Raw genomic sequence first — 49,879 nt, 5'->3', positions numbered from 1 at the left:
GAGGTGGAAGCGTGGCGACACGTGGAGCTGACGAATACTAATCGATCGAGGACTTAACCAAAACGCCGTATGGCGTAAAGCAACAAACCATGGCACGGTATTGCCGGTTACTGACACATATTATCCAGTTTTGAAAGAATAATTTCTTTCCATTTTATACAGTCTGGTGGCGATAGCGAAGAGGTCACACCCGTTCCCATCCCGAACACGGAAGTTAAGCTCTTCAGCGCCAATGGTAGTGAGGGGCTTCCCCTTGTGAGAGTAGGACGTTGCCAGGCCATCGAAAAAGGTGATCCAAAAATCGTTTAAAAGCGATTTTTGGATCACCTTTTCTGTTAGGGCTCATATTTAAGAAGAAAATCAAAATCACTAGATTCGTATATTTTTCATGCACAGGGGGCATACTAGCTTTCAGGAGGTGGAGAAGATGAAGGAATCAAATAAAATCAAAACCTGTATTGTCTGTGAAAAAGAAAAGAAAGAAGGCCTGTATCTCTATACAGCATTTATTTGCCATGAGTGTGAAAGAGAAATGGTCGAGACGGAGCCTGAATCTCCGAAGTATGCAGAGTTTGTAAAAAAACTAAGCAAAATAAGAAAGCCCCCTGTTTTTTCGTGATCCCGTTCCGTTAGTATGTTAGGCTAAGAGAAAAGTATAAGAAAAGGCAGGATGTTCATTGAAACAAACAGACACCCCAATTGTTGATGCATTACAGCGGCATATAAAGCAGCTCCCTCTGTCCTTCCATGTGCCGGGACATAAAAACGGCTTAGTGCCGAGGGAGAAGCTGCCTGCTGGCTTTCAGTCTTTCTTGCGCTATGATATGACTGAAATCACTGGAATGGATGATCTCCATTCACCTGAAGGCTGTATTTGGGAAGCACAGCAGCTATTAACGGACTTATACCGGACGAGAAAAAGTTACTTTTTAGTCAATGGAAGTACTGTGGGCAATTTAGCTATGATTATGTCCGTATGCAAAGAAGGAGATACTGTTTTCGTCCAGCGCAATGCTCACAAGTCTATTTTTCATGCATTGAAGTTGGCCAGGCTGAACCCGGTTTTTTTAGATACAGAGTATGATAGAGACCTGCAAGCAGCAGGCCATATAGGCCTTGATACATTAACAGCAGCCTATGACCGCTTTCCTTCTGCCAAAGCCGTGGTCTTTACGTATCCCACTTATTATGGAATGGCAGGAATGAAGGAGGATATCATTAAGCTGGCAAAGCAGCATGGCTCCTTTGTACTTGTGGATGAAGCCCATGGTCCTCACTTTATCTTGCCGGAGCCCTTTCCTGCAAGCTCTTTAGAATTGGGGGCAGATATCGTTGTTCATTCGGCTCATAAAATGCTTCCGGCAATGACCATGGGCTCCTATCTCCATGTGCAATCTGCCGATGTGCCGCTTGAAAAACTGGAGTTTTATTTACAGGCACTGCAGTCAAGCAGTCCCTCCTATCCTATTATGGCTTCTTTGGACGCCGCCCGTGCTTATTTAGCCGGCATGACAAAAGAGGATCAGTCATTTGCACTGCAAAGGAGAGACCGGTTAGCCTTGCTGCTGCACCGGAAAGGAATTGAGGTGATTTTTCCGGATGACCCGTTGAAAATGATGCTTAGAAAGCCAGGATACAGCGGTTATGAGTTGCAAAAGACGTTGGAGCAAGTACATATTTATACGGAGATGGCCGATGCGGCTCAAGTTCTCTGTACGCTTCCGCTAGTCAAGCAAGGAGATGATGCTTTCTTTAATGAGGCAGCGCAAAAGCTCTCGAAACTTAAACTAGAAGAGAGACCCGCCTGTTTGTTCCTTGCGCCGATACTGTCTCAGCAAAAAGTGTCTGCGCTTGCTTTATCTTATAAAGAGCAGGAAACAGCGCCAATCGAATGGAAAGATATCCAGGAAGCGACGGGAAGAATTGCAGCAGAAACGATTATTCCCTATCCTCCAGGAATCCCATGTATTATGAGCGGAGAAAAGATAGCAGAAGAACAAGCGCTGGCAGTGGAGGAGTGGCTCCAGCAGGGAGTTCATATACAAGGCGGACAAAAATTGAAGGAAAAGAAATTGGCTGTTTTCATCGACAACCAGATTAATAACTAATCATGCGGAGGAAGATATGAAACAAGGATGGTTTATCACGATTGAAGGGCCGGAGGGGGCCGGTAAAACAAGTATTATCCAGCGTTTGACACAGGGCTTGGAAGAAGCCGGACAAACAGTTACCGCCACCCGTGAGCCGGGAGGCATTTCGATAGCAGAGCAAATACGGGAAGTAATTTTGAATAGGGAGAATGTATTAATGGACGGGCGGACCGAAGCGCTGCTGTATGCCGCTGCAAGAAGGCAGCATCTCGTCGAAAAGATCATGCCTGCTCTTGAAGAAGGCCGCATCGTCCTTTGCGACCGCTTTATTGATAGCTCTCTCGCTTATCAAGGATACGCAAGGGGATTAGGCATGGAGGCCGTCTATGACATTAACCGCTTTGCAATCGGAGATCTTATGCCCCACTTGACCTTGCTGTTTGATGTGCGCCCGGAGGTTGGCTTAGAGCGGATTAAAGCTCATAGGGAACAGGAAGTCAATCGCTTGGATTTGGAGGCTCTATCATTCCATCAAAAAGTCAGAGAAGGCTATTTGCAGCTGGCGAGCCAATTTCCTGAACGCATTGCCGTTATAGATGCAGAAGCATCTATTGAGTCCGTTTATCAGGAAAGTTTAAAGGTCATTTTGGCTAAGATCAAAAGCCGGCAACAGTAAAAGAATTCCTGGAAAAGGAGTTCTTTTTTCATAATATTGTTTGTACAATTCAAAAAAACACTCTTTTTCTTGGTATAATAACAGAAAGAGGATAAAAAGAGGAGGAAAAGGAATGAAGTTAATTTTGGCAGTAGTGCAAGATCAAGATAGCCACCGTTTATCCCAGGCTCTGATAGAGAACAATTTCCGAGCAACGAAACTTGCTACAACAGGCGGGTTTTTGAAGGCAGGAAATACAACCTTTATTATCGGGACAGATGATATCCGTTTGGATCGGGCGCTTGCTATTATTAAAGAAAACTGCCAGTCACGGGATCAGATGGTAGCACCGGTTTCCCCGATGGGAGGCAATGCTGATTCATATGTTCCTTATCCTGTAGAAGTGCCGGTAGGCGGAGCGACTGTGTTTGTCTTGCCAGTAGAGCAATTTCATCAATTTTAATAGGGGATTAGACGATGAAAATCAACAAGGATTTGAACTTCAATATAGATAAGGTGCGGACAGATCAGAAGCCTGGACAGACAGGCTCTTCGAAATTTGCCGGACTTGTTCAGCATCAAAGCCACCAGATGAAAACAGAGCAGCTGGAGAAGCTGCTGGGCGATATTGAAGGGGCGGGAGAACGGTTGGCTCGTTCCCGGACATTTCAAGACATGGCCAAATATAAAACGCTCGTGCGGCGCTTTATTAGAGAAGCGGTCGACTTCGGCATGAACCTAAAGAATTCTCATACATGGAATCAATTCGGAGAAGGACGCAAGTTAAAAACGGTTGAAACGATTGATGAAAAACTAATCCAGCTAACAGAAGATATCATGAAACAGGAAAAATCATCTGTCGATTTGCTTGACCAGATCGGCGAAATTAAAGGGTTAATTATAAATTTATACACATAGGCGGGGATGAAAGTGTCCGATATATGGAAAGATTTAAATGAACTGCAGCCTATTGTGCTCAAAATGATAACGAATGGCCTGGCAAAAGGCCGGGTAGCTCACGCTTATTTGTTAGAAGGAGATCCAGGAACAGGAAAAAAGCAAACGGCTCTCTACTTTGCCAAAAGCCTGCTTTGTGAAGAAGAGGGCATAATGCCTTGCAACGAGTGCAGCAATTGCCGGCGGATTGACAGCGGCAATCATCCCGATGTCCATATTGTTGAACCGGATGGATTATCTATTAAAAAGCAGCAGATTGTTTTTTTACAGCAGGAATTCAGCAAAACAGCTGTAGAAGCGAACAGAAAAATATATATTATCAATCATGCGGATAAGATGACAGCTAGCGCTGCCAACAGTTTACTTAAGTTTTTAGAAGAGCCGGCAGCTGATACCGTTGCCCTGCTGTTAACCGAACAGGCACAGCGGATGCTGCCGACAATTATTTCCCGCTGCCAGCTTCTTTCTTTCAAGCCGCTGCCGCCAGATCTTCTTAAAAATAAATTGATTGAAAAAGAAGTTTCCCTGCCGATGGCTGCACTGGTTTCAAGGCTGACAAATAATTTTGATGAGGCGTTTCGGCTGGGCACTGAAGAGTGGTTTGCACAGTCACGCAAGATAGTGTTAAAATTATACGAAGTCCTGCTGAAGAACCCATTAGAAGCAATGGTAAAATTGCAGGAGGACTTTAACGGGCATTTTAAAGATAAACAACAAGTAAGTCTTGCATTGGATCTTTTATTGCTGCTTTTCAAGGATTTGCTGTCCATTCAGACAGGAAACGAACAAGGCTTGGCGTATCCTGATCAGCTGGCCTTGCTCAAGAACACAGCTCTTCATTCTTCCATTGTAAACACAACAGAGCAGATAACTGCTATTTTAGAGGCAAAGCGGAAACTTGATGCTAATATGAATCCACAGCTGCTAATGGAGCAGCTTGTGCTAAAATTGCAGGGGGGAGCATCCTTTGTATGATGTAGTAGGAGTACGCTTTAAAAAAGCGGGTAAAATATATTATTTTGATCCAATGGATCTGGGCGTTGAGAAAAACGACCATGTAATTGTAGAGACAGCTAGAGGCGTAGAGCACGGTGAAGTAGTCGTCGGGCCGAAAAAGGTAGAAGATGATGATATCGTTCTTCCTTTAAAAAAAGTCATCCGTAAAGCTGATCAGAAAGATCGGCTGATTGTGGAGGAAAACAAGGCGGCAGCGGCGGAAGCTTTCGATATTTGCTGCCAGAAAATCACTGAACATAAGCTGGATATGAAACTTGTTGACGTAGAATACACATTTGATCGCAACAAGGTGATTTTTTATTTTACAGCAGACGGAAGAGTGGATTTCCGGGAGCTTGTCAAAGATTTGGCAGCTATTTTCCGAACGAGAATTGAACTTCGGCAAATTGGTGTCCGTGATGAGGCCAAAATGCTTGGCGGGATTGGTCCATGCGGCAGAATGCTTTGCTGCTCGACTTTCTTGGGGGATTTCGAGCCAGTTTCAATTAAAATGGCGAAGGATCAGAACCTCTCATTAAACCCAACAAAGATTTCAGGTTTGTGCGGCCGGTTAATGTGCTGCTTAAAGTATGAAAATGATGAATATGAAGCAGCAAAAGAGCTTCTTCCTGATGTAGGGACGAAAGTGAACACTCCTCATGGTGCCGGAAAGGTAATCGGTTTGAATATTCTAGAACGGGTGCTTCAAGTAGAAGTATTCAACCACGAGCGGATCCTTGAATTCACTATTGATGAGATTGGGGCAGAAGGTGCCGTGTCAGTACAAGCCACAGAGTAATGGGGTGGAACGGGTGAACAAAAAAGAATTGCTTGATTCGGTCAGCGATATGGAAATGCAAATCAGCCAGCTGTACAAGCAGCTTGGAGAGTTGAAAAAAGGTTTAGTGCATACGATGGAAGAAAATCATTCCTTGCGATTGGAGAATGAGCATTTACGGCGCCGGCTGGAAGAAATTGAGTTTTCGCATCAGCAAGCCGGCCGAGAGATGGACAAGGAGACCAGCGATAAGAGTTTTTCAAAGCTGATAGATATAGGCGAAGGTTATGATAACCTGGCAAGATTGTATCAGGAAGGTTTTCATATTTGCAATATTCATTTTGGAAGTCCGCGCAAAGACGAAGATTGCTTGTTTTGTTTATCATTTTTAAATAAAAAATAACTGAGTATGTTAGTGAGGCTGTCCACAAAGGCCGGTACCGAAGCTGTGCAGCATTTGGGGGGAAAGAGAATCTTCTTCCTGGATGAAGCGGCAGTGCGGCCTGTACGGACAGCTTTTCTTTTTGTAAATGCTTTGTTCACTAAGAAGGTTTGAGCCAACCTTCATACGATACTTTGCTTTTGGAAAAACAGGAGGAACGGAAGAATGGTTGTATTAAAGGATGATGAACGGCTTGATTATTTGCTGGCGGAGGAACTAAGAATTATTCAAAGCCCGTCTGTTTTTGCTTTTTCGCTTGATGCGGTGCTGCTTGCAAGGTTCGCCTATTTGCCGCTCAAAAAAGGCTCTATTGTCGATTTATGCTCCGGAAATGGGGTGGTGCCTTTGCTGATGAGTGCCAAAACCAATGTGCCGATCATCGGCGTGGAAATCCAGGAGCGTTTATATGATATGGCTGTGCGCAGCATTGAGTATAATGGACTCAATGAAAGAATTGCTATGGTGCATGGAGATTTAAAAGAGGCTCCAGCTCAATTAGGCTATGAAAAACATAGTGTCGTTACTTGCAATCCTCCTTATTTTGTCACGCCATCTCACAAAGAAGTAAATATGAATGAACACTTGGCCATTGCCCGCCATGAAATCTATTGCACGCTTGAAGACTGTATACGTTCGAGCAGCGAGCTGCTGAAGCAGGGCGGAAAGGCTGCCTTTGTCCACCGGCCAGGCCGATTGCTTGATTTGATCACCTTAATGAGAAAATATCGCCTGGAACCTAAGCGTCTTCGTTTCGTTTATCCGAAAATGGGAAGGGAAGCAAATACCGTATTGATTGAAGGAATGAAGGATGGAGCGCCTGATATCAAAATCTTGCCGCCGTTGTTTGTGTATGATGAAAATGGCGAATACACTGAGGAAGTAAGAGAGATGTTATATGGAGAAAAGCACTGATCATTTTTTTTACGTGCTGGAATGCAGTGATCACTCCTTTTATGGAGGCTACACGACGGATTTAGAGAAGAGATTAAAAGCCCACAATTCCGGAAAAGGGGCGAAATATACACGAGGCAGAGGACCTGTGCGCCTGATTCACTGGGAAAGGTTTCATACAGTGACAGAGGCCATGCGGGCAGAATACGCCTTTAAACAACTGACACGAAAGCAAAAGGTGGATTATTTGCAGAGGGAGGGCAGCCGCTATGATCGATAGTCAAAAAAGTTTTATCCATGAGGGAGGGGCTCTTTACCTTGTCCCTACACCGATCGGCAATCTGGAAGATATGACCTTCCGGGCGATCCGGATAATGAAGGAAGCCAATGTGATTGCTGCTGAGGATACGCGCAATACAAAGAAGCTTTGCAATTATTTTGAGATTGCTACTCCGATTACAAGCTATCATGAACACAACAAGGAAACGAGCGGGCAGCAGCTGCTGGAGCGTATGAAACAAGGAGAAACGGTTGCTCTTGTCAGTGACGCTGGCATGCCTTCCATTTCAGATCCGGGATATGAGCTGACAGCCGCTGCTATCAGCCAGGGAATCACGGTGATCCCTTTGCCTGGCGCGAACGCCGCACTGACCGCTTTGATCGCTTCTGGTCTTGCGCCTCAGCCTTTTTATTTCTATGGCTTTTTAAGCCGGCACAAAAAAGAGAAAAAAGCGCAGCTGGCCGAGTTAAATAAAGCACGCAGCACGTTTATTTTGTATGAATCGCCCCATCGCCTAAAGGATACGCTTGCTCTCATGGCCGATGCTTTAGGAGCAGACAGGAAAATCGTACTATGCCGGGAGCTGACAAAGAAGTTTGAAGAGTTTTTGCGGGGGACAATTGAAGAAGCGCTGACTTGGTCAAGAGAAGAAGAAATCCTTGGAGAGTTTTGCTTGATTGTCGAAGGAAATGAAGCGCCGGAGGAGTTGGAGGAGAAAGAGTGGTGGTCTTCTTATTCCATTGTCGAACATGTAGATCATTATATCCATGACAAACAACTTTCCTCTAAAGAGGCGATTAAACAAACGGCCGTTGACCGAAGCATAGGAAAGCGGGAAGTGTACCAGGCCTATCATGTGGAGTAGCCGACTCGTTTCGGTTTAGCAACAAAAGGGGTTCGGAATGGCTTTATTCCGAACCCCTTGTTAATTTCCCGCCTGATTTGAAAGACAGACAGAGCTCTCTGCATAAAACCGAAGCGCTTGGAATGGGAACCAGCGACTTTCATCTATAAGCAAAATAAAAACGAGCCAGCGAGGCTCGTTTGTTTTTTATTTTTGAGAAGCAAATGACTCGGAAATTTCTTTGATAAGCTGTTCTGCACCCTCACGGCTAAGAATTAATTTTCCGCCTGCAAGTTTGATGTTGTCGTCTGAAACTTCCCCTGTAATGTGGCAAGTCATGCTTGGTTTATACTTTTTAAGGATGATTTTATCATCGTCTACATAGATTTCAAGCGCATCTTTTTCAGCGATTCCTAATGTACGGCGAAGTTCAATTGGAATAACTACGCGGCCCAACTCGTCAACTTTACGAACAATACCTGTTGATTTCATTTTTTTTTGCTCCTTCCAAAATGTTTTTATTAAAAAAACATAAAGCTTAATCGTCAATTTTCGACATATTTTTTACTTATGTCCTTATCATACCAGCTATTCCCAAGGTCGTCAACAAGAAAATGTAATTTTACCAAGGAATGTAAAGGTAATGAAATATTGATATATCAACGTTTCTGGGCTATTGGTTAAAATTGGAATCATTAATTACGAAAAAAATGTCGAATAGGACAAATGAAATGTCGAATCAACGAATTCAAAGAAGATTAGGAGAGTTTAATATTTACAATTGGCTCTGAATAAGAGAAAATAAAAGAAGCGGTCCTTTTGCCGCTTGCTATGTATATTTTTTTTGTATAATAGTCATAATGTCAATAAATTTAAGTATGAATTGTCCGCTAGGGGCATGAATGGAAAAGAAAGCTCTCAACCGCCGGGTGAGGGCTTTTCTACATAAGAATCAGCGTTTTGAGGAGGGGTACAAAGTGAACGATCAAAAGAAAACTTTTTATTTGACGACACCTATTTATTATCCGAGTGGAAACCTTCATATCGGACATGCCTATACAACGGTAGCCGGTGACGCCATGGCGCGCTATAAACGGCTGCGCGGTTTTGATGTTATGTATTTAACAGGAACAGACGAACATGGGCAAAAAATTCAGCGAAAGGCGGAGGAAACAGGAGTGACTCCGCAGCAGTATGTCGACAATATTGTCTCCGGCATTCAAGAGCTGTGGAATAAGCTTGATATTTCCTATGATGACTTCATTCGCACAACGGAAGACCGGCATAAAGCTATCGTTGAAAAAATCTTTAAGCAGTTATTGGACCAAGGCGATATTTACCTTGATGAGTACGAAGGCTGGTACTGCACACCTTGTGAGTCTTTCTTTACTGAGCGCCAGCTGGAAAACGGCAATTGTCCGGATTGCGGCCGTGCGGTAGAAAAAGTAAAAGAGCAGTCTTACTTCTTTAAAATGAGCAAATATGCTGATCGCCTGCTTGAGTTTTATGAGGCTAACCCGGACTTTATTCAACCGGAATCCCGCAAAAATGAAATGATTAATAACTTCATTAAGCCGGGATTGGAGGATTTGGCTGTATCCAGAACAACGTTTGATTGGGGCATCAAGGTGCCGGGTGATCCGAAACATGTCATCTATGTGTGGATCGACGCTCTTTCCAACTATATTACAGCGCTCGGTTATGGAACAGAAAATGATGAGAAATATCAAAAGTATTGGCCGGCCAATGTTCATCTTGTAGGGAAGGAAATTGTCCGTTTCCATACCATTTACTGGCCAATTATGCTGATGGCTCTGGATTTGCCTCTGCCTAAAAAAGTATTCGCCCATGGATGGCTGCTGATGAAAGACGGAAAAATGTCGAAGTCCAAAGGAAACGTAGTCGATCCGGTCACATTAATTGATCGTTACGGCCTCGATGCGCTGCGCTACTATTTGCTTCGCGAGGTGCCATTCGGTTCAGATGGCGTATTTACGCCAGAAGGATTTATCGAGCGCATTAACTACGACTTAGCGAATGATTTAGGCAACCTGCTTAACCGTACAGTGGCGATGATCAATAAATATTTTGATGGCATCATTCCAGTCTATAAAGGTTCAAATGGAGAGTTTGATCAGCAGCTCCAGCAAATGAATATGGAAACAGTCAGCCAATACGAGGAAGCTATGGAAAAAATGGAGTTCTCCGTTGCGCTTTCGGCTCTCTGGCAGCTGGTCAGCCGGACAAATAAATACATTGATGAAACCCAGCCATGGGTGCTTGCCAAAGCGGAAGAGAAAGACAAGCTTGGCGATGTAATGGTTCATTTAGCCGAATCCTTGCGCCGGATCGCTGTTCTTCTGAAGCCGTTCCTAACACGCACGCCGCAGAAGATGTTTGAACAACTGAATATCCAAAGTGAAGAACTGCAGTCATGGGAAAGCCTGTCTGAATTTGGAGCGATTCCAGAAGGAACGACAGTTGTCAAAAAAGGAGAGCCGATTTTCCCTCGCCTTGAGATTGAGGAAGAAATTTCCTACATCAAAGAGAAAATGCAAGGAGCTCCTGAGAAGAAGGAGGAGCCAAAAGAGGAACCGAAAGCGGAATTGGCAGATGAAATCAAAATTGATGATTTTATGAATATTGATTTACGCTCAGCCACTGTCCTTGCAGCGGAGCCAGTTAAAAAAGCGGATAAGTTATTAAAGCTTCAGCTGGATCTTGGCTTTGAAAAACGCCAAGTCGTTTCAGGCATTGCTGAATTTTATAAACCAGAAGAGCTTGTGGGACGCAAAGTGGTCGTTGTTGCTAACTTGAAACCTGTTAAGCTTCGGGGAGAGCTATCACAGGGCATGATTCTTGCGGGCAAGTCTGACGGCGTATTATCATTAGTCCGTGTAGATGAAAGCTTGCCGAACGGTTCACGGATTAAATAAATTGATTAAATGGAAAAACATAGAATGTTTCACGTGGAACGATTATTCAACGGGAACGTCTATGTTTTTCTTTTAGAAAGGATGAAAAGATTGCTATTCGATACACATGTTCATTTAAATGCAGAGCAATATAAAGAAGATATAGAAGAAGTGATCGGACGGGCTCAAGAAGCAGGGGTAGAAAACATGGTCGTTGTCGGCTTTGACCGTCCGACGATTGAGAAAGCGATGGAGCTCATTGAAAAGTATGACTTTTTGTATGCCAGTGTCGGCTGGCATCCGGTGGACGCGATTGATATGCAAGATGAGGATCTTGCTTGGCTGGAAGAACTGGCGGCGCATCCGAAAGTCGTAGCTTTAGGGGAGATGGGGCTTGACTACCACTGGGATAAGTCGCCTGCCGATATTCAAAAAGAAGTATTCCGCAAGCAAATCCGCCTCGCCAAAAAAGTTAAGCTGCCGATCATTATTCACAATCGGGAAGCGACACAGGACATCGTTGACATTCTAAAAGCAGAGGGAGCAGAAGAAGTCGGCGGAATTATGCATTCTTTCAGCGGCAGCGTGGAAACAGCTCATGAATGTATCGGCATGAATTTTTACATTTCGCTTGGCGGACCCGTCACGTTTAAAAATGCGAAAAAGCCGAAAGAGGTGGCTGCTGCTGTTCCTCTCGATAAGCTCCTCATTGAAACGGATTGTCCTTATTTGACGCCGCATCCATATCGCGGCAAGCGCAATGAACCGGCTTATGTGAAGCTGGTGGCAGAACAAATTGCTGAGCTAAAGGGCTTGGACTATGAAGAAGTAGCCAGCGCTACAACTGAAAATGCCCGCCAGCTTTTTCGCATCGGGCAGTGAGGGCTCCGATGAAAATCAAAGAGATTATTGTAGTAGAAGGAAAAGATGATACAACCGCCATTAAGAGGGCAGTAAACGCGGATACGATTGAAACCAATGGCTCGGCAGTTCCAGCGGCGGTGATTGAAAGCATCAAGCTGGCCCAAGAAACGAGAGGGGTCATCGTCTTTACAGATCCGGACTACCCGGGCGAGCGGATTAGACACATTGTGGCCGGCCATGTGCCCGATTGCAAGCATGCTTTCTTGCCTAAGCATGAGGCGATCGAGAAAAGAGGACGAGGCGTAGGGGTAGAGCATGCTTCTGCAGAAGCCATCCGCAAGGCGCTGAAAGATGCCCAGACAGTTGAGAAAGAAGCCGTCGAACAAATATCCAAGGAAGATTTAGTGGATGCCGGATTAATTGGCGGCGCACAGGCAAAAGAAAGAAGAAAAAGGCTTGGCGAAAAGCTGCGGATCGGCTATACAAATGGGAAGCAGCTTTATAACCGGCTGCTTATGTTCCAAATTACCCAGGAGCAGTTTGCCCAAGCTTTAAAAGAAGTGTTGCAGGAGGAAAGAACATGAAGGATATTGCTACTCCGACGCGAACGAAAGAGATACTGGAGAAGTATGGTTTTTCTTTCAAGAAAAGCTTAGGACAAAACTTTTTAATCGACCCTAATATTTTACGGCGGATTACTGAAACAGCGGAGCTGACGAAGGAGACCGGCGCCATTGAGATCGGGCCGGGCATTGGTGCTTTGACAGAGCATGTCGCCCGTTCTGCGGGAAAGGTCGTGGCTTTTGAAATTGATCAGCGGCTGCTGCCGATTCTGTCTGATACGCTGTCTCCTTATGATAATGTGAAAATTATTCATGAAGATGTGTTAAAAGCAGATGTCGCTCAAATAGTTGAGCAGGAATTTACTGATTTTGAACAGTTAATGGTCGTGGCCAACTTGCCTTATTATGTGACGACACCGATTATCATGAAGCTGCTTGAGGAAAAAGTCCCGCTTAAAGGCATGGTTATCATGCTTCAAAAAGAAGTAGCCGACCGCATTTCAGCCAAGCCGGGCACGAAGGCGTATGGTTCCTTGTCAATTGCTATCCAGTATTACATGACAGCGGAAACCGCTTTTATTGTGCCGAAAACCGTCTTTATGCCGCAGCCTAATGTCGATTCTGCCGTGATTAAGCTGTTGAAAAGAGAGAAGCCGGCGGTTGAAGTGACGAGTGAACAATTCTTCTTTACAGTTACCCGTGCGTCCTTTGCCCAGCGCCGGAAAACGATTTTAAATAATTTAACGAACCAGCTGCCTCAAGGCAAAGAGAAGAAGGAAGCGGTCATTGAGGCGCTCAGCCAGGCTGAAATTGAGCCTTCGAGAAGAGGGGAGTCCCTTTCTCTTGAAGAATTTGCCCGCCTTGCCAATGCCCTTTATCCTGTTTTTAAATCATAAATTGAGGATCGCTGGGGTGGCTGATTTCCACTCCAGTCTCTTCTCTTTGCGTTCTTGAAACAAACCAAGAATCAAAAGGGGTTCGGCGCAACACCTTTCCGGCCGCCTGTGATTGACAAACTGAGAACGGTCCTTCAGCCAAAGAATGGCTGAAGGACCGTTCTTTTTTGTTTTTCTTCAATTGCAGATCGGCATTCCCCAATTCCGGGCCTTTTGCATAAGATAATCGGAAGAGTAAAAATTAACGGGGATGATCACATGGTGATTCGTATTAATTCTATTGTCAGCCGCCCATCTTACGGGAATGACATACTGTTTCGGGTCATGGAGATTAAAGACACGGAGGAAGGCCAAATTGCTATTTTGTCGGGAGAGGACTATAGGCTGATCGCAGACGCCCCGTTCTCCGATTTATTAGAAGTCGGACCTGATGAGCAGCAAAAAATGACGCGGGATACGAGAATGCGTGAAGAACAGTCGCTGCATTTGTTCAGGCAAGAGCTGGAGCTAATCAAGGAAAGACAGGAGTATCGAGCCACAAAATGCTATCGGAATGAAAATGATGTTTTTCAGATACCAGGCAGGGTTCTTCACATGGACGGCGATCCTAATTATTTAAAAAAGTGTTTAGACGCCTATGAAAAAATAGGTCTTCCGGTTTATGGCGTGCACTGTCTGGAAGAAGAAATGCCTAAGAAAATTTCCTCATTAATCGACGAATATCGCCCGGATATATTAGTCATTACCGGGCATGACTCTTATTCAAAAGTAAAAGGAAGCAAATCAGATATAAACGCTTACCGCCACTCTAAATATTTCGTACAAACGGTCCGGCTGGCGAGGAAAAAGATTCCGCACTTAGACCAGCTCGTTATTTTTGCAGGCGCCTGCCAATCTCACTTCGAGTCTTTAATCCGGTCGGGCGCCAATTTTGCCAGCTCGCCCTTTCGTGTGAATATTCATGCTCTTGACCCGGTGTATATCTCCTCAAAGATCGGTTTTACACCGTTCAGTGAAATGGTGGATGTCAGAGAAGTACTGAGAAATACATTAACGGGCAACAAGGGGCTTGGAGGAATTGAAACAAAGGGAGTTCTCCGGCTCGGCATGCCTTTTCAACAAACAGAAGAAGAATAATGGACGCAAAGAATAATTTTGTCATGGTTATTGAATTATTGGGAACGCTAAAAATATGATGAAAAAAGCAGGTTTTTGTAAAATAAAAAACGTTGACAAAAGGGGCTGCAGATTGATAAAATATTTTATTTATTTGACTTGCTATTTAAATCATGTTATCATAAAAATAGTGAGGTGGAAGCGGATGCCAAAAACATTAGCCGACATTAAGAAATCTCTTGACTCCAACCTGGGAAAAAGACTTTTGTTGAAAGCAAATGGAGGACGCCGTAAAACGATCGAGCGATCCGGGGTTCTTGCTGAAACATATCAAGCTGTCTTTGTAGTGGAGCTGGATCAAGAGGAAAACGCGTTCGAAAGAGTGTCATACAGCTATGCAGATGTATTGACAGAAACAGTAGAATTGACATTTGAAGATGCAGCAGGAAGTGCCGTTTAATTTTGCAGTAAACCACATTGTTTACTGCTTTTTTATTTGAAAGAAAGGCCGGCTTGTTCGAAAGATGGTTGTCTGAAGGAGCCGATCAGAGCAGCTTCACTTTTTCTGGTTCCCTTCATTTTCCGCTAATCGTTTTAAACTGGCTGGTTAAGCTATGAATAGCGGCAAAAGGAGGGCAACCAATGGGCAGAAGAAGAGGGATTATGTCTGACCAATTGAAAGAAGAGCTTGCGAAAGAGTTAGGTTTTTATGACACGGTTCAACGAGAAGGCTGGGGCGGCATTACAGCCCGAGATGCCGGTAACATGGTGAAACGAGCAATTGAACTTGCAGAAAACCAGCTTGTCAACAAGCGCTGACACTGTAGCTGACTTCTAACTAAAAAGCCGCTAAGGGATCCGGGGAAACCCGGGTCCCTTTTTATGTAGAAATTTGTTCCATCATGCATCATATTTACAACTCCTAATGGACTTTGTGATAAAATAAGCTAAACTGTATTGTGCGCAAAGTAGGTGGCTTATTGTGAAGATAATGATGAAAGCACCAGCGAAAATTAATTTAACGCTAGATGTGCTGCATAAACGTGCGGATGGATATCATGAGGTTGAAATGATCATGACAACAGTTGATCTTGCAGACCGTATTGAACTAGAACCGCTTAAAAAAGATGAAATCAAAATCATCTCCCATAATCGCTTTGTTCCCGATGACAAGCGTAATTTAGCTTATCAGGCAGCTATGCTGCTGAAAGAAAGATACGGCATCCGCTCCGGTGTGTCGATCGGTATTGAAAAAGTGATTCCAGTAGCAGCTGGTTTGGCGGGAGGCAGCAGCGACGCCGCTGCGACCTTAAAAGGATTAAACAAGCTTTGGAATCTGGGGCTCAGTTTAGATGAACTGGCGGAAATCGGAGCAGAAATCGGATCGGATGTTTCTTTTTGCGTGTATGGCGGTACTGCTCTCGCTACCGGGCGCGGAGAGAAAATACAGCATCTGCCGGCACCCCCGAATTGTTGGGTGGTTTTGGCCAAGCCGACGATTGGTGTTTCCACAGCGGAAGTGTATAAGAACTTGAAAATTAACGGACTCCGTCATCCGGATACCCGGGCGATGATGGCTGCCATTGAAACGAAAAATTACGATGAAATGTGCGCACACCTTGGCAATGTCCTTGAGTCCGTCACACTAAAGCTCTATCCGGAAGTGGCCCAAATTAAAGAGCAGATGGAGCGGTTCGGCGCAGACGCCGTATTGATGAGCGGAAGCGGCCCGACTGTATTCGGCCTGATGCGGCATGATTCCAGAATGCACCGGGTTTGCAACGGATTAAGAGGCTTTTGTGATCAGGTATATGCAGTCCGGCTGTTAGGAGAAGGGATGCCTATTGATTGAATCCGTATATTAAGATATATTTAAAAATAAATATTCGGATTTACTCTTTAGGAGGGTAGAACAAAAGATGAAGTTTCGTCGAAGTGAACGGTTAATTGATATGACGCATTATTTACTCGAGCATCCGCAGCAGCTGGTTTCACTGACTTTTTTTGCTGAACGGTACGGATCGGCCAAGTCATCGATCAGTGAAGATTTATCTATTGTCAAAGAAACATTTGAACAGCGCGGTATCGGCTCGCTTCAAACGATTCCAGGAGCTGCTGGCGGTGTGAAATATTTTCCAAAGGTTGGCGAGATGGAGGCACGGCAGTTTATCGCCGGCCTTTGTGAGCAAATTGAAAATCCGGAAAGGCTTCTTCCCGGCGGCTATTTGTACATGATGGATTTACTGGGCCATCCCCAGGTGATCCATCAAGTTGGCAAGCTCCTTGCCTCCGCCTATGCCGGAATGGACATTGATGCGATTATGACAGTTGCTACTAAAGGGATTCCTATTGCTCATGCAATTGCCTCCCACTTAAATGTGCCCGTCGTCGTCGTACGCAGGGACAGTAAGGTAACGGAAGGCCCGACAGTCAGCATTAACTATGTGTCCGGGTCCACGAAGCGGATACAGACCATGGTGCTGGCCAAGCGCAGCTTGAAGGAAGGCTCCAAAGTACTGCTCGTAGATGATTTTATGAAAGCAGGCGGAACCATTAACGGAATGATTAGCCTGCTTGCCGAGTTTAATGCCTCCGTAGCTGGAATTGCGGTATTAGTGGAAGCTGAGCATGATGAAGAACGCCTTGTAGAAGACTACATATCGCTTGTTAAGCTGCAAGATGTCAACGTTCGCACGTCTGCTATATCTGTAGTAGAAGGGAATTATTTCTCTAAAAATATACAGTTTTCATAAGGAGAGGGTAGAATGAAAGTAGTAGCGACTAATCAAGCACCAGCGGCCATTGGACCGTATTCTCAAGGCATCATTGTCAATAACTTGTTTTATAGCTCTGGACAAATCCCGTTGACACCTGCAGGGGAACTAATTGACGGTGATGTGACAGAACAAACCCATCAAGTATTTAAGAATCTGCAGGCTGTCCTGGCTGAAGCCGGCGCTTCACTTGATACCGTGGCAAAGGCTACTGTTTTTATTGCTGATATGAACGAATTTGCGGCTGTGAATGAGGTGTATAGCCAGTATTTTGGCGAACATAAACCAGCCCGCTCTTGTGTAGAAGTAGCAAGACTTCCAAAAGACGTGAAGGTTGAGATAGAAGTAATCGCACTCGTGAAATAATCGCCAGTATCGGTTTGTCGGCAAAAGGGGTTCGGAAGGTTCTTATTCCGAATCCCTTTTTTATTTTGTTTTATTTCAAGAGTGCAGTTAAAATAACAAATTCCTCCAAGCTCATGGGCCGGGCATCTCTGAACCCTTCCCTCCTTTGGCTCCCTCGGTTTTCAAACAGGCGCGGCTGTAAGTTTGCCCCTATTCCTGTGAATCCTGCTGATTGGAATGAAGGGCGCGAAGACTCCTGCGGAAAGCGAAGCGCCTGGAAGACAAATCAGTCATCCCTCCGGCCATAGGCAGGATAAAAAGAATCTTCTTAAAATAAAGTAAATTTTTTTCAAAAAAAAGAAGGAATATTTTAAATATTATTGAATAGTTAGTTTAGGCTTTTTATATAGGGGAAAAAGGGGTGAACAGAATGGAAGTAACTGATGTGAGACTACGACGTGTCAATACGGATGGCCGCATGAGAGCGATTGCTTCTATTACGCTGGACAATGAATTCGTTATTCATGATATTCGCGTAATCGATGGCAATAATGGCTTATTTGTAGCAATGCCGAGCAAACGTACGCCAGATGGCGAATTTCGTGACATTGCCCATCCAATCAACTCCAACACACGCGGTAAAATCCAAGATGCTGTTTTAGCTGAGTATCACCGTCTAGGGGAATTGGAAGAAGTGGAACTGGAAGAAGCAGGAGCTTCATAAATTTAAGCGCAACAAGAGCCTACTTCATATGTATGGCTCTTTTTTAATTGAAAAAATCCCCAATTTTCTCCTCTAATTGTCTTGTTTGGAATTTTCTTTCTTTTCCCCCTTTTTATTTATAGCTGATTCAATGACAAAAATTTGTCATTTTTTAAGCTGTCTTGAAATAAGAGACCTTTTAAGATATAGTCAATAAGGATAAAAGGTTATAGGGGGACCCTCAATGACGAATATTTATGCTGTCATTCTTGCAGCAGGCAAAGGCACTCGAATGAAATCCAAGCTTTACAAAGTGCTGCACCCTGTATGCGGTAAACCGATGGTAGAGCATGTAATTGATCAAATATCCGATTTACATACACATAAAATTGTGACGATTGTTGGCCATGGCGCAGAAAAAGTCAAAGGCTATCTTGGCGAAAAAAGCGAATTTGCTTTGCAGGAAGAACAACTGGGCACCGCCCATGCAGTGATGCAGGCAGAAGCAATTCTTGGAGAAGAAGACGGCTGCACACTTGTTGTCTGCGGCGATACACCGCTTATCAAGGCTTCTACTATGGAAAAGCTTGTAAACTATCACCAAGAACAGCAAGCGAAAGCAACGATTTTGACGGCGTATACAGAGACGCCTGACGGCTATGGACGGATCATCCGCAATGAACAGGGAATGGTCGAGAAAATCGTTGAGCATAAAGATGCAACGGCTGAAGAACGTCAAGTAAAAGAAATTAATACAGGTACGTATTGCTTTGATAACCGTTATTTATTCGACACCTTGAAAAAGGTTTCCAATGACAATGCCCAAGGCGAATACTATTTGCCGGATGTCATTGAAATTCTTAAGAAGGCTGGAGAAAAAGTAGCAGCTTATCAGACAGAAGACTTTAATGAAACGTTAGGCGTCAATGACCGTGTGGCTCTAAGCCAGGCGGAGAAGATTATGCGTGACCGCCTGAATGAGCAGCATATGCGCAATGGCGTAACGCTCATTAGCCCGGAAAATACTTTTATCGGTCCGGATGTGGTGATCGGTTCGGATACGGTGATCCATCCAGGAACTGTGCTATCAGGAAACACGACGATCGGCGCCGGCTGCGAAATTGGCCCGAACAGTGAAATCAACAACTGCCAAGTAGGCGATGAAACCGTTATTCGCCACTCTGTAGCTGCTGATAGTGAAATCGGTGCACGCGTAGCGATCGGCCCGTTTGCTCACATCCGTCCGGCTTCTGAGATCGGCGACGAAGCAAAGATTGGCAACTTTGTTGAAATTAAAAAGACTGTTTTCGGCAAAGGCAGCAAAGCTTCTCATTTAAGCTATATCGGAGACGCGGAAGTAGGCAGCGGGGTTAATCTTGGCTGCGGCTCGATCACTGTGAATTATGATGGCAAAAATAAATTTTTAACCAAAATTGAAGACGATGTGTTCATCGGCTGTAACTCCAATCTAGTCGCTCCGGTGACGGTAGGCAAGGGAGCATATGTGGCAGCAGGTTCGACCATTACTGATGACGTACCTGGAGAGGCGTTATCCATTGCCCGTGCCCGTCAAGTAAATAAAGAAAATTATGTAGAAAAATTAAATTTTAAAAAATAAAGGCGGAGGTCCACCCATGCATAATCAGTATTTAGATCCGAAATTGAAACTCTTTTCCCTTAATTCCAACCGAAAACTTGCGGAAGAAATCGCTGAGATCATCGGTGTAGAATTAGGGAAGTGTTCTGTAAAGCGTTTTAGTGACGGAGAGATACAAATTAACATTGAAGAAAGTATTCGCGGCTGCGATGTATATGTCGTTCAATCGACAAGCGCGCCAGTTAATGAAAACTTAATGGAAATGCTTATTATGATTGATGCTCTAAAGAGAGCCTCTGCTAAAACAATTAATATCGTTATTCCTTATTACGGTTATGCACGTCAGGACCGCAAAGCCCGCGCCCGTGAACCAATCACTGCTAAATTGGTAGCCAATTTGCTTGAAACTGCAGGAGCAACCCGTGTGATTACACTTGATCTGCATGCACCGCAAATTCAAGGATTCTTTGATATTCCAATCGATCATTTAATGGGTGTGCCAATCCTGTCTGATTACTTCAAAGGAAAGAATTTCAGCGGAGACGACATTGTCATCGTTTCGCCTGACCATGGCGGAGTCACACGCGCCCGTAAAATGGCTGACCGTTTAAAAGCGCCGATTGCCATTATTGATAAGCGCCGCCCGAGACCAAATGTAGCGGAAGTAATGAATATTGTCGGTAACATCGACGGCAAAATTGCCATTTTAATTGATGATATCATTGATACAGCTGGCACGATTACACTTGCGGCTAACGCCCTCGTTGAAAACGGAGCGAAGGAAGTCTATGCATCTTGTACGCATCCTGTACTTTCAGGCCCGGCCATCGAGCGCATTCAAAACTCTAATATTAAAGAGCTTGTGATTACGAACTCTATTGCTCTTCCTGAAGAGAAAAAGACCGATAAAATCGTTGAACTGTCTATTGCTCCTTTAATCAGTGAAGCAATTATCCGCGTGCATGAAGAGCAATCTGTCAGCACACTATTTGATTAATAGAAAAGCGGCAGGACTGCCTTTGCACGAACAAAATAGCCTTCCCTCGAAACAGCCGATATGACGGCTTTAAGAGGGAAGGCTATTTCCGTGTGTGTTTAGAGAGAAGCACTTGCCTGATCTTTTTCATGTTTATTTAGCAAGCAATGAGGGAATAGATGAATAAGACCAGATTTTCAGACAGAGATCATAATACAGGAAGGTGAGTTTCTCTAATGAATGCAGTACTTGAAGCAAAACAACGCAATCAATTTCAAAGGTCTGCCAAAACGGAACTTCGTGAAAATGGAAATTTCCCTGCTGTTGTTTATGGGAAAGATGTCGAGGCAAAATCTATTTTTATCAATGAAGGAGAGTTCTTCAGAGTAATAAAAGAGGTGGGCCGCAACGGCGTCATTTCTTTAACAGTAGATGGAAAAAAACAAAATGTGGTTTTACATGATTACCAGCAAGACCCAATAAAAAATGACATTGTCCATGCTGATTTTCTAGCGGTAGATTTATCATCCGAAATCACCTCCAATGTTCGGGTTGATTTGGAAGGAGAAGCCGCCGGAGCAACAGAAGGCGGTGTGGTGCAGCAGCCGCTGTTTGAGATCTCGGTAACGGCAAAAGTAAGCGAGTTTCCGGAAAATATAAAAGTAGACATTTCCAACTTAGCTATCGGCGACAGTCTGTCTGTGGGCGATATCCGCGGCAGCCAGCCGTTCACCATCAACCATGAGGATGATGAGGTGATTGTATCTATACTTGCTCCGCGTGTAGAGGAAGAGCCAGAGGAAAGCGATGCGGGCGAGCCGGAAGAAGCGAAAGAGGAAGAATAATATAACAAACGGCCGATTGAACATGGGCTCAGTTTGGCGGCAAAAGGGGTTCGGAGGAGTCTTATTCCGAACTCCTTTTGATTGTTTGTTAATTTTCCAGCAGTCGAGAAAAAGCTAGACCTCTCCCAGTCGATGATTCTCTTCCGTCAAGCTATAAATAAAAGAGAAATGAATCGGCCGGGCTAAATGGTTCTGGGGGAAGGCTGGTTTTGCTGCACGGCTTTTCGCAAGCAGTTTCTTCCTCACAAGCGTTTGAGCGATTTACTTTCAACTAGCCCTCGTTATCCAGCTGCGCTAACTTTATACACCTGTTGATTGGAATGGAAGGCGAAAAGACTCCTGCGGGATCAGCGGGACAGGAGAGACCCCGCAGGCGCTTTGGCGCTGAGGAGGCTCACCGCCCGCCCCGCGGAAAGCGAAGCGTCTGGAGTGGAAATCAACCGTCCCATTGACAAGCAAACTAAAAAGACGATAGGCAAGCGTGCATTTCATTGAGAGTTAGTTTGTCTATAACCTGAGCCCATTGAACATGGGCTGTTTTTTTATGTGTGAAAGCAGGGAGGAATATAATTAAGCGTATAATTTCTGCTTCATGTGCGTTATACTTAAATTAATTTAGTGAAGAAAAATTTGAGGTGCAGAAGATGAAGCTAGTTGTTGGTCTCGGCAACCCGGGAGCAAAATATGCAGGTACGAGGCATAATATCGGTTTTGATGTCATTGAAGAATTAGCCGAGCGTTTTCATTCCCCGCTTACAGAAGCAAAACACAAAGGCATTTACACAATTGTGCGGAAGGGAACAGAAAAAGCCATTTTGCTTAAGCCGCTTACATATATGAATTTATCGGGGGAAAGCATCGGAGAGGTCATGCGATATTATGATATAGCGACAGACGATGTGGTGGTCATTTATGATGACTTAGACTTGCCGGCCGGGCGCATCCGCCTCCGCCAAAAGGGCAGTGCTGGCGGACATAATGGGATCAAGTCAACGATTTCCCATTTGGGCACGCCAAACTTCAACCGCATCCGTATTGGGATTGACCGTCCAGTTCCGCCTATGAAGGTTGTGGATTATGTGTTAGGGAGATTTACGGAAGATGAGCAGCAAAAAATGAAACAGGCCGTTGCAAAAAGTGCAGATGCTGTGGAGGCTTGGCTGGAGAAGCCGTTTCTGGAAGTAATGAATGAATATAATATCCAAACATGAATAAATGGTGCCTTCTCTGCCTATACTAACGTTAATACATAACGGTGGTTAGCAGCAAAGGAGGACACACATGGCCATTCATTACGTTTGCCGCCATTGCGGAACAGCAGTTGGCAGCCTTAAACAGCCGGTCGTTTCCAGTCGGCAGCTTGGCATTCATGCCCTGACGGAGGACGAGAGGATCGAAATGGTTCAATATGATTCAGAAGGAAATGTGACGATCAAAACGATATGTGAAGATTGCGAGGAATCCCTGCAAAGGAACCCCGATTTTCATGAATATGATTATTTTATACATTAAAACAGCTTTGGATAGCGATCCAAAGCATTTTTCTGTTTTCCACCGGGGCCATATACAGAAAGCCCTGGCTGAACGGACAGTTAAGCGTCCATTTAAGGGGAGGAAGAAAGCGTGAATAGTTTACAACAGATTCTCTTACAGAACAATGACATTCAATCTATATTCGAGGGGATATCAGGAGGCCTAAAGGAGCAGCTGGCAGCGGGACTTTCAGGGTCATCACGGGCGCTGTTTATTGCGGCGTCCTATGAAAAAACAGGCAAGCCGATTATTGTAGTGACGTACAACCTGCTGCAGGCACAAAAGCTATACGACGATTTGGTTCAGTTTATCGACGAACAAGAGGTGTATTTATACGCTGCTAATGAATTAATAGCAGCGGAAATCAGCGTGGCCAGTCCTGAACTGCGTGCCCAGCGGATTGAAGTAATGAATCATATGGTGCATCGGGAAAAAGGCGTCTATATTGTTCCGGTGGCCGGATTGCGCAAGCTCCTCCCTCCAAAAGAGAGATGGGCCAGTTTGCAGAGGACGATTGCCGTAGGTGAAGAAGTTCATTTAGAGGAACTGATTCATCAATTTGTCCAAATGGGCTACCAGCGCACCGATATGGTCTATGCTCCGGGTGAATTCAGTCTGCGCGGCGGCATTATCGATATTTATCCATTAACGATTGAGCATCCTGTACGTATTGAGCTGTTTGATACAGAAGTAGATTCGATCCGTACATTTTCTATGGAAAATCAGCGTTCCATTGAGAACAAATCTACTATTGAAATCGGTCCGGTGACGGAAACACCTTATTCTCCGGAGCAGCTTGTGATCTTGTCTCAAAGGCTGGAAGAAGCTTTGCAAGAATCGCTGAAAAAAGTAAAGAAAGCAGAAACGAAACAGCTGATTCAAGAAAACATCGGCTTTGAGATCGACCGGCTGAAACAAGGGATCCCGATTGAAGGGCTAACGAAATATACTGCTCTTCTCTATGAAAACCCGATGAATTTAACCGATTACTTACCGCAAAACGGCCTGGTTTTTTTTGATGAAATTAGCCGGATCACGGAAATGAATGACTCCCTTCAGCAAGAGGAAGCGGAATGGTATACAAGTTTGCTGGAAGAAGGCAAGATCATCCATGACATTAAGCTTTCTTATCACTTTACAGAGGCTTTATCTACTATCCGCCAGCCGATTATTTATCTAGCTTTATTTTTGCGGCAAGTGGCTCATACGAAGCCGGAGAACATCGTGAATTTCTCTTCGCGGCCCATGCAGGATTTTCACGGACAGATGAATGTTCTCCATGCGGAGGTGGAGCGGTGGAAGAAGCTTGGAATGACTGTGGTGTTTCTCGGTGAAAATGAGGAGCGGATTGCCAAGGTTCAGCGAGTTTTAGCAGATTATGAGATTGAAGCCGCTAGTTCGCTAGAGAGAAACAGCATCATTCCGCAGGCAGTGCAAGTAGCTCGCGGCACATTAACAGCCGGTTTTGAATTTCCGGCTTTGCATCTTGCGGTCATTACCGAGCAGGAACTTTTCAATAAAAAGCCAAAAAGAAGCAAACGCCGGCAAAAGCTGTCTAACGCCGAGCGGATTAAAAGCTATTCCGAGCTAAAGCCGGGAGATTATGTGGTGCATGTGAACCACGGGATCGGAAAATATTTAGGTATCGAGACGCTCCAAATTAAAGGGGTGCACAAAGACTATTTAAATATTAAATACCAAGGAACAGACCAGCTTTATGTTCCGGTAGAACAAATTGAACTGGTCCAGAAGTATGTCGGTTCGGAAGGAAAAGAGCCGAAGGTATATAAATTGGGCGGCAGTGAATGGAAGCGGGTAAAAAATAAAGTTCAGTCTTCTGTGCAGGATATTGCCGATGATTTAATCAAGCTTTATGCCGAAAGGGAAGCGGCAAAAGGCTATGCCTTTTCTCCTGATGGCGAAATGCAGCGGGAGTTTGAATCATCCTTTCCATATGAAGAAACGGAAGATCAGCTGCGCTCCATTAATGAAATTAAAATAGACATGGAAAAAGAGCGGCCGATGGATCGTCTTCTGTGCGGAGATGTCGGCTACGGGAAAACAGAGGTAGCCATCCGGGCAGCTTTCAAGGCGATTGCCGATGAAAAACAAGTTGCCTTCCTTGTGCCGACCACCATCCTTGCCCAGCAGCACTTTGAAACGATGAGTGAGCGTTTCCGCGACTTTCCTGTCGAGATTGGCTTGCTGAGCCGCTTCCGTTCAAGAAAGCAACAGACGGAAACGATTAAGGGGCTTAAAAGCGGCACGGTGGACATTGTGGTCGGAACGCATCGCCTTTTATCCAAGGATATTCAATACAACGATCTTGGCCTGTTAATCGTCGATGAGGAGCAGCGCTTTGGGGTAACGCATAAAGAGAAAATTAAGCAGCTGAAGACAAATATAGATGTCTTAACATTAACAGCTACACCTATTCCGCGAACCCTCCACATGTCGATGCTCGGCGTGCGGGATTTATCTGTTATTGAAACGCCGCCGGAAAACCGTTTTCCGGTGCAGACCTATGTCGCTGAACTTAACCCTGCTTTAATCCGCGAAGCCATTGAGCGGGAGCTTGCCCGGGAAGGACAAGTGTTTTACCTATATAATCGCGTAGAGGATATTGAGCGCAAGGCTGACGAAATTGCCATGCTTGTGCCTGATGCCAGGGTGGCGTATGCTCATGGGCAAATGACCGAACGGGAGCTGGAAACGGTTATTTTAAGTTTTCTGGAAGGAGAATTTGATGTTCTCGTCACGACGACTATCATTGAAACAGGTGTGGATATACCGAATGTCAATACGCTCATTGTCCATGACGCCGACCGGATGGGCTTGTCCCAGCTGTACCAGATCCGCGGCCGTGTCGGGCGCTCCAACCGGGTAGCTTATGCCTATTTCATGTACCGCAAAGATAAGGTGCTATCGGAACAAGCGGAGAAGCGTTTGCAAGCAATCAAGGAATTCACCGAGCTTGGCTCCGGATTTAAAATTGCGATGCGCGACTTATCCATCCGCGGCGCAGGGAATTTGCTCGGTTCTCAGCAGCATGGATTTATCGATTCCGTCGGCTTCGATTTATATTCTCAAATGCTGAAGGAAGCAATCGAACAAAAACAAGGCACCGACAAAAAAGAAACGGCGCCTTCATTCGAAGCAGAAATTTCAATTGATGCCTATATCCCGGATGCTTACATTAAAGACAGCCGCCAGAAAATTGAGATGTATAAACGGTTCCGCAGCATTGAATCCTTAGAAGAGGCAGAGGAACTGAAAGAAGAAATGATCGACCGCTTTGGAGATTATCCGCGGGAGGTGGAAGACCTCTTTAAAGTGGCTGAAATGAAAGTGTATGCTGCAGCTGCTCAGCTGGAATTAATTAAACAGGAAAAAGAATCCGTCTATATATTGATGAACGAAGCCGGCACGAAGGAAATCGACGGTTCGAAAGTATTTGCAATATGCAACAAGCACGGCCGCTCAGTCGGCTTGGGCATGGAAGACAATAAGCTGAAGATGACCATCGACAGCCGAAATATGACAACCGATACATGGTTTGAAATAGCTTTTGACATCATAAAAAATCTGGAAACTGCGAAAAAATAGAGGGAAAAACACAACAAAATGTATAGAACTTCCCAGATGATAAATAATAACAATCACAGGGGCAATGCCATCGGTCTCGTGTCGCTGGCCCATTGTCAATTAATCATCTGAGGAAAGTGAGGCAACATAAGATGAAAGCAACTGGTATCGTTCGTCGAATCGACGATTTAGGACGGGTCGTCATTCCAAAGGAAATCCGCCGTACATTAAGGATCAGGGAAGGAGACCCGCTGGAGATTTTCGTTGATCGGGATGGGGAAGTTATTTTAAAGAAATACTCTCCTATTAGTGAACTAGGCGACTTTGCTGAAGAATATGCAGAGGCCTTGCATGACAGTCTGAACTCGGCTGTATTAATTTGTGACCGCGATGCGATTATTTCTGCTGCCGGAGTATCCAAAAAAGAATACGTGAATAAAAGCATTGGCGAAGTGATCGAAAAGGCAATGGATGATCGGCAAAGCATGCTGCACCATCCGCAGGCGCAGGTGTCCTTCGTAGACGGACGTGAAGAAAAGGTGCAATCGTATACGCTTGCTCCCATTATTGCAGGCGGAGATCCAATCGGCGTTGTTGTTATTTTCTCTGATGAACGAGCGATCGGAGAAGTAGAGCGGAAATCCGCCGAAACCGCCGCCAGCTTTTTAGCTAAGCAAATGGAAAGTTAATCGGGAAGGGAAGCAGAAGAGAAGCTGCTTCCTTTTTTGATGAATGGCGATATAAAAGCGCCAAGCTGCCGAACATTTGCCTGTCTGGGCAGAACAAGGCACTTGCGCTTTTCAGGGTAAATATATTAAGTTGAAAGCAGTATGTTTTAGAAGGGCAGAGTGTTGATATTGCCATTGAAAGAAAAAAATTCATTGATGCGGGGAGCCGCTATTTTAACGATGGCGGCTATCTTTATAAAAGTTTTAAGTGCTGTGTACCGCGTCCCATTTCAAAATATAGTGGGGGATATTGGCTTTTATATTTACCAGCAGATATACCCCTTTTACGGGATTGCTACAGCCCTGGCTACATACGGGTTTCCGGTCGTTATTTCCAAGCTGGTAGCCGAATCGGGAGAGAACTTGCAGCGGCGCCGTGAGGTTATCAGGCTTTCTTATTGGGTGACAGCGGGCACAGGCATGTTGTTGTGGGCACTCGTCTTTTTTGGGTCAGAACGAATCGCCAATCAAATGGGAGACCCCTCTTTACAGCCGCTCCTTCAAATTGTGGCCTTCTCCTTTCTTTTTATTCCGTTTCTGAGTGTATGGCGGGGAACGTTTCAGGGAGAGGGAAATATGGTGCCTACAGCTGTTTCACAAACAGTGGAACAATCTATCCGTGTCGGGGCGATCTTATTGTTTTCCTCTGTTTTGATTGGGAGAGGCGCTTCGCTTTACACGGCGGGAGCAGGCGCCTTTGCCGGCTCTATAGCAGGCAGTGTCGCTGCTGTAGGGGTCTTGTTTTACTTTACGCGGAAACAAGGTCTGTCGGCGGGAAGAAAGGCAAAGCTTGATCGTTTAATCACGGGGAGAGACATTCGGCTGCTTTTTATCCAATCGGCTGCTATTTGTCTTCCAAGCATAGGGATTGTTTTGTTTCAGCTAATTGATTCTTTTAATTTATACGATGGGCTTCTTAAAGCAGGCATGGATGAGTGGGGAGCAAAAATGGCCAAGGGCACTTATGACCGCGGTCAGCCGCTTTTGCAGCTTGGCACGACGGCCGCCGCTTCCCTGGCTTTAACCATTGTGCCGCTTGTGACATCCGCTTATCGCAGAAACCGGCAAGAGGAGCTCGACAACTGTATTCAGCTGGCGCTCAAAGCCAGCTTTGTCTTTGGCTTGGCAGCGACGGCCGGATTGATCAATATTATGGGAGCAGTTAATACCATGCTGTTTGAAAATAGCAGCGGCTCTTTTATTCTGTCTATTTTTTGTGCTTCTATTTTGTTTAGTTCGCTGGCTCTTACATTGACAGGTATTTTACAGGGGTTTGGAAATGATTTTATCCCGGCTCTCGCTGTATTAACAGGTCTTGTTTTCAAGTATATTGGAAATGCAGGGTTGATTCCCCGTTTCGGAGCAGCAGGAGCAGCCGCTGCTACGCTTTTCGCCTTTCTATCGATTGCCGTTTTTCTGGGCATTTTTCTTAAGAAGAAGTGGAAGACCGTTTTGATTGAGAAAGCAGCAGCCGGCAAAGCTCTTTTTGCGGCTTTTTGCATGACGGCTGTGCTGCAGGCTTGGAAATGGCTTGTCGGCTATGCCTGGCCCCACGAAGAAAGCAGCCGGCTGGTCATGACGCTTTTGGCGTTAAGCAGTGTTGCGATCGGAGCGCTTGTCTTTATTTATATCATTTTAAAACTAAAGCTTTTTACAAAAGAAGAACTTCAGCAAATCCCGTTTGGCAGCCGGCTGAGCAAAAGGCTCAACTAAGCCATTCAAAAATCACAGTGGAAAGAGAGAGGAAACATGACGCCATCTATTACTATTGCCGGCCTTGGAGCCGGAGATATCAATCAGCTGCCTCTTGGCATATACAGGTTATTATTAACAGCAGGAAAGGCTTTTGCCCGCACGCTTGACCATCCGGTGATTCACGGGCTCCAGCAGGAAGGCATCCGCTTTGAAAGCTTAGACTATATGTATGAAAAGCATGATCAATTTGAGGCGGTCTATGAAGAGATTGCCGCTTTTCTAACAGAGAAAGCCGAGGAGCACGGCCATATTATTTACACGGTGCCGGGCCATCCGATTGTGGCTGAAAAGACAGTCCAGCTCTTGCTTGAGCAGAAGCAAGCAGGGGCATTAGATGTAAAGATTGCCGGCGGGCACAGCTTTCTGGATGATCTTTTCGCTTCTGTTGGGGCAGATCCGATCGAAGGCTTTCAATTTCTTGACGGCACCGCTTTAAAAAAAGAAGACCTAAATATTTTTCAGCACATAGTTATTGCCCAAGTATATGATGCGTTCGTGGCCTCCGATGTGAAGTTGACATTGATGGATAAATATCCGGATGATTATCCTGTGACGATCGTGACGGCGGCTGGAAGTGCAAATGAACAAATAAAGCAGCTGCCTTTATATGAGCTGGACAGGCAAGTAACGCTGAATAACCTCACGTCTTTGTATGTGCCGCCTGTGCAAAAAGAAGAAGATACTTACAAAGAGTTTTCTGTACTGCGCCAAATTATTGCCGCCTTGCGCGGCCCGGATGGCTGTCCGTGGGATCGGGAGCAGACGCACCAATCTTTGAAAAAGTATTTAATAGAGGAAGCTTATGAGCTGCTGGAAGCAATTGACCGTGAAGACGACGATCACATGGTTGAAGAGTTGGGGGATGTCCTGCTCCAAGTAATGCTGCACGCTCAAATTGGCGAGGATGAAGGCATGTTTTCGATTGAGGATGTGATTCAATCTATTTCCCGGAAAATGATCCGCCGCCATCCCCATGTGTTTGGCGATGCGACGGCCGAAAATGCAGAGGCCGTCGTTTCGAATTGGCAGAAGATTAAAAGTGAAGAAAAAGGGGGAGCCCCGTCTTTTCGGCTGGATGAAGTAGCTAAAGGACAGCCGGCGGTGCTGCGGGCTTATGAATTGCAAAAAAAGGCGGCCAAATCAGGATTTGACTGGGATGACGCTGCCGGTGCGATGGAAAAGGTAATGGAAGAGTGGCAGGAATTCCTGGATGAGGTGAAGAATGAGGATAGCAGCAAGCAACTCGACGAATTCGGTGATATTCTGTTCGCGCTGATTAACGTTGCCCGCTTTTATGATATTCATCCGGAGGAAGCCTTAGCAAAAGTAAATGAAAAGTTTTACCGCCGTTTTAACCATGTAGAAAAGAGAGTGAAGGAGAGCGGCCGGCCATTTGAGGATTTTTCATTGGATGAGCTGGATGCTTTTTGGGACGAGGCAAAAAAATTAGGTTTATAAAAAGGGAGAGAAGCAGATGTCCACAATGAGACTAGATAAATTCTTAAAGGTTTCACGATTAATTAAACGGAGAACCTTAGCAAAGGAAGTAGCAGACCAGGGTAGAATCACTATTAATGGGACAACGGCAAAGGCCAGCTCTAACATCAAAGAAGGAGACGAGCTGTCTATTAGACTAGGCCAGCGCGTGCTGACTGTAAAGGTAGAAAAACTCCAGGAAACGACAAGAAAAGAAGAAGCCGCCGGCATGTATCAATTGCTGAAAGAAGAAAGAATCAACGAATAAGCGAGGCTGACCGCTTAAAAGACTGATAGGCTTAAATTTCTTACTTCCCCTCATAGTTTCGCTCCTGCTTGCATACATTTAGTGGCAAAGCTTGTACTTTGCAGTGAGGGGGAGAAAGATGAATCAGGCGTATGATTCGGTTAATAATCGCTCAACTGATGGCCATGATATTGTCATGCAAGGCAGAAAGATCATGGAAATTACCGGAGTCAAACAAGTAGAAAGCTTCGACAGCGAGGAGTTTTTACTGGTCACTGTCATGGGAATGCTCATTATAAAAGGTGAAAATCTGCAAATGAAAAACTTAGACGTAGACCGGGGGCAGGTGGCGATTAAAGGCCGCATCTCCAGCTTTGTCTATACAGATCAATCCACGGGCGATAAATCAAAAGGATTATTTAGTAAGTTGTTCAAATGACGCTAACCGTTCAATTTGAAACGTTATTGTCGATGATCGCCATGGGGATTTTCTTTGGAGCATTCCTGGACACCTATCAAAGGTTTTTAAAGCGGCAGACCCGGCCGCGAATCATTTCTTTTTTCACGGATATTGTGTTTTGGTGTGTATTTGGATTGTTAATCTTCTATTGCTTATACCGAGTGAATTTCGGAGAGATCCGCCTCTATTTGTTTCTGGCGCTTCTTTGCGGCTACTCAGCTTATCAGGCACTGTTCAAACGGCTGTATGCGCGGCTTCTTGAACAAGTTATTTTAACAGTAGTCAATCTTTTCTTATTTTTAAAGAAATGCTTTTATTTTCTCATTATCCTCCCAATTAAGCTCATCATCAAAGCAGTCCTTATTGTAACTGGTTTAATAGGAAAGACTTTGCTGCTTCTTGCCAAAACAGCCCTTTCCCTATTATTATTGGTAGGAAAGATTGTTTTCTCACCTGTTTTCTTGGTTTGGCGCTTTTTTCCTGATAGAATACAAAAGAAAGCAGCTATTTTAAATGAGAAGCTGGCAGGATTTTTCTTATTAGTCAAGAATACAGTTATCAATAAAGCAAATCGCTGGAAAAAATGAGCCGGGAGGAAGGGAAATGAGCGGTTTAAACAAACAAAAAGTAACTGCCTTGAAAAACGCCTTTGTCTTCAGCCGTGCGAGAAAAGACTTGTTTCTGGCAAGGCATAAAAAAAAGCTTTACAGAAGGCTGGGGGCCTTTATGATCGTAGCCCTGATTCTTTCTATTGGCTTGATGTCGACTCTTTACTCACGAACGGCCCATCTTGAAGAGCAAAAGCTTGCAAAGGAAGAAGCAGAGGCAACACTTGCAGAGTTAAAGCAGCAGCAGAAGCAATATGAAGAAGAATTGAAGAGACTGGAAGACGATGAATACATCGCCGAGCTGGCCAGGAAAAAGTATTTTTTATCAGAGGATGGAGAGATTATCTTTAATATTCCTGAATCAGATGAGAACGGCGGGAAAAGTAAAGAATAAGAAGGTATATTGACACCTTTTTTTTTCGTAATATAATAAAGGTTAAAGTTTGATCATTTCTAAGGAGGAACATTTTTTTTATGTCAATCGAAGTAGGCAGCAAGTTACAAGGTAAAGTGACAGGGATCACTAAATTTGGAGCGTTTGTTGAACTGCCGGAAGGCTCAACAGGATTAGTGCACATTAGTGAAGTGGCGGACAACTATGTAAAAGATATCAATGATCATTTGAAGGTCGGCGATGAAGTAGAAGTAAAAGTCATTAATGTGGAAAGTGATGGAAAGATTGGTCTATCCATCCGCAAGGCGAAAGACCAGCCGCCGCAGCAACAGCAACAGCAGTCCTATCGTCCCCGTCCAAGAAACAATGATTACCGCTCTAAAGGACCAAGAGGAGGAGGAAACTATTCAGCTCCGAAAGAAAACTTTGAACAAAAAATGGCCCGCTTTCTGAAAGAAAGCGAAGATCGTCTGTCTACCTTGAAACGCCAAACAGAATCGCGCCGCGGCGGTAGAGGAGCGAAACGGGGTTAATTGCTGTCTATTTAATTATATCTATGATCGGATCGGAAAACATTCAGCAGCAAAAACGGCTTTGCCCAGTTATAAGAACTGGACAAAGCCGTTTTTTACTGACAGCCGTCTGTCGGAAGCCCCCGGGCTGGACGGAAGAAGCTAAAAATGTGAATAATCCGAAACAATAGGTCAAAATATGCCACTAAATTCATAAATAAAAAACCAGATTTCAGACAGACCGCTTGGATCCTTTGAAATCTGGTTTTTTTGCCGATGACCCGTACGGGATTCGAACCCGTGTTACCGCCGTGAAAGGGCGGTGTCTTAACCGCTTGACCAACGGGCCTTTTTCGTGAACAGCAGCGGCCGGCCCATAAATCGGCGCCGGCAACCGGCTGTATTGGCTTTTCTTAGTAGCGGCGGAGGGGATCGAACCCCCGACCTCACGGGTATGAACCGTACGCTCTAGCCAGCTGAGCTACACCGCCATAATTGAAGTAGAATTGAAGCACAATGAATATAATACTTAGGTTGCAAGCAATTGTCAATTACTTTTTAATAGTTTATCAAAAATTATTTTATTCCGAGCCAATAAAAGATCTGTATGCTCTCATCCGGCTGATAAAAAAAGTGACTTTTCTTGCTGTCGAACGTTTTTTTGAGAAGTCTTCTCTTTTTGACAAACTTTGAAAGCATTGTTTTGTATAATTGCGGCAAAGAAACGTGGATGGGAGTTGTTAACATGGAGAAAGCGGAAAGAAGTTTGACAGAGCCGGTTAATCATGTGGCATTAGAGGAGACAAAGCTGGAGGTGTTTAAAGGGGTAAAGCAGGTTTTCGGCCATTTGCAGGTGCTGCTGCTTGAAAAAGGCTTTATCTTGCTTATTATTGGGTTTTTATTGGGACGGGCTTTAATCCTTTCTCATTTAACCCCGTTCGGCCTTCCTTTTTTCGCAGCTGCTTTTATGCTGCGGCGCGATTGCGCTCCACTTGCTTTAATTGGTTTGCTTGCAGGATCTTTAACCTTGTCCATTGAGCAAATGAGTTATTCCTTTTTTTCGATCGCCGTGTTCCTAGTTGTCTATCGAATGTTGAAAAATTTCCATAAGGAAGATGCTGTGTCACTGCCGTTCTTTGTATTCTTTACGGTCTTGGCGGTAAAAACTGCATTTTCCTATTTTCAAAGCGGCCAGCAGTTTGCTCCTTATGATGTACTGATGGCTGCCATTGAATCCTCCCTGGCATTCGTGCTCACTCTTATCTTTATGCAGAGCATACCTTTTCTATCACTGAAAAAAAGGATAAAGGCATTAAAAACCGAAGAAATTGTCAGTTTAATTATTATGCTTGCTTCCATCACGTCCGGTACGATTGGCTGGACGCTTTACGGTTTATCCATTGAACATATTTTTTCGAGGTATTTAGTGTTAATCTTCTCATTTATCTCAGGAGCGGCTGTCGGTTCTACTGTTGGCGTCGTCACTGGGCTGATTTTCAGCCTTGCCAGTGTGTCCAGCTTTTTTCAAATGAGCTTGCTGGCTTTTGCCGGCTTGCTTGGCGGATTATTAAAGGAATGGCGAAAAGCGGGCGCAGCCGGCGGACTGCTGATTGCTACATTACTTGCTGGCATGTACGGAGAACAGGGAATACCTCTTATGCAAACGTTATACGAATCGCTGGCAGCGGTCGCGCTGTTATTTTTGACACCCAAAATTGTTACTGACCAGCTGGCCAAGCTTATACCCGGCACAGCCGAGCACTCCAATGAGCAACAGCAATATTTGCGCAAGATGCGAGACGTCACAGCGAACAGAGTAGAGCAGTTTTCTGAAGTATTCCAGGCGTTATCCAAAAGCTTTTCCCAATATAACATTGAAGCATTGGATAATTATGAAGAACGGGAGCTGGATATGTTTTTGAGCCATGTCACTGAAAAGACCTGCCAGACCTGCTTTAAAAAAGAACAATGCTGGACGAAAAACTTTCATCAAACCTATCAGTTAATGAAGGATGTGCTTTGCGAGCTTGATGAAGGCCAAGCCGGATTGACACAAAGGCTGTCACGGGAGCTCGATGCCCATTGCTTCCGGCCCGGACGGGTAGAGGAAGCGATCAAGCAGCAGTTAACATATTATCAGGCAAATCAAAAGCTGAAAAAGCAGGTGCATGACAGCCGCAAGCTTGTAGCCGAACAGCTTCGCGGCGTTTCAGAAGTCATGAGTGACTTTGCCGAGGAAATTCAGCGGGAACGGGAAAATCATTATAATCAAGAAGAACAAATATTAGAAGCGATCGAAGCGTTTGGTTTGGAAATTGAATATGTAGATATATACAGCTTGCAAAAAAGCAATGTAGACATTGAGATTTGTCTTCCGTTTACTTATAACAGCCATGGAGAATGCCAAAAGGTGATCGCTCCGATGCTGTCAGATATTTTGGGTGATAATGTCATTGTGCATAAAGAAGAATGTGAGGGCGGTCCTGCCGGTGTGTGCCATGTTGTTTTCCGGTCCGCGAAAGCGTTTGCTGTCACTACAGGGGCAGCCCACGCGGCCAAAGGGGGCGGATTAGTGTCCGGAGACAGTTATTCCACCATTGAACTGGGGGCAGGAAAGTATGCTGTTGCGATCAGCGACGGGATGGGGAATGGGGAAAGGGCTCATTATGAAAGCCATGAAACACTCCGGCTGCTGCAGCAAATTTTAAAGTCAGGCATCGAAGAGAAGGTTGCTATTAAATCAGTCAATTCCATCCTTTCTCTGCGGACAACTGACGAAATTTTCTCAACTCTTGACTTAGTCATCATTGACCTGCAGGATGCCGTTGCCAACTTTTTGAAGGTAGGCTCTACCCCAAGCTTCATTAAGCGGGGCAATAAAATTATGAAGATAGAGGCGAGCAATTTGCCGATCGGTATTTTACAGGAATTTGAAGTGGATGTAGTGAGTGAGCAGCTAAAGTCCGGCGATTTAATTATTATGATGAGTGACGGCATCTTTGAAGGGCCGAAAAATGTAGAGAACAAGGATCTGTGGATGAAAAGAAAAATACAGGAAATGGAAACGGATGATCCGCAGATGATTGCTGATCTTTTGATTGAAGAGGTGATCCGGACAAGGTCCGGGGAAATTGAAGACGATATGACGGTAGTGGTAGCGAAGGTAGAACACAACTTGCCGAAATGGACATCTATCCCGATGCAGTTCGGCTTTTCAAAAAAGAAAAAGAAAATTTCTTGAGGGAAGGGGTTTGGGCTTTTATTCAAGTATAATTTTCCCTCTTTCTGGCGAGGCTGAAGATAACTCGTTAAGGTTGGAGGGGTTATGATGAATCAAGGAACGATCAAGCAAATTTTATTGTTGACGGACGGTTGCTCAAATCATGGGGAAGATCCGGTTGCCATGGCTGCTCTAGCAAGGGAACAGGGGATTACTGTGAATGTTATTGGAATGATAGATGATGATGCCGCAGATCAGCGCGGACTTCAGGAAATTGATCAGATTGCTTTATCAGGAGGCGGCATTAGCCAAACGGTTTGTGCTAAGCAGCTATCTCACACTGTTCAAATGGTCACAAGGCAAGCAATGACGCAAACCTTGCAAGGGGTAGTGAACGAACAGTTAAAGAAAATATTGCATAAGGAAACAGAGCTGGATGAATTGCCACCTGATACCCGCGGCGAAGTGATGGAGGTAGTGGATGAGCTGGGTGAAACAGCCAACTTGGAGGTGCTGATTTTAGTTGATACGAGTGCCAGCATGAAAAGCAAGCTACCGACAGTGAAGGAGGCGCTTCTCGACTTATCGCTAAGCATGAATGCCAGAATGGGAAGCAGCCGCTTCTCCTTATGGATATTTCCCGGGAAAAGAAAAGATACGGAGCAGCTGCTGGATTGGACGCCGCGGCTGGATTCACTAACATCTATGTTTTCAAAGCTGTCTCCTGGCGGGTTAACACCGACGGGGCCAGCGATTCGTGAAGCTATTTCCCGTTTCCAAACGAAGCGAAGCAGGAAAGGCTGGTTGTCAGGCGATGATGAATACATCGAAAAATCAGTTTAATATTAGCCGAGGGACGGTCATACACGGCAAATGGCACAAGCAAGCTTATTTAGTGGAACGGATGATCGGCCAGGGAGCTGCTGGTACAGTGTATTTAGTGAATGGAGCGTCTGGAGCAGCAGCGCTCAAGTTCAGCAATCCATTATCCATCACGGCTGAAATGAACGTTTTGAAGGCGTTTGCTAAGGTCCAGGGGTCTTCCCTTGGGCCTTCTTTGTTAGATGCTGATGACTGGGAAAGCAGCTGGGGGGTACATCCTTTTTATGTAATGGAGTACATACAAGGGCCGACATTATCCGATTTTGTCCAAGCAAGGGGGACCTCGTGGATTGGCGTCCTGCTGTTGCAGCTCTTGGAAAATCTGCAAACTCTTCATGAGGCTGGCTGGATCTTTGGCGATATTAAGCCTGACAATTTAATTGTATCTGGACCGCCGTATGCTCTTCGCTGTGTAGATGTTGGCGGAACGACAAAAATGGGGAGAGCGGTGAAGGAGTATACAGAGTTTTTTGACAGAGGGTATTGGCGTGCCGGTTCCCGAAAAGCAGAGCCCTCCTATGATTTGTTTGCTGCTGCCATGGTGGCCATCAACTTGGCTTATCCGCAAAGATTCGGGCGAAGCGAGGCCGGGGTAAAGCAGTTGGAGGAGAAAGTCAGGCAAAAGAAAGAGCTGGAGGCGATGGCCCCTGTACTGATTAAATCACTGCAGGGCAAATATGCTGACGCAGGGACCATGCGTAAAGAATTGCTGGCCGCCCTCAGCAGCGAGGCCAAGAAAAGCGAGCCGGCCAAAAGGAGATCTCCCAGCCGCCAAAGCAGCGGTCGTGCGTCGCTTCAGCAGCAGAAGAGAAAAAGACAAGGGCTATATACCGTCACTCTTATTTTATTTGTGGCTGTCGTCTATGTTTTATATGTGCTGACAGAGCTGCTTGTGTGAGTTCGGGGCTTCCTTTTGTTTAGTCACTTCAGAAAGTGTTAATATAGTCAGTAAAAAAGAGCAGGATGAGGAACAATGCTGGCATATGAAGAGAACGTCAAACAATTTATTAATCGGCATCAGCTAATCGGCCAAGGCGACAAGGTGGCTGTCGGTGTATCGGGAGGCCCGGATTCATTGTCCTTGCTTTCTTACTTGGCAAGCAAGCGCAAAGAGTGGCAAATTGAAGTGTTCGCTCTTCACTTGGATCATATGTTCAGGGGGGAAGAGTCTTATCAGGAATTAAAGTTTGTTGAACAGTTTTGCCAAAGCAGAGACATTCCTTTTTATGCGGAAAGAATCCAGATTGAGAAGCAAATGAAAGAGACGGGAGGAAGCTTGCAGGAGGTGTCAAGGCGCGTACGCTACCGCTTTTTCGAGAGAGGCCTTGAGCACTTTTCGGCCGATAAATTGGCTCTCGCTCACCACGGTGATGACCAAGTAGAAACTGTGTCAATGCAATTAGTAAAGGGAGCCGGCAGCCGTACAGGCATCCCTGTCCGAAGGCCTTTGGGCAAATGGGAGGTGGTTCGGCCGCTTCTATATGTAAACAAAGAGATGATCGAGGAGTACTGTTTACACTACGAGCTTGATCCGCGCCGGGATTCGAGCAATGAGAAGCCCATTTATACCCGTAATCGCTTCCGCTCTGAGCTGCTTCCTTTTTTCAAGCAGGAAAATCGCAAAGTTCATGAGCATTTCCAAAGGTTCAGTGAAGAACTGTCTGAAGACAATCAGTTTCTGGAAGATTTAACAAGGGAAAAACTGCATAATATATGGCAAAAGGATGACAGCGGTTGTTCCCTTAAAGTTGAGGCTTTTCGGTTAATGCCTTTGCCTTTACAAAAAAGAGCGATTCATCTAATATTAAACTATCTTTACAAAGGAAAAAATCCCTTCTCTTTCGTACATATCCAACAGATTTTACACCTTTTAATGGAAGACAAATCCTCATGGAAACTGGACTTGCCTCATGGGTTAAAAGTCTGCAGGGAATATCAATTTTGTATTTTCACATTTAATATTCCGGATAAAACACAATATGTGTTTAAACTGGATGAAGGAGACCGGATCACCTGGCCATATGGAGGCCAGTTTGCACTGGCTGATCAACTTCCTGAAGCCACAGCTGCATATGAGTATATGATCCTTAATGATAAAGTCAAGCGTCCGCTTTATATCCGTACAAGGCGAACAGGCGATAAAATCCAGCCGAAAGGGATGGAGGGCTCAAAAAAGCTGAAAGACTTATTCATTGATGAGAAAGTTGTCCCCGCCAAGCGTGATCAATGGCCAATTGTAACAGATAGCGAGGGGAAACTGCTCTGGGTGCCCGGACTGAAGAGGTCCAGGCATGAAGAAACAAGCTCTGCTGGCAACCGTTTAATATTAATTTATATACGCAATCACTTCTAGGAGGCTAACAAATTGTTAAACCAGGATATCGAGAAAGTACTCATTACTGAGGAAGAAATTCAAGAGAAAATTAAAGAGCTCGGTCTTGAACTCACAGAGGAGTATAAAGATAAGTTTCCCCTTGTTATTGGAGTTTTAAAAGGAGCTATGCCTTTCATGGCAGACTTGATTAAGCGAATGGATACTTATTTGGAAATGGACTTTATGGATGTTTCCAGCTACGGCCGTTCAACCACTTCATCCGGAGAAGTAAAAATTGTAAAGGATCTGGATACATCTGTTGAAGGTCGGGATATACTCATTATTGAGGACATTATTGACAGCGGCTTGACATTAAGCTATCTTGTGGAGCTTTTCCGTTACCGAAAAGCAAAGTCCATTAAGATTGTGACATTGTTAGATAAGCCGACAGGCAGAAAGGCGAAGATTAAAGCTGACATAGTCGGATTTAATGTGCCTGATGCTTTTGTTGTAGGCTATGGCCTTGATTATGCAGAAAGATACCGGAATCTTCCTTATATCGGTGTGTTGAAGCCGGAAGTATACACGAAAGCGGATAACGAATAAGAAAGGTTGATCACCATACATGAATAGGCCGATCCGCATGTCAAATAGTTGTAATGCCAAGATTTTCTATGATAGTATTGAATACAGTATTTTTACCGTGGGAGGAGGTAAGGGATGAGCCGGATTTTTCGTTATACCATATTTTATTTGTTAGTTTTCCTTGTCATTATTGGGGTTGTCAGCTACTTCAACAGCAATAATGAGCCTAATAAGAATATAACGTACAATGAATTTGTTTCCTATCTAGAAAAAGATCAGGTAAACTCATTTTCCATGCAGCCGGAAAGAGGCGTGTATGAAGTCCGCGGCCAGATGAAAGGTGCGCGTGAAGGCGAGTTTTTCCTTACTTATGTAATGAACAGTGAGAACATGCTGAATCGCATTGACGAGGCAGCGAAAGATTCAAAAGTAGAAATTCTGCCTGCTAAAGAGACAAGCGGATGGGTGTCTTTCTTCACTACCATCATCCCTTTCTTAATTATTTTCCTTTTATTCTTCTTCTTGTTGAATCAAGCGCAAGGCGGCGGCAGCCGAGTCATGAACTTTGGAAAAAGCAAAGCCCGCTTGTACAATGATGAAAAGAAAAAAGTCCGCTTTAAAGATGTAGCGGGAGCAGATGAGGAAAAGCAAGAGTTAGTAGAAGTGGTTGAGTTTTTAAAAGATCCGCGCAAGTTCTCTGAACTGGGCGCACGCATTCCAAAAGGGGTTCTGTTAGTCGGACCTCCAGGTACTGGTAAAACATTGCTTGCACGTGCAGCAGCGGGAGAAGCAGGTGTTCCGTTCTTCTCAATCAGCGGTTCGGACTTTGTTGAAATGTTCGTCGGGGTCGGTGCTTCCCGGGTGCGCGACCTGTTTGAAAACGCGAAAAAGAATGCGCCATGTATGATTTTTATCGATGAAATTGATGCGGTCGGACGTCAGCGCGGCGCTGGTCTTGGCGGCGGGCATGACGAACGCGAGCAAACATTGAATCAGCTGTTAGTTGAAATGGACGGCTTTAGTGCGAATGAAGGAATTATCATTATTGCCGCTACCAACCGTCCGGATATTCTAGACCCTGCCTTATTGCGTCCAGGCCGTTTTGACCGTCAAATTACGGTAGATCGTCCAGATGTCAATGGCCGTGAAGCGGTACTCCGCGTCCATGCGCGCAATAAGCCTCTCGATGATTCAATCGACTTAAAAGCGATCGCAATGCGCACACCGGGCTTTTCCGGTGCGGATCTAGAGAACTTGTTGAATGAAGCGGCACTTGTGGCTGCTCGCCGCAACAAGAAAAAAATTGACATGCGTGATGTTGATGAAGCAACTGACCGGGTAATTGCCGGTCCGGCGAAGAAAAGCCGTGTAGTTTCTCAGAAGGAAAGAAAAATTGTCGCTTTCCACGAAGCGGGACACACGGTCATCGGTCTTGTGCTTGATGAGGCAGAGATGGTTCATAAAGTAACGATTGTTCCGCGCGGCCAAGCTGGCGGTTATGCGGTTATGCTGCCGAAAGAGGACCGTTACTTGATGACAAAGCCGGAGCTTCTTGATAAGATCACAGGTTTGCTGGGCGGCCGTGTAGCTGAAGACATTATCTTTGGTGAAGTGTCAACTGGCGCACACAATGACTTCCAGCGTGCAACGGGTATTGCCCGCCGAATGGTGACTGAATTCGGGATGAGTGATAAGCTTGGTCCGCTTCAATTTGGTCAAACTTCCGGCGGCCAGGTATTCCTTGGACGAGACTTTAATAACGAACAAAATTATTCAGATGCGATTGCCTATGAAATCGATCTTGAAATTCAGCGCATTATGAAAGAATGCTATGAGCGCGCGAAGAATATCTTGACTGAGAATCGTGATAAGCTTGAGTTGATCGCCAATACTCTAATTGATATCGAAACGCTCGATGCTGCTCAAATTAAACACCTCGTTGACCATGGTACGCTGCCAGAGCGCAAGTACAATGCAGAGGACAAAGAAGGAAAGCTGGAGCTTTCTAAAGATGAACAGGTAGTTGTCAATGTCCAGAAGAAGGAAGAAGTGTCTGAAACGACTAAGCCAACAACTGATCTTGAAAAGAAAGAACAGCAGCCAAACGATCGGGAAGATGACCCGAAAGCTTAACGGAAAACGCCGATGAAAATCGGCGTTTTTTTCATGAGATGCACGCTTGGAGGCTGCTCACTGCTGCTGGGAGGAACAGCCTGCTTTCATAAGACCGGCCGGATCAAGAGAAGCTAAAACAGCCGCCGGTTATTCGCCGTCTTTTATTTAGGTGAAAATCCTTTCTTTTGGAAGTCGTGACATAATGATGTTACCGCTTTTATGTGATATGATGAATGGCAGCAATAAAAGTTTAAATGAGTGTGGTGAGAGTCTTGATATTTGTGTTGGATGTAGGGAATACAAATACTGTATTGGGCGTTTATGAAGAGGATGAATTGAAATTCCACTGGCGAATTGAAACGAGCCGCAACAAGACAGAAGACGAATACGGAATGATCGTGAAAAATCTTTTTCAGCACGTAGGGATTACGTTTGATCAGATCGAGGGAATTATCATTTCTTCTGTTGTTCCTCCCATTATGTTTTCGCTGGAACAGATGTGTCAAAAGTACTTTCATATAAAGCCAATGATTGTTGGTCCCGGGATGAAAACCGGTTTAAATATTAAATACGAGAACCCGCGTGAAGTGGGAGCTGACCGGATCGTTAATGCAGTCGCGGCTATTCATGAATACGGAAGCCCTTTGATAATCGTAGACTTTGGAACAGCTACTACGTATTGCTATATCGATGAAGACGGCCATTACATGGGCGGAGCGATTGCGCCGGGCATTAATATTTCTACGGAAGCTCTTTATTCCAGAGCGGCTAAGCTGCCCCGCATAGAAATTATCCGGCCGGATCATGTTGTCGGGAAAAACACAGTGGCCGCTATGCAGGCCGGAATACTCTACGGATATGTTGGCCAAGTAGACGGCATTGTCAATCGAATGAAGGAGCAAAGCAAAAAGACGCCGACTGTAGTTGCAACCGGCGGTCTCGCTCCTCTAATTGGAGAAGAAGCTCAATCGATTGATATCATTGACCCGCTGTTAACCCTTAAAGGCCTATGCCTGATTTACAAACGCAACCTTTAGGAAGAAAGGAGTTTTCCTTATGAAGGATTATTTAGTAAAAGCTCTTGCTTTTGACGGGCAAGTTCGTGCCTATGCAGTGAATACAACAGAAACCATCAATGAAGCACAAAAAAAGCATTATACCTGGCCGACAGCTTCTGCCGCCATGGGACGGGCTATGACAGCCGGCGTCATGATGGGAGCAATGCTGAAAGGTGAAGAGAAAATTACCATTAAAATCGAGGGCGGCGGTCCGATCGGAGCCATTCTTGTTGATGCGAACTCCAAGGGAAAAGTCCGGGGCTATGTGACGAATCCGCAAACTCATTTTGACTTAAATGAGCAGGGCAAGCTTGACGTCCGGCGTGCTGTCGGTACCGAAGGCATGATTACAGTCGTAAAGGATGTTGGGCTTCGCGACCATTTTAGCGGCCAGACACCGATTGTTTCCGGTGAGCTGGGGGAAGACTTTACGTATTATTTTGTTGCTTCTGAGCAAGTGCCTTCCTCCGTTGGTGTTGGCGTACTCGTGAATCCAGATAACTCTATTCTAGCTGCCGGCGGATTTATCATTCAGATTATGCCTGGAGCCGAGGAGGAAGTCATCTCTGTGATTGAGCAAAAAATCACGGCTATGGCTCCAATTTCCAAGCTGATTGAAAAAGGAATGTCTCCTGAGGAAATTCTCTATTATATTTTAGGGGAAGAAAACGTCAAGGTTCTCGAGGAAATGCCTGTTCAATTCGAATGCACTTGCTCAAAAGAACGGTTCGGCAATGCAATAGTCAGTCTTGGAAAAAAGGAAATCGAGGAAATGATTGAGGAGGATGGACAGGCGGAAACCCAATGCCATTTCTGCAATGAAAAATACATCTTCACAAAAAGTGAACTCGAGCAATTGAAAGCAGCAGCTACTAGCTAATTGAATGAATGAAAAACCTGCTGACAAAAATGTTTTGCAGGTTTTTTAATAAGTAGCTCGTATAGAAATGAGTAAAAAGATTGACTTTTGTTGAAAAGATTGTTAAATTCTATATAACCAATAAAAATACTCGGTATTGAGGTGGATAAAATGGTACGTGTAGCAAATTCGGTAGCTGAGTTAGTCGGTCAAACTCCTATTGTAAAATTGAATAACGTAACAAATGAAAACAGCGCAGACGTATACTTAAAGCTGGAATATATGAATCCGGGAAGCAGTGTGAAAGATCGGATTGCCCTCGCTATGATCACGGCAGCAGAAGAAAGCGGCAATTTGAAAGAGGGCGGCACAATCATTGAGCCGACCAGCGGAAACACAGGAATCGGTTTGGCGATGATTGCAGCAGCGAAAGGCTATCGTGCAATTCTTGTCATGCCGGATACGATGAGCATGGAGCGCCGCAACCTGCTTCGTGCTTACGGTGCGGAGCTTGTGCTCACACCTGGAGCGGAGGGAATGAACGGCGCGATTCGCAAGGCGAAAGAACTGGCTGAGGAGAAAGGATATTTTATGCCGCAGCAGTTTGAAAATGAAGCAAATCCAGAAATCCATCGGCAAACAACAGGGAAAGAAATTGCTGAGCAAATGGATGAACTCGATGCTTTTATTGCCGGTATCGGTACAGGCGGAACCATTACAGGGGCTGGCCAGGTGCTGAAGGAAAAGTTCCCGGGTGTCAAAATTTATGCGGTAGAACCTGCGGATTCGCCAGTTCTCTCTGGAGGAAAACCAGGCCCGCATAAAATTCAAGGAATCGGTGCTGGCTTTGTGCCAAAGGTGCTGGATACGAAAGTGTACGATGAAATTATCACCATTGCGAATGAGGAAGCTTTTGAAACAGCGCGAAAAGTTGCCCGCGAAGAAGGGATTTTGGGTGGTATCTCCTCTGGCGCCGCTGTAGCCGCTGCATTAAAGGTAGCTGAAAAGCTTGGAAAAGGAAAAAAAGTCCTTGCGATTATTCCGAGTAACGGCGAACGCTACTTAAGCACGCCGCTGTATGATTTTGAAGAAAATTGAACGGATGAAAAAACAGGCTGATTTCTCAGCCTGTTTTTATTTTTCCTCGTTTAGACATGTTAAAATAAAAACAGACTGAAAGATGGAAGGGGCAGAAAGATGAAAGTTGCAGCAGGGCCGCATGAGTTGGACTTCTCGAAGAAAACTTACATTATGGGGATTTTAAATACAACGCCCGATTCGTTCTCGGATGGCGGGCGATTTAACGAGAGGGGAACAGCTGTTCGCCATGCGGAGAAAATGGTACAAGAAGGAGCGGATCTCATTGATATCGGCGGTGAATCCACGCGGCCGGGTTACACCCCTGTTTCAGCAGACGAAGAGCTGAAGCGAGTTTTGCCTGTTATTGAGGCAGTAGCCGCTCATGTGAATGTACCAATTTCTATTGACACCTATAAGGCGGAAACAGCACGGCAATCGATTGAAGCCGGCGCTCATATCATCAATGATATTTGGGGAGCGAAGAAGGACCCCGAAATTGCGGCGGTAGCTGCTGAGAAACAAGTGCCGATTATTCTTATGCATAACAGGGACAATATGAATTATCACGCTTTTATCCGGGAAGTGCTTCTTGATTTGTATGAAAGCATCAATATTGCCATTAAAGCCGGTGTGCCCGAGAACCAAATTATTCTCGATCCTGGCATTGGCTTTGCCAAGGACATGAATCAGCATATGCTTATGCTGCAGCACTTGGATCAAGTGGCCGCTCTTGGATTCCCTGTGTTGCTCGGTGCTTCGCGCAAAAGAATTGTCGGGCATATTTTGGATCTGCCTGTAGAGGAGAGAATGGAAGGAACGGGTGCGATTTGCTGTTTTGGCATTGAAAAGGGCTGTCATATTTTGCGGGTGCATGATGTGAAGCCGATCAGCCGAATGGCAAAAATGACGGATGCTTTAGTCGGAAAGGGATGAAATGATGGATAAGATATATGTAACCGGCATGGAGTTCTATGGATATCATGGCGTATTTCCTGAAGAAAATAAACTTGGCCAGCGTTTTCGGGTGGATGCAACGCTGGAAGTCTCCCTGCAAAAAGCCGGGCAGTCAGATGATCTGAATGATTCTATTAACTATGGAGAAATTTATCAGGTGTGCAAAGAGATTGTGGAAAACCGGACATTTAAGCTGGTGGAGGCCATTGCTGAGCACATTGCTGCAGCACTTTTAGATGCTTTCCCTAAGGCAGCTGCCTGTACAATCAAAGTGATTAAGCCAGACCCGCCAATTCCTGGACATTATGACCATGTAGCTGTAGAAGTCATGAGGAGAAGAGCGGAACATGAATAATCAAGCTTTTTTATCCTTGGGAACAAACATGGGGGACAGGCTGGCTAACCTGCAGGAGGCCCTTCGCTTGCTCCGCTCGCATGCTGCGGTCACTGTAGCCAAGCTCTCCTCTATTTATGAAACAGAGCCTGTAGGCTATACAGAACAGCCGGCTTTTCTCAATATGGCTGTTCAAGTGAGCACTTCTTTATCAGCGGAGGAGCTGCTGGATCTGTGCTTGTCGATTGAACAGGAAATTGGAAGAGTCAGGGAGTTCAGATGGGGCCCGCGAATAATAGACCTTGACATTTTATTGTATAATCAAGACAATATTGAATCAGAGAAGCTTATCATTCCGCACCCAAGAATGCATGAACGCGCTTTTGTGCTCGTTCCTCTAATAGAGATTGATCCAGCCATTTGTTTTCCAGGGAGTAACAGACCGCTTGAAGAAGCACTTTCGAGTATTCAAGAAAGGAAAGGTGTTCGCCTGTGGAAACAGAACAATGGGGAAGAAGAATTCGAGCTTTCAGGAAGCTGAAGGGATTTACCCAAGAACAGCTTGCTCAGCAGCTTGGAGTGTCTTTGTCTGTGCTTGGAGAAGTGGAAAGAGGCAGTCGTCCGCTGACTGATGAGTTATTAAAGGAAATATCGCAAGCTTTGCATATATCAACTGATGAATTGTGTCCGCCGGAAAAAAAGTAGAAAGGTGAGGAATATGTTAAAGATCGGAAACATCGAGATGAAAAACCCCGTTGTACTTGCACCGATGGCAGGGATTTGTAATTCTGCTTTTCGTCTGACGGTAAAAGAATTTGGTGCCGGACTCGTTTGTGCTGAAATGGTCAGCGACAAGGGGATTGTTTTCCAAAATGAAAAGACGCTGGACATGCTGTATATTGATGAAAGAGAAAAACCGCTGAGCCTGCAGATTTTTGGAGGAGAAAAGGAATCGCTCGTTCAAGCTGCAAGCTTTGTTGATAAGAATACAAATGCTGATATTATTGATATTAATATGGGCTGCCCGGTTCCTAAAATTACAAAATGTGATGCAGGCGCCAAATGGCTGCTTGACCCAAACAAAATCTATGAAATGGTGTCAGCGGTCGTAGACGCCGTTGATAAACCGGTTACAGTGAAAATGCGTATGGGATGGGATGAGGACCATATTTACGCAGTAGAGAACGCCCGTGCTGTTGAGAGAGCAGGAGGAAAAGCCGTAGCGCTTCATGGCCGGACTCGTGTACAAATGTATGAGGGAACAGCGAACTGGGATATTATTAAAGAAGTGAAGCAATCAGTCGGCATTCCAGTCATCGGGAATGGTGATGTCCAAACGCCGCAAGATGCCAAGCGGATGCTTGAAGAAACAGGGGTAGACGGAGTGATGATTGGCCGTGCTGCTCTCGGCAATCCGTGGATGATTTACCGGACGGTGAAGTATTTAGAAACAGGCGAGCTGATGGAAGAACCTTCAGCTCGCGAGAAAATAGACGTTTGCTTGCTGCACCTTGACCGTCTTATCGCATTGAAAAATGAAAATATTGCTGTACGCGAAATGCGGAAGCATGCTGCCTGGTATCTAAAAGGCATTCGCGGCAATGCGCGTGTGCGCAAGGATATTAACTTATGTGAAACAAGAGAGCAGCTAGTGAGCCTGCTGTCTAATTTTGTTCAAGAAGTAGAAGAGAAAGAAGCAGCTAGTCAAGCTGGATAATAGGCAAGGGTGACCATAGGAATAGGAGTGAGTGGAATGAGTGAGGAACTAAACGACCAGCTATTGGTGAGAAGAGAGAAAATGCAGGCGTTAAAAGATAAAGGACTAGATCCTTTCGGCAAACGTTTTGAACGCACCCATACAGCTAGCGGCATTGTAGCCGCCTATGCTGGTTTTTCTAAGGAAGAGTTAGAAGAACAAGCTATTGAAGTGAAAATTGCCGGTCGCATCATGACCAAGCGCGGAAAAGGAAAAGCGGGCTTTGCTCATGTGCAAGATTTAACTGGACAAATTCAAATTTACGTTCGTAAAGATGCAATTGGCGAAGAAGCATATGAAGTATTTAATATGACGGACCTTGGGGATCTTGTTGGTGTCACTGGCACGATTTTCAAAACAAAAGTAGGCGAACTATCCATTAAGGTCAGCCACTACGAATTTTTGACGAAAGCTTTGCGCCCGCTTCCTGACAAGTTCCACGGACTAAAGGATGTTGAACAGCGCTATCGCCAGCGGTACTTGGATTTAATTACAAGTCCAGAAAGCCAGCAAACATTCATCACCCGCAGCCGTATTATTCAATCTATGAGACGTTATTTAGACGATCATGGCTATTTAGAAGTGGAAACACCGATGATGCATTCAATTGCCGGCGGCGCTTCTGCTCGTCCGTTTATTACGCATCATAATGCGCTTGATATGGAGCTGTATATGCGTATTGCGATTGAGCTTCATTTAAAGCGCCTTATTGTCGGCGGTATGGAAAAAGTATATGAAATCGGCCGTGTCTTCCGAAATGAAGGGGTCTCTACGCGCCATAACCCGGAATTTACGATGATTGAATTGTATGAAGCTTACGCTGATTATCAAGATATTATGCGCCTGACAGAAAACTTAATTGCCCACATCGCCGAAGAAGTGCACGGCACAACAACCGTCACATATGGAGAATATGAAGTGAATTTGCAGCCGCAATGGCGCCGTTTGCACATGGTAGACGCCGTAAAAGAATATACAGGCGTAGACTTCTGGCAGCAAATGACGGACGAACAAGCTCGTGAGTTAGCTAAAGAGCACGGAATTGAATATAAAGAAACGATGCAGTATGGACATATTGTTAATGAATTTTTTGAACAAAAGGTAGAAGAAAAATTGATTCAGCCTACCTTCATTTACGGGCATCCGGTTGAAATCTCTCCGCTTGCCAAGAAAAATGAGGAGGACCCTCGTTTTACAGATCGTTTCGAATTGTTTATCGTTGGACGTGAGCATGCTAATGCTTTTACAGAATTAAATGATCCAATTGATCAGCGTGAACGTTTTGAGGCTCAATTAAAAGAGCGTGAGCAAGGAAACGATGAAGCTCATGAAATGGATGATGATTTCATTGAAGCATTAGAATACGGACTTCCGCCTACAGGAGGACTAGGCATCGGGATTGACCGCCTGGTTATGCTGCTGACGAACTCTCCTTCTATTCGTGACGTGCTTCTCTTCCCGCTTATGAGACATAAAGAATAGTTTAAAAGGATCGCTTATAAGCGATCCTTTTTTTATCCTGGAGCTGCAGTTATCAAGCTTAAATAAAAAGTTTCCCTCTTCAACTAACTAATTTAAAAAAGTACTTGCATACAAGAAAGAGAGGTGGTATATTTATATTCGTTGCTAACAACGCTTGCTTGTTTGACAAAAAAACATCAAAAAAGTTGTTGACAACAAGAACTGAAAATGATATATTTAAGGGGTCGCCAAAAACGACCTAAGAAAAAATTGATCTTTGAAAACTGAACAAAAACATGCCAGTAAGTTAATTCTTATTTTTAAAACATGAGCAAGTCAAACATCTTTTTGGAGAGTTTGATCCTGGCTCAGGACGAACGCTGGCGGCGTGCCTAATACATGCAAGTCGAGCGGACTTGACGGAAGCTTGCTTCCG

General features: G+C 44.9%; 53 protein-coding genes, 2 tRNA genes and 2 rRNA genes. 53 read left to right on the top strand and 4 right to left on the bottom strand.

Translation table 11 applies throughout. The annotated features are described in order from the left end of the window. The first annotated feature begins 162 nt into the window (after positions 1 to 162). The 12 genes from rrf to rsmI all read left to right on the top strand — a co-directional run bounded on the left by rrf (position 163) and on the right by rsmI (position 7,954). A 5S ribosomal RNA gene (gene rrf / locus B1A98_RS17720) occupies positions 163 to 278 on the top strand. Positions 279 to 427: 149 nt separating this feature from the next. Next, a complete protein-coding gene (locus B1A98_RS17715) occupies positions 428 to 619 on the top strand; it encodes a sigma factor G inhibitor Gin (RefSeq protein ID WP_041101859.1) in 192 nt (63 codons plus the stop codon). Between the two features lie 58 nt (positions 620 to 677). Next, complete coding sequence (locus B1A98_RS17710) at positions 678 to 2,108, top strand: aminotransferase class I/II-fold pyridoxal phosphate-dependent enzyme (RefSeq protein WP_063384029.1); 1,431 nt, start codon at positions 678 to 680, stop codon at positions 2,106 to 2,108. A 16-nt stretch (positions 2,109 to 2,124) separates the two neighbouring features. Next, positions 2,125 to 2,766 (top strand): dTMP kinase, encoded by a 642-nt coding sequence (tmk, locus tag B1A98_RS17705; protein WP_063384030.1) that lies wholly within the window; start codon positions 2,125 to 2,127, stop codon positions 2,764 to 2,766. A gap of 112 nt (positions 2,767 to 2,878) precedes the next feature. After that, positions 2,879 to 3,208, top strand: a complete 330-nt coding sequence (locus B1A98_RS17700; RefSeq protein ID WP_041101868.1) for a cyclic-di-AMP receptor — start codon at positions 2,879 to 2,881, stop codon at positions 3,206 to 3,208. Positions 3,209 to 3,222: 14 nt separating this feature from the next. Further along, complete coding sequence (locus tag B1A98_RS17695) at positions 3,223 to 3,663, top strand: YaaR family protein (protein WP_063384031.1); 441 nt, start codon at positions 3,223 to 3,225, stop codon at positions 3,661 to 3,663. A 12-nt stretch (positions 3,664 to 3,675) separates the two neighbouring features. Next, a complete protein-coding gene (gene holB / locus B1A98_RS17690) occupies positions 3,676 to 4,677 on the top strand; it encodes a DNA polymerase III subunit delta' (RefSeq protein ID WP_041101870.1) in 1,002 nt (333 codons plus the stop codon). Beyond that, positions 4,670 to 5,497: a PSP1 domain-containing protein gene (locus tag B1A98_RS17685; protein WP_041101871.1), complete on the top strand. Its 828-nt coding sequence runs from the start codon at positions 4,670 to 4,672 to the stop codon at positions 5,495 to 5,497. Before holB ends, B1A98_RS17685 begins: the two co-directional genes overlap by 8 nt. Continuing rightward, positions 5,451 to 5,879, top strand: coding sequence for a DNA replication initiation control protein YabA (yabA, locus tag B1A98_RS17680; protein ID WP_370511078.1), 429 nt, complete (start codon positions 5,451 to 5,453; stop codon positions 5,877 to 5,879). Before B1A98_RS17685 ends, yabA begins: the two co-directional genes overlap by 47 nt. Before the next feature lie 204 nt (positions 5,880 to 6,083). Next, positions 6,084 to 6,830, top strand: coding sequence for a tRNA1(Val) (adenine(37)-N6)-methyltransferase (locus tag B1A98_RS17675; protein ID WP_063384033.1), 747 nt, complete (start codon positions 6,084 to 6,086; stop codon positions 6,828 to 6,830). Then, a complete protein-coding gene (locus B1A98_RS17670; protein WP_063384034.1) occupies positions 6,814 to 7,089 on the top strand; it encodes a GIY-YIG nuclease family protein in 276 nt (91 codons plus the stop codon). The genes B1A98_RS17675 and B1A98_RS17670 overlap by 17 nt, the downstream gene beginning before the upstream one ends. Further along, on the top strand, positions 7,082 to 7,954 hold the full coding sequence (gene rsmI, locus B1A98_RS17665) for a 16S rRNA (cytidine(1402)-2'-O)-methyltransferase (protein WP_087903786.1): 873 nt from the start codon (positions 7,082 to 7,084) through the stop codon (positions 7,952 to 7,954). Before B1A98_RS17670 ends, rsmI begins: the two co-directional genes overlap by 8 nt. Before the next feature lie 186 nt (positions 7,955 to 8,140). On the opposite strand, the gene B1A98_RS17660 is transcribed toward rsmI, so the two are convergent. Further along, positions 8,141 to 8,425 carry an AbrB/MazE/SpoVT family DNA-binding domain-containing protein gene (locus B1A98_RS17660; RefSeq protein ID WP_041101882.1) on the bottom strand — a complete coding sequence of 95 codons (285 nt, stop codon included), beginning with the start codon at positions 8,423 to 8,425 and terminating at the stop codon, positions 8,141 to 8,143. Between the two features lie 410 nt (positions 8,426 to 8,835). On the opposite strand from B1A98_RS17660, the gene metG reads away from it, so the two are divergent. The 4 genes from metG to rsmA all read left to right on the top strand — a co-directional run bounded on the left by metG (position 8,836) and on the right by rsmA (position 13,171). Continuing rightward, a complete protein-coding gene (gene metG, locus B1A98_RS17655) occupies positions 8,836 to 10,869 on the top strand; it encodes a methionine--tRNA ligase (RefSeq protein WP_082821647.1) in 2,034 nt (677 codons plus the stop codon). A gap of 90 nt (positions 10,870 to 10,959) precedes the next feature. Next, positions 10,960 to 11,730 carry a TatD family hydrolase gene (locus B1A98_RS17650; protein ID WP_041114465.1) on the top strand — a complete coding sequence of 257 codons (771 nt, stop codon included), beginning with the start codon at positions 10,960 to 10,962 and terminating at the stop codon, positions 11,728 to 11,730. Between the two features lie 8 nt (positions 11,731 to 11,738). Next, complete coding sequence (gene rnmV, locus B1A98_RS17645) at positions 11,739 to 12,296, top strand: ribonuclease M5 (protein WP_041101883.1); 558 nt, start codon at positions 11,739 to 11,741, stop codon at positions 12,294 to 12,296. Continuing rightward, complete coding sequence (rsmA, locus tag B1A98_RS17640) at positions 12,293 to 13,171, top strand: 16S rRNA (adenine(1518)-N(6)/adenine(1519)-N(6))-dimethyltransferase RsmA (RefSeq protein WP_063384035.1); 879 nt, start codon at positions 12,293 to 12,295, stop codon at positions 13,169 to 13,171. Before rnmV ends, rsmA begins: the two co-directional genes overlap by 4 nt. Here the strand turns inward: rsmA and B1A98_RS17635 are convergent. Beyond that, positions 13,161 to 13,373 carry a hypothetical protein gene (locus B1A98_RS17635; protein ID WP_063384036.1) on the bottom strand — a complete coding sequence of 71 codons (213 nt, stop codon included), beginning with the start codon at positions 13,371 to 13,373 and terminating at the stop codon, positions 13,161 to 13,163. The two genes, rsmA and B1A98_RS17635, sit on opposite strands and share 11 nt — an antisense overlap. 56 nt (positions 13,374 to 13,429) lie before the next feature. On the opposite strand from B1A98_RS17635, the gene yabG reads away from it, so the two are divergent. The 21 genes from yabG to B1A98_RS17530 all read left to right on the top strand — a co-directional run bounded on the left by yabG (position 13,430) and on the right by B1A98_RS17530 (position 32,846). Then, positions 13,430 to 14,308 (top strand): sporulation peptidase YabG, encoded by an 879-nt coding sequence (yabG, locus tag B1A98_RS17630; protein WP_041101886.1) that lies wholly within the window; start codon positions 13,430 to 13,432, stop codon positions 14,306 to 14,308. Positions 14,309 to 14,492: 184 nt separating this feature from the next. Continuing rightward, positions 14,493 to 14,747: a biofilm formation stimulator Veg gene (veg, locus tag B1A98_RS17625; RefSeq protein ID WP_041101887.1), complete on the top strand. Its 255-nt coding sequence runs from the start codon at positions 14,493 to 14,495 to the stop codon at positions 14,745 to 14,747. A gap of 182 nt (positions 14,748 to 14,929) precedes the next feature. After that, on the top strand, positions 14,930 to 15,106 hold the full coding sequence (locus B1A98_RS17620; protein ID WP_039234758.1) for a small, acid-soluble spore protein, alpha/beta type: 177 nt from the start codon (positions 14,930 to 14,932) through the stop codon (positions 15,104 to 15,106). A gap of 163 nt (positions 15,107 to 15,269) precedes the next feature. Further along, positions 15,270 to 16,139, top strand: coding sequence for a 4-(cytidine 5'-diphospho)-2-C-methyl-D-erythritol kinase (gene ispE, locus B1A98_RS17615; RefSeq protein WP_063384037.1), 870 nt, complete (start codon positions 15,270 to 15,272; stop codon positions 16,137 to 16,139). Between the two features lie 67 nt (positions 16,140 to 16,206). After that, complete coding sequence (gene purR / locus B1A98_RS17610; protein WP_063384038.1) at positions 16,207 to 17,040, top strand: pur operon repressor; 834 nt, start codon at positions 16,207 to 16,209, stop codon at positions 17,038 to 17,040. A 12-nt stretch (positions 17,041 to 17,052) separates the two neighbouring features. Then, positions 17,053 to 17,427, top strand: coding sequence for a RidA family protein (locus B1A98_RS17605; protein ID WP_041101891.1), 375 nt, complete (start codon positions 17,053 to 17,055; stop codon positions 17,425 to 17,427). A gap of 409 nt (positions 17,428 to 17,836) precedes the next feature. Further along, positions 17,837 to 18,130: a septation regulator SpoVG gene (gene spoVG, locus B1A98_RS17600; protein WP_041101893.1), complete on the top strand. Its 294-nt coding sequence runs from the start codon at positions 17,837 to 17,839 to the stop codon at positions 18,128 to 18,130. Between the two features lie 223 nt (positions 18,131 to 18,353). Next, positions 18,354 to 19,727, top strand: a complete 1,374-nt coding sequence (gene glmU / locus B1A98_RS17595) for a bifunctional UDP-N-acetylglucosamine diphosphorylase/glucosamine-1-phosphate N-acetyltransferase GlmU (RefSeq protein WP_063384039.1) — start codon at positions 18,354 to 18,356, stop codon at positions 19,725 to 19,727. A 16-nt stretch (positions 19,728 to 19,743) separates the two neighbouring features. Next, positions 19,744 to 20,703 (top strand): ribose-phosphate diphosphokinase, encoded by a 960-nt coding sequence (locus B1A98_RS17590; RefSeq protein ID WP_063384040.1) that lies wholly within the window; start codon positions 19,744 to 19,746, stop codon positions 20,701 to 20,703. A gap of 215 nt (positions 20,704 to 20,918) precedes the next feature. Then, the gene (locus B1A98_RS17585; protein WP_063384041.1) at positions 20,919 to 21,527 is read left to right on the top strand and encodes a 50S ribosomal protein L25/general stress protein Ctc; all 609 of its coding nucleotides are present in this window, start codon (positions 20,919 to 20,921) and stop codon (positions 21,525 to 21,527) included. A gap of 644 nt (positions 21,528 to 22,171) precedes the next feature. Continuing rightward, on the top strand, positions 22,172 to 22,738 hold the full coding sequence (pth, locus tag B1A98_RS17580; RefSeq protein ID WP_041101901.1) for an aminoacyl-tRNA hydrolase: 567 nt from the start codon (positions 22,172 to 22,174) through the stop codon (positions 22,736 to 22,738). A gap of 70 nt (positions 22,739 to 22,808) precedes the next feature. Continuing rightward, on the top strand, positions 22,809 to 23,039 hold the full coding sequence (locus tag B1A98_RS17575; RefSeq protein WP_041101903.1) for an anti-sigma-F factor Fin: 231 nt from the start codon (positions 22,809 to 22,811) through the stop codon (positions 23,037 to 23,039). 111 nt (positions 23,040 to 23,150) lie between these two features. Continuing rightward, positions 23,151 to 26,666 (top strand): transcription-repair coupling factor, encoded by a 3,516-nt coding sequence (gene mfd / locus B1A98_RS17570; protein WP_063384042.1) that lies wholly within the window; start codon positions 23,151 to 23,153, stop codon positions 26,664 to 26,666. A 131-nt stretch (positions 26,667 to 26,797) separates the two neighbouring features. Next, positions 26,798 to 27,334 carry a stage V sporulation protein T gene (spoVT, locus tag B1A98_RS17565; protein WP_041101907.1) on the top strand — a complete coding sequence of 179 codons (537 nt, stop codon included), beginning with the start codon at positions 26,798 to 26,800 and terminating at the stop codon, positions 27,332 to 27,334. 159 nt (positions 27,335 to 27,493) lie between these two features. Continuing rightward, entirely contained in the window at positions 27,494 to 29,086 is a 1,593-nt protein-coding gene (locus tag B1A98_RS17560) for a putative polysaccharide biosynthesis protein (protein ID WP_125474331.1), read from the top strand. Between the two features lie 36 nt (positions 29,087 to 29,122). Further along, a complete protein-coding gene (yabN, locus tag B1A98_RS17555; protein ID WP_063384043.1) occupies positions 29,123 to 30,586 on the top strand; it encodes a bifunctional methyltransferase/pyrophosphohydrolase YabN in 1,464 nt (487 codons plus the stop codon). A 25-nt stretch (positions 30,587 to 30,611) separates the two neighbouring features. Continuing rightward, positions 30,612 to 30,872, top strand: coding sequence for an RNA-binding S4 domain-containing protein (locus B1A98_RS17550; RefSeq protein ID WP_041101950.1), 261 nt, complete (start codon positions 30,612 to 30,614; stop codon positions 30,870 to 30,872). A gap of 118 nt (positions 30,873 to 30,990) precedes the next feature. Beyond that, a complete protein-coding gene (gene yabP / locus B1A98_RS17545; protein ID WP_063384044.1) occupies positions 30,991 to 31,290 on the top strand; it encodes a sporulation protein YabP in 300 nt (99 codons plus the stop codon). Then, positions 31,287 to 31,898 (top strand): spore cortex biosynthesis protein YabQ, encoded by a 612-nt coding sequence (gene yabQ / locus B1A98_RS17540; RefSeq protein WP_041101912.1) that lies wholly within the window; start codon positions 31,287 to 31,289, stop codon positions 31,896 to 31,898. Before yabP ends, yabQ begins: the two co-directional genes overlap by 4 nt. Positions 31,899 to 31,914: 16 nt before the next feature. After that, complete coding sequence (locus B1A98_RS17535; protein WP_063384045.1) at positions 31,915 to 32,313, top strand: FtsB family cell division protein; 399 nt, start codon at positions 31,915 to 31,917, stop codon at positions 32,311 to 32,313. An 80-nt stretch (positions 32,314 to 32,393) separates the two neighbouring features. Further along, entirely contained in the window at positions 32,394 to 32,846 is a 453-nt protein-coding gene (locus tag B1A98_RS17530; protein WP_063384046.1) for a S1 domain-containing RNA-binding protein, read from the top strand. Positions 32,847 to 33,102: 256 nt separating this feature from the next. Here the strand turns inward: B1A98_RS17530 and B1A98_RS17525 are convergent. Then, a tRNA-Glu gene (locus B1A98_RS17525) sits at positions 33,103 to 33,174 on the bottom strand. Between the two features lie 68 nt (positions 33,175 to 33,242). Then, positions 33,243 to 33,316 (bottom strand) — tRNA-Met (locus B1A98_RS17520). A 254-nt stretch (positions 33,317 to 33,570) separates the two neighbouring features. Between B1A98_RS17520 and spoIIE the strand changes: the two genes are divergently transcribed. The 16 genes from spoIIE to B1A98_RS17440 form a co-directional block, all read left to right on the top strand. Next, positions 33,571 to 36,066, top strand: coding sequence for a stage II sporulation protein E (gene spoIIE, locus B1A98_RS17515; RefSeq protein ID WP_063384059.1), 2,496 nt, complete (start codon positions 33,571 to 33,573; stop codon positions 36,064 to 36,066). A gap of 87 nt (positions 36,067 to 36,153) precedes the next feature. Beyond that, positions 36,154 to 36,888, top strand: coding sequence for a vWA domain-containing protein (locus tag B1A98_RS17510; RefSeq protein WP_063384047.1), 735 nt, complete (start codon positions 36,154 to 36,156; stop codon positions 36,886 to 36,888). Next, on the top strand, positions 36,860 to 37,825 hold the full coding sequence (locus tag B1A98_RS17505; RefSeq protein WP_063384048.1) for a protein kinase domain-containing protein: 966 nt from the start codon (positions 36,860 to 36,862) through the stop codon (positions 37,823 to 37,825). The genes B1A98_RS17510 and B1A98_RS17505 overlap by 29 nt, the downstream gene beginning before the upstream one ends. A gap of 75 nt (positions 37,826 to 37,900) precedes the next feature. Beyond that, positions 37,901 to 39,280, top strand: coding sequence for a tRNA lysidine(34) synthetase TilS (gene tilS / locus B1A98_RS17500; RefSeq protein ID WP_082821649.1), 1,380 nt, complete (start codon positions 37,901 to 37,903; stop codon positions 39,278 to 39,280). 12 nt (positions 39,281 to 39,292) lie between these two features. Then, positions 39,293 to 39,847, top strand: a complete 555-nt coding sequence (gene hpt / locus B1A98_RS17495) for a hypoxanthine phosphoribosyltransferase (protein WP_041101923.1) — start codon at positions 39,293 to 39,295, stop codon at positions 39,845 to 39,847. A 114-nt stretch (positions 39,848 to 39,961) separates the two neighbouring features. Next, on the top strand, positions 39,962 to 41,959 hold the full coding sequence (gene ftsH, locus B1A98_RS17490; protein WP_063384049.1) for an ATP-dependent zinc metalloprotease FtsH: 1,998 nt from the start codon (positions 39,962 to 39,964) through the stop codon (positions 41,957 to 41,959). Positions 41,960 to 42,213: 254 nt separating this feature from the next. Continuing rightward, positions 42,214 to 42,978: a type III pantothenate kinase gene (locus tag B1A98_RS17485; protein ID WP_162301621.1), complete on the top strand. Its 765-nt coding sequence runs from the start codon at positions 42,214 to 42,216 to the stop codon at positions 42,976 to 42,978. Positions 42,979 to 42,997: 19 nt separating this feature from the next. After that, the gene (gene hslO, locus B1A98_RS17480) at positions 42,998 to 43,879 is read left to right on the top strand and encodes an Hsp33 family molecular chaperone HslO (protein ID WP_063384050.1); all 882 of its coding nucleotides are present in this window, start codon (positions 42,998 to 43,000) and stop codon (positions 43,877 to 43,879) included. A gap of 150 nt (positions 43,880 to 44,029) precedes the next feature. Beyond that, entirely contained in the window at positions 44,030 to 44,956 is a 927-nt protein-coding gene (gene cysK / locus B1A98_RS17475) for a cysteine synthase A (protein WP_063384051.1), read from the top strand. A 99-nt stretch (positions 44,957 to 45,055) separates the two neighbouring features. Continuing rightward, the gene (folP, locus tag B1A98_RS17470; protein WP_063384052.1) at positions 45,056 to 45,871 is read left to right on the top strand and encodes a dihydropteroate synthase; all 816 of its coding nucleotides are present in this window, start codon (positions 45,056 to 45,058) and stop codon (positions 45,869 to 45,871) included. A 4-nt stretch (positions 45,872 to 45,875) separates the two neighbouring features. Then, positions 45,876 to 46,247 carry a dihydroneopterin aldolase gene (gene folB / locus B1A98_RS17465; protein ID WP_063384053.1) on the top strand — a complete coding sequence of 124 codons (372 nt, stop codon included), beginning with the start codon at positions 45,876 to 45,878 and terminating at the stop codon, positions 46,245 to 46,247. After that, on the top strand, positions 46,240 to 46,767 hold the full coding sequence (gene folK, locus B1A98_RS17460; protein WP_063384054.1) for a 2-amino-4-hydroxy-6-hydroxymethyldihydropteridine diphosphokinase: 528 nt from the start codon (positions 46,240 to 46,242) through the stop codon (positions 46,765 to 46,767). Before folB ends, folK begins: the two co-directional genes overlap by 8 nt. Further along, positions 46,719 to 46,931 carry a helix-turn-helix domain-containing protein gene (locus tag B1A98_RS17455; RefSeq protein ID WP_041114463.1) on the top strand — a complete coding sequence of 71 codons (213 nt, stop codon included), beginning with the start codon at positions 46,719 to 46,721 and terminating at the stop codon, positions 46,929 to 46,931. Before folK ends, B1A98_RS17455 begins: the two co-directional genes overlap by 49 nt. A 13-nt stretch (positions 46,932 to 46,944) precedes the next feature. Further along, positions 46,945 to 47,943 (top strand): tRNA dihydrouridine synthase DusB, encoded by a 999-nt coding sequence (gene dusB / locus B1A98_RS17450; RefSeq protein ID WP_063384055.1) that lies wholly within the window; start codon positions 46,945 to 46,947, stop codon positions 47,941 to 47,943. Between the two features lie 36 nt (positions 47,944 to 47,979). Further along, a complete protein-coding gene (lysS, locus tag B1A98_RS17445; RefSeq protein ID WP_063384056.1) occupies positions 47,980 to 49,464 on the top strand; it encodes a lysine--tRNA ligase in 1,485 nt (494 codons plus the stop codon). A gap of 324 nt (positions 49,465 to 49,788) precedes the next feature. Continuing rightward, a 16S ribosomal RNA gene (locus tag B1A98_RS17440) occupies positions 49,789 to 49,879 on the top strand; the annotation flags it as partial.

Origin of the sequence: Pseudobacillus badius (assembly GCF_002189605.1) — a bacterium.
GTDB lineage: Bacteria > Bacillota > Bacilli > Bacillales > Domibacillaceae > Pseudobacillus > Pseudobacillus badius.
Note: the sequence above shows the minus strand (reverse complement) of the source record. Positions and strands in the feature narration are given on the sequence as shown.

Coding starts and splice junctions, on each gene's coding strand:
- B1A98_RS17715 (WP_041101859.1), top strand. CDS start 428: ATGAAGGAATCAAATAAAATCAAAACCTGTATTGTCTGTGAAAAAGAA.
- tmk (WP_063384030.1), top strand. CDS start 2,125: ATGAAACAAGGATGGTTTATCACGATTGAAGGGCCGGAGGGGGCCGGT.
- B1A98_RS17700 (WP_041101868.1), top strand. CDS start 2,879: ATGAAGTTAATTTTGGCAGTAGTGCAAGATCAAGATAGCCACCGTTTA.
- B1A98_RS17695 (WP_063384031.1), top strand. CDS start 3,223: ATGAAAATCAACAAGGATTTGAACTTCAATATAGATAAGGTGCGGACA.
- yabA (WP_370511078.1), top strand. CDS start 5,451: ATGAGATTGGGGCAGAAGGTGCCGTGTCAGTACAAGCCACAGAGTAAT.
- B1A98_RS17675 (WP_063384033.1), top strand. CDS start 6,084: ATGGTTGTATTAAAGGATGATGAACGGCTTGATTATTTGCTGGCGGAG.
- B1A98_RS17670 (WP_063384034.1), top strand. CDS start 6,814: ATGGAGAAAAGCACTGATCATTTTTTTTACGTGCTGGAATGCAGTGAT.
- B1A98_RS17660 (WP_041101882.1), bottom strand. CDS start 8,425: ATGAAATCAACAGGTATTGTTCGTAAAGTTGACGAGTTGGGCCGCGTA.
- metG (WP_082821647.1), top strand. CDS start 8,836: ATGGAAAAGAAAGCTCTCAACCGCCGGGTGAGGGCTTTTCTACATAAG.
- rnmV (WP_041101883.1), top strand. CDS start 11,739: ATGAAAATCAAAGAGATTATTGTAGTAGAAGGAAAAGATGATACAACC.
- rsmA (WP_063384035.1), top strand. CDS start 12,293: ATGAAGGATATTGCTACTCCGACGCGAACGAAAGAGATACTGGAGAAG.
- yabG (WP_041101886.1), top strand. CDS start 13,430: ATGGTGATTCGTATTAATTCTATTGTCAGCCGCCCATCTTACGGGAAT.
- veg (WP_041101887.1), top strand. CDS start 14,493: ATGCCAAAAACATTAGCCGACATTAAGAAATCTCTTGACTCCAACCTG.
- B1A98_RS17620 (WP_039234758.1), top strand. CDS start 14,930: ATGGGCAGAAGAAGAGGGATTATGTCTGACCAATTGAAAGAAGAGCTT.
- purR (WP_063384038.1), top strand. CDS start 16,207: ATGAAGTTTCGTCGAAGTGAACGGTTAATTGATATGACGCATTATTTA.
- B1A98_RS17605 (WP_041101891.1), top strand. CDS start 17,053: ATGAAAGTAGTAGCGACTAATCAAGCACCAGCGGCCATTGGACCGTAT.
- spoVG (WP_041101893.1), top strand. CDS start 17,837: ATGGAAGTAACTGATGTGAGACTACGACGTGTCAATACGGATGGCCGC.
- glmU (WP_063384039.1), top strand. CDS start 18,354: ATGACGAATATTTATGCTGTCATTCTTGCAGCAGGCAAAGGCACTCGA.
- B1A98_RS17590 (WP_063384040.1), top strand. CDS start 19,744: ATGCATAATCAGTATTTAGATCCGAAATTGAAACTCTTTTCCCTTAAT.
- B1A98_RS17585 (WP_063384041.1), top strand. CDS start 20,919: ATGAATGCAGTACTTGAAGCAAAACAACGCAATCAATTTCAAAGGTCT.
- pth (WP_041101901.1), top strand. CDS start 22,172: ATGAAGCTAGTTGTTGGTCTCGGCAACCCGGGAGCAAAATATGCAGGT.
- B1A98_RS17575 (WP_041101903.1), top strand. CDS start 22,809: ATGGCCATTCATTACGTTTGCCGCCATTGCGGAACAGCAGTTGGCAGC.
- spoVT (WP_041101907.1), top strand. CDS start 26,798: ATGAAAGCAACTGGTATCGTTCGTCGAATCGACGATTTAGGACGGGTC.
- yabN (WP_063384043.1), top strand. CDS start 29,123: ATGACGCCATCTATTACTATTGCCGGCCTTGGAGCCGGAGATATCAAT.
- B1A98_RS17550 (WP_041101950.1), top strand. CDS start 30,612: ATGAGACTAGATAAATTCTTAAAGGTTTCACGATTAATTAAACGGAGA.
- yabP (WP_063384044.1), top strand. CDS start 30,991: ATGAATCAGGCGTATGATTCGGTTAATAATCGCTCAACTGATGGCCAT.
- yabQ (WP_041101912.1), top strand. CDS start 31,287: ATGACGCTAACCGTTCAATTTGAAACGTTATTGTCGATGATCGCCATG.
- B1A98_RS17535 (WP_063384045.1), top strand. CDS start 31,915: ATGAGCGGTTTAAACAAACAAAAAGTAACTGCCTTGAAAAACGCCTTT.
- B1A98_RS17530 (WP_063384046.1), top strand. CDS start 32,394: ATGTCAATCGAAGTAGGCAGCAAGTTACAAGGTAAAGTGACAGGGATC.
- spoIIE (WP_063384059.1), top strand. CDS start 33,571: ATGGAGAAAGCGGAAAGAAGTTTGACAGAGCCGGTTAATCATGTGGCA.
- B1A98_RS17510 (WP_063384047.1), top strand. CDS start 36,154: ATGAATCAAGGAACGATCAAGCAAATTTTATTGTTGACGGACGGTTGC.
- B1A98_RS17505 (WP_063384048.1), top strand. CDS start 36,860: ATGATGAATACATCGAAAAATCAGTTTAATATTAGCCGAGGGACGGTC.
- tilS (WP_082821649.1), top strand. CDS start 37,901: ATGCTGGCATATGAAGAGAACGTCAAACAATTTATTAATCGGCATCAG.
- ftsH (WP_063384049.1), top strand. CDS start 39,962: ATGAGCCGGATTTTTCGTTATACCATATTTTATTTGTTAGTTTTCCTT.
- hslO (WP_063384050.1), top strand. CDS start 42,998: ATGAAGGATTATTTAGTAAAAGCTCTTGCTTTTGACGGGCAAGTTCGT.
- cysK (WP_063384051.1), top strand. CDS start 44,030: ATGGTACGTGTAGCAAATTCGGTAGCTGAGTTAGTCGGTCAAACTCCT.
- folP (WP_063384052.1), top strand. CDS start 45,056: ATGAAAGTTGCAGCAGGGCCGCATGAGTTGGACTTCTCGAAGAAAACT.
- folB (WP_063384053.1), top strand. CDS start 45,876: ATGGATAAGATATATGTAACCGGCATGGAGTTCTATGGATATCATGGC.
- folK (WP_063384054.1), top strand. CDS start 46,240: ATGAATAATCAAGCTTTTTTATCCTTGGGAACAAACATGGGGGACAGG.
- dusB (WP_063384055.1), top strand. CDS start 46,945: ATGTTAAAGATCGGAAACATCGAGATGAAAAACCCCGTTGTACTTGCA.
- lysS (WP_063384056.1), top strand. CDS start 47,980: ATGAGTGAGGAACTAAACGACCAGCTATTGGTGAGAAGAGAGAAAATG.